The sequence below is a fragment of the Halomonas maura genome, assembly GCF_030409305.1.
GTDB classification, from domain to species: Bacteria; Pseudomonadota; Gammaproteobacteria; order Pseudomonadales; family Halomonadaceae; genus Halomonas; species Halomonas maura.
On sequence record NZ_JAUFPQ010000013.1, the window covers coordinates 355,778 to 409,944 of the forward strand.

General features: G+C 70.6%; 55 protein-coding genes (2 of these 55 running past the window's edge). 32 read left to right on the plus strand and 23 right to left on the minus strand.

Features of this window, described 5'->3' with window-relative positions:
- The 7 genes from QWY76_RS08565 to QWY76_RS08595 all read left to right on the plus strand — a co-directional run.
- Positions 1 to 124, plus strand: partial view of a cupin domain-containing protein gene (locus QWY76_RS08565; RefSeq protein WP_290310714.1) — the 3' end only. The gene continues 401 nt to the left of window position 1, outside the view; 124 of the gene's 525 nt are visible here — the last part of the coding sequence; its start codon lies off the left edge, out of view; the stop codon is at positions 122 to 124.
- 11 nt (positions 125 to 135) lie between these two features.
- Positions 136 to 999, plus strand: coding sequence for an alpha/beta fold hydrolase (locus QWY76_RS08570; RefSeq protein WP_290310715.1), 864 nt, complete (start codon positions 136 to 138; stop codon positions 997 to 999).
- Positions 996 to 1,790 carry an SDR family oxidoreductase gene (locus QWY76_RS08575; protein ID WP_290310716.1) on the plus strand — a complete coding sequence of 265 codons (795 nt, stop codon included), beginning with the start codon at positions 996 to 998 and terminating at the stop codon, positions 1,788 to 1,790. Before QWY76_RS08570 ends, QWY76_RS08575 begins: the two co-directional genes overlap by 4 nt.
- Before the next feature lie 20 nt (positions 1,791 to 1,810).
- Positions 1,811 to 2,605 carry an aspartate dehydrogenase gene (locus QWY76_RS08580; RefSeq protein ID WP_290310717.1) on the plus strand — a complete coding sequence of 265 codons (795 nt, stop codon included), beginning with the start codon at positions 1,811 to 1,813 and terminating at the stop codon, positions 2,603 to 2,605.
- Between the two features lie 15 nt (positions 2,606 to 2,620).
- Complete coding sequence (locus QWY76_RS08585) at positions 2,621 to 4,087, plus strand: aldehyde dehydrogenase (RefSeq protein ID WP_290310718.1); 1,467 nt, start codon at positions 2,621 to 2,623, stop codon at positions 4,085 to 4,087.
- 28 nt (positions 4,088 to 4,115) lie between these two features.
- Positions 4,116 to 5,750, plus strand: coding sequence for a thiamine pyrophosphate-binding protein (locus QWY76_RS08590; protein ID WP_353960397.1), 1,635 nt, complete (start codon positions 4,116 to 4,118; stop codon positions 5,748 to 5,750).
- A 138-nt stretch (positions 5,751 to 5,888) separates the two neighbouring features.
- The gene (locus tag QWY76_RS08595; protein ID WP_290310719.1) at positions 5,889 to 7,103 is read left to right on the plus strand and encodes a DcaP family trimeric outer membrane transporter; all 1,215 of its coding nucleotides are present in this window, start codon (positions 5,889 to 5,891) and stop codon (positions 7,101 to 7,103) included.
- A gap of 220 nt (positions 7,104 to 7,323) precedes the next feature.
- Here the strand turns inward: QWY76_RS08595 and glnK are convergent, their stop codons facing one another.
- The 3 genes from glnK to QWY76_RS08610 all read right to left on the minus strand — a co-directional run bounded on the left by glnK (position 7,324) and on the right by QWY76_RS08610 (position 9,500).
- Positions 7,324 to 7,662, minus strand: coding sequence for a P-II family nitrogen regulator (gene glnK / locus QWY76_RS08600; RefSeq protein WP_183383023.1), 339 nt, complete (start codon positions 7,660 to 7,662; stop codon positions 7,324 to 7,326).
- A gap of 142 nt (positions 7,663 to 7,804) precedes the next feature.
- Positions 7,805 to 9,124, minus strand: coding sequence for an ammonium transporter (locus QWY76_RS08605; protein WP_290310720.1), 1,320 nt, complete (start codon positions 9,122 to 9,124; stop codon positions 7,805 to 7,807).
- Positions 9,125 to 9,161: 37 nt separating this feature from the next.
- Positions 9,162 to 9,500 carry a P-II family nitrogen regulator gene (locus QWY76_RS08610; protein WP_290310721.1) on the minus strand — a complete coding sequence of 113 codons (339 nt, stop codon included), beginning with the start codon at positions 9,498 to 9,500 and terminating at the stop codon, positions 9,162 to 9,164.
- Between the two features lie 296 nt (positions 9,501 to 9,796).
- Here QWY76_RS08610 and QWY76_RS08615 point away from each other — a divergent pair, with 296 nt between their 5' ends.
- Together QWY76_RS08615 and QWY76_RS08620 are read left to right on the plus strand one after the other, a co-directional pair.
- Positions 9,797 to 10,162, plus strand: a complete 366-nt coding sequence (locus tag QWY76_RS08615) for an accessory factor UbiK family protein (RefSeq protein ID WP_290310722.1) — start codon at positions 9,797 to 9,799, stop codon at positions 10,160 to 10,162.
- A gap of 64 nt (positions 10,163 to 10,226) precedes the next feature.
- Complete coding sequence (locus tag QWY76_RS08620; RefSeq protein WP_290310723.1) at positions 10,227 to 11,732, plus strand: YifB family Mg chelatase-like AAA ATPase; 1,506 nt, start codon at positions 10,227 to 10,229, stop codon at positions 11,730 to 11,732.
- Positions 11,733 to 11,747: 15 nt separating this feature from the next.
- Here the strand turns inward: QWY76_RS08620 and QWY76_RS08625 are convergent, their stop codons facing one another.
- Entirely contained in the window at positions 11,748 to 12,242 is a 495-nt protein-coding gene (locus tag QWY76_RS08625; protein ID WP_290310724.1) for a hypothetical protein, read from the minus strand.
- On the minus strand, positions 12,239 to 13,231 hold the full coding sequence (locus QWY76_RS08630) for an alpha/beta hydrolase (protein ID WP_290310725.1): 993 nt from the start codon (positions 13,229 to 13,231) through the stop codon (positions 12,239 to 12,241). The genes QWY76_RS08625 and QWY76_RS08630 overlap by 4 nt, the downstream gene beginning before the upstream one ends.
- Before the next feature lie 241 nt (positions 13,232 to 13,472).
- On the opposite strand from QWY76_RS08630, the gene QWY76_RS08635 reads away from it, so the two are divergent.
- Complete coding sequence (locus QWY76_RS08635; RefSeq protein WP_290310726.1) at positions 13,473 to 15,659, plus strand: malate synthase G; 2,187 nt, start codon at positions 13,473 to 13,475, stop codon at positions 15,657 to 15,659.
- Positions 15,660 to 15,803: 144 nt separating this feature from the next.
- On the plus strand, positions 15,804 to 16,217 hold the full coding sequence (locus QWY76_RS08640) for a PaaI family thioesterase (protein WP_290310728.1): 414 nt from the start codon (positions 15,804 to 15,806) through the stop codon (positions 16,215 to 16,217).
- Here the strand turns inward: QWY76_RS08640 and QWY76_RS08645 are convergent.
- The gene (locus tag QWY76_RS08645) at positions 16,193 to 16,585 is read right to left on the minus strand and encodes a DUF423 domain-containing protein (protein ID WP_290310729.1); all 393 of its coding nucleotides are present in this window, start codon (positions 16,583 to 16,585) and stop codon (positions 16,193 to 16,195) included. The two genes, QWY76_RS08640 and QWY76_RS08645, sit on opposite strands and share 25 nt — an antisense overlap.
- A gap of 95 nt (positions 16,586 to 16,680) precedes the next feature.
- Here QWY76_RS08645 and thiS point away from each other — a divergent pair, with 95 nt between their 5' ends.
- Genes thiS through trmB form a run of 3 tightly spaced genes read left to right on the plus strand, consistent with a single transcriptional unit; the run spans position 16,681 to position 18,511 of the window.
- Positions 16,681 to 16,881 (plus strand): sulfur carrier protein ThiS, encoded by a 201-nt coding sequence (thiS, locus tag QWY76_RS08650; protein WP_183383013.1) that lies wholly within the window; start codon positions 16,681 to 16,683, stop codon positions 16,879 to 16,881.
- 48 nt (positions 16,882 to 16,929) lie between these two features.
- Complete coding sequence (locus tag QWY76_RS08655) at positions 16,930 to 17,727, plus strand: thiazole synthase (protein ID WP_290310730.1); 798 nt, start codon at positions 16,930 to 16,932, stop codon at positions 17,725 to 17,727.
- A 28-nt stretch (positions 17,728 to 17,755) separates the two neighbouring features.
- The gene (gene trmB, locus QWY76_RS08660; RefSeq protein ID WP_290310732.1) at positions 17,756 to 18,511 is read left to right on the plus strand and encodes a tRNA (guanosine(46)-N7)-methyltransferase TrmB; all 756 of its coding nucleotides are present in this window, start codon (positions 17,756 to 17,758) and stop codon (positions 18,509 to 18,511) included.
- On the opposite strand, the gene QWY76_RS08665 is transcribed toward trmB, so the two are convergent.
- Positions 18,438 to 19,499, minus strand: a complete 1,062-nt coding sequence (locus QWY76_RS08665; protein ID WP_290310733.1) for a DMT family transporter — start codon at positions 19,497 to 19,499, stop codon at positions 18,438 to 18,440. The two genes, trmB and QWY76_RS08665, sit on opposite strands and share 74 nt — an antisense overlap.
- Positions 19,500 to 19,591: 92 nt before the next feature.
- Here QWY76_RS08665 and QWY76_RS08670 point away from each other — a divergent pair, with 92 nt between their 5' ends.
- Entirely contained in the window at positions 19,592 to 20,476 is an 885-nt protein-coding gene (locus QWY76_RS08670) for a LysR substrate-binding domain-containing protein (protein ID WP_290310734.1), read from the plus strand.
- Positions 20,477 to 20,655: 179 nt separating this feature from the next.
- Here QWY76_RS08670 and QWY76_RS08675 read toward each other — a convergent pair whose 3' ends face one another.
- Positions 20,656 to 21,570, minus strand: coding sequence for an AEC family transporter (locus QWY76_RS08675; protein WP_290310735.1), 915 nt, complete (start codon positions 21,568 to 21,570; stop codon positions 20,656 to 20,658).
- A 110-nt stretch (positions 21,571 to 21,680) separates the two neighbouring features.
- Here QWY76_RS08675 and QWY76_RS08680 point away from each other — a divergent pair, with 110 nt between their 5' ends.
- On the plus strand, positions 21,681 to 22,190 hold the full coding sequence (locus tag QWY76_RS08680) for a hypothetical protein (protein ID WP_290310736.1): 510 nt from the start codon (positions 21,681 to 21,683) through the stop codon (positions 22,188 to 22,190).
- On the plus strand, positions 22,187 to 22,783 hold the full coding sequence (locus QWY76_RS08685) for an SCO family protein (protein WP_290310737.1): 597 nt from the start codon (positions 22,187 to 22,189) through the stop codon (positions 22,781 to 22,783). The genes QWY76_RS08680 and QWY76_RS08685 overlap by 4 nt, the downstream gene beginning before the upstream one ends.
- A gap of 16 nt (positions 22,784 to 22,799) precedes the next feature.
- On the opposite strand, the gene QWY76_RS08690 is transcribed toward QWY76_RS08685, so the two are convergent.
- The 7 genes from QWY76_RS08690 to QWY76_RS08720 all read right to left on the minus strand — a co-directional run bounded on the left by QWY76_RS08690 (position 22,800) and on the right by QWY76_RS08720 (position 29,165).
- Positions 22,800 to 23,843 (minus strand): alpha/beta hydrolase family protein, encoded by a 1,044-nt coding sequence (locus tag QWY76_RS08690; protein ID WP_290310738.1) that lies wholly within the window; start codon positions 23,841 to 23,843, stop codon positions 22,800 to 22,802.
- 10 nt (positions 23,844 to 23,853) lie between these two features.
- Entirely contained in the window at positions 23,854 to 24,570 is a 717-nt protein-coding gene (gene bamJ, locus QWY76_RS08695; RefSeq protein WP_290310739.1) for a BamJ family beta-barrel-assembly machinery protein, read from the minus strand.
- Positions 24,571 to 24,707: 137 nt separating this feature from the next.
- On the minus strand, positions 24,708 to 25,151 hold the full coding sequence (locus tag QWY76_RS08700; RefSeq protein WP_290310740.1) for a universal stress protein: 444 nt from the start codon (positions 25,149 to 25,151) through the stop codon (positions 24,708 to 24,710).
- 295 nt (positions 25,152 to 25,446) lie between these two features.
- The gene (locus tag QWY76_RS08705) at positions 25,447 to 26,730 is read right to left on the minus strand and encodes a TRAP transporter large permease (protein WP_290310741.1); all 1,284 of its coding nucleotides are present in this window, start codon (positions 26,728 to 26,730) and stop codon (positions 25,447 to 25,449) included.
- 28 nt (positions 26,731 to 26,758) lie between these two features.
- Positions 26,759 to 27,337, minus strand: coding sequence for a TRAP transporter small permease (locus QWY76_RS08710; RefSeq protein WP_290310742.1), 579 nt, complete (start codon positions 27,335 to 27,337; stop codon positions 26,759 to 26,761).
- 185 nt (positions 27,338 to 27,522) lie between these two features.
- Positions 27,523 to 28,548, minus strand: a complete 1,026-nt coding sequence (locus QWY76_RS08715; RefSeq protein ID WP_290310743.1) for a TRAP transporter substrate-binding protein — start codon at positions 28,546 to 28,548, stop codon at positions 27,523 to 27,525.
- 89 nt (positions 28,549 to 28,637) lie between these two features.
- On the minus strand, positions 28,638 to 29,165 hold the full coding sequence (locus QWY76_RS08720) for a TIGR02444 family protein (protein ID WP_290310744.1): 528 nt from the start codon (positions 29,163 to 29,165) through the stop codon (positions 28,638 to 28,640).
- Positions 29,166 to 29,220: 55 nt separating this feature from the next.
- Between QWY76_RS08720 and QWY76_RS08725 the strand changes: the two genes are divergently transcribed.
- A complete protein-coding gene (locus tag QWY76_RS08725) occupies positions 29,221 to 31,164 on the plus strand; it encodes an ABC-F family ATP-binding cassette domain-containing protein (protein ID WP_290310745.1) in 1,944 nt (647 codons plus the stop codon).
- 15 nt (positions 31,165 to 31,179) lie between these two features.
- Here QWY76_RS08725 and QWY76_RS08730 read toward each other — a convergent pair whose 3' ends face one another.
- The 5 genes from QWY76_RS08730 to thiD all read right to left on the minus strand — a co-directional run bounded on the left by QWY76_RS08730 (position 31,180) and on the right by thiD (position 35,571).
- Positions 31,180 to 32,586 carry a uracil-xanthine permease family protein gene (locus QWY76_RS08730; protein WP_290310746.1) on the minus strand — a complete coding sequence of 469 codons (1,407 nt, stop codon included), beginning with the start codon at positions 32,584 to 32,586 and terminating at the stop codon, positions 31,180 to 31,182.
- Between the two features lie 101 nt (positions 32,587 to 32,687).
- The gene (dtd, locus tag QWY76_RS08735; RefSeq protein WP_290310747.1) at positions 32,688 to 33,128 is read right to left on the minus strand and encodes a D-aminoacyl-tRNA deacylase; all 441 of its coding nucleotides are present in this window, start codon (positions 33,126 to 33,128) and stop codon (positions 32,688 to 32,690) included.
- Between the two features lie 49 nt (positions 33,129 to 33,177).
- The gene (locus tag QWY76_RS08740) at positions 33,178 to 33,750 is read right to left on the minus strand and encodes a chalcone isomerase family protein (protein WP_290310748.1); all 573 of its coding nucleotides are present in this window, start codon (positions 33,748 to 33,750) and stop codon (positions 33,178 to 33,180) included.
- A gap of 79 nt (positions 33,751 to 33,829) precedes the next feature.
- The gene (locus QWY76_RS08745) at positions 33,830 to 34,675 is read right to left on the minus strand and encodes a universal stress protein (RefSeq protein WP_290310749.1); all 846 of its coding nucleotides are present in this window, start codon (positions 34,673 to 34,675) and stop codon (positions 33,830 to 33,832) included.
- Between the two features lie 74 nt (positions 34,676 to 34,749).
- Positions 34,750 to 35,571 (minus strand): bifunctional hydroxymethylpyrimidine kinase/phosphomethylpyrimidine kinase, encoded by an 822-nt coding sequence (gene thiD, locus QWY76_RS08750; RefSeq protein ID WP_290310750.1) that lies wholly within the window; start codon positions 35,569 to 35,571, stop codon positions 34,750 to 34,752.
- Between the two features lie 63 nt (positions 35,572 to 35,634).
- Here thiD and QWY76_RS08755 point away from each other — a divergent pair, with 63 nt between their 5' ends.
- From QWY76_RS08755 to nuoN, 14 genes are all read left to right on the plus strand, one after another.
- The gene (locus QWY76_RS08755) at positions 35,635 to 36,069 is read left to right on the plus strand and encodes a YqaA family protein (protein WP_290310751.1); all 435 of its coding nucleotides are present in this window, start codon (positions 35,635 to 35,637) and stop codon (positions 36,067 to 36,069) included.
- A gap of 145 nt (positions 36,070 to 36,214) precedes the next feature.
- Positions 36,215 to 36,637: an NADH-quinone oxidoreductase subunit A gene (locus QWY76_RS08760; protein WP_290310752.1), complete on the plus strand. Its 423-nt coding sequence runs from the start codon at positions 36,215 to 36,217 to the stop codon at positions 36,635 to 36,637.
- A 57-nt stretch (positions 36,638 to 36,694) separates the two neighbouring features.
- Complete coding sequence (locus QWY76_RS08765) at positions 36,695 to 37,375, plus strand: NADH-quinone oxidoreductase subunit B (RefSeq protein ID WP_353960398.1); 681 nt, start codon at positions 36,695 to 36,697, stop codon at positions 37,373 to 37,375.
- A 42-nt stretch (positions 37,376 to 37,417) separates the two neighbouring features.
- A complete protein-coding gene (nuoC, locus tag QWY76_RS08770; protein WP_290310753.1) occupies positions 37,418 to 39,187 on the plus strand; it encodes an NADH-quinone oxidoreductase subunit C/D in 1,770 nt (589 codons plus the stop codon).
- A gap of 2 nt (positions 39,188 to 39,189) precedes the next feature.
- Positions 39,190 to 39,714 (plus strand): NADH-quinone oxidoreductase subunit NuoE, encoded by a 525-nt coding sequence (gene nuoE, locus QWY76_RS08775; RefSeq protein ID WP_290310755.1) that lies wholly within the window; start codon positions 39,190 to 39,192, stop codon positions 39,712 to 39,714.
- The gene (locus QWY76_RS08780) at positions 39,711 to 41,072 is read left to right on the plus strand and encodes an NADH-ubiquinone oxidoreductase-F iron-sulfur binding region domain-containing protein (RefSeq protein WP_290310756.1); all 1,362 of its coding nucleotides are present in this window, start codon (positions 39,711 to 39,713) and stop codon (positions 41,070 to 41,072) included. The genes nuoE and QWY76_RS08780 overlap by 4 nt, the downstream gene beginning before the upstream one ends.
- Positions 41,063 to 43,798 carry an NADH-quinone oxidoreductase subunit NuoG gene (gene nuoG / locus QWY76_RS08785; protein ID WP_290310757.1) on the plus strand — a complete coding sequence of 912 codons (2,736 nt, stop codon included), beginning with the start codon at positions 41,063 to 41,065 and terminating at the stop codon, positions 43,796 to 43,798. Before QWY76_RS08780 ends, nuoG begins: the two co-directional genes overlap by 10 nt.
- Positions 43,795 to 44,775, plus strand: coding sequence for an NADH-quinone oxidoreductase subunit NuoH (nuoH, locus tag QWY76_RS08790; RefSeq protein WP_290310758.1), 981 nt, complete (start codon positions 43,795 to 43,797; stop codon positions 44,773 to 44,775). The genes nuoG and nuoH overlap by 4 nt, the downstream gene beginning before the upstream one ends.
- Before the next feature lie 14 nt (positions 44,776 to 44,789).
- Positions 44,790 to 45,329 carry an NADH-quinone oxidoreductase subunit NuoI gene (gene nuoI, locus QWY76_RS08795; protein WP_290310759.1) on the plus strand — a complete coding sequence of 180 codons (540 nt, stop codon included), beginning with the start codon at positions 44,790 to 44,792 and terminating at the stop codon, positions 45,327 to 45,329.
- Positions 45,330 to 45,358: 29 nt separating this feature from the next.
- Positions 45,359 to 45,889: an NADH-quinone oxidoreductase subunit J gene (nuoJ, locus tag QWY76_RS08800; RefSeq protein WP_290310760.1), complete on the plus strand. Its 531-nt coding sequence runs from the start codon at positions 45,359 to 45,361 to the stop codon at positions 45,887 to 45,889.
- Entirely contained in the window at positions 45,889 to 46,197 is a 309-nt protein-coding gene (gene nuoK / locus QWY76_RS08805; RefSeq protein WP_126481845.1) for an NADH-quinone oxidoreductase subunit NuoK, read from the plus strand. The genes nuoJ and nuoK overlap by 1 nt, the downstream gene beginning before the upstream one ends.
- Positions 46,198 to 46,208: 11 nt before the next feature.
- A complete protein-coding gene (gene nuoL / locus QWY76_RS08810; RefSeq protein WP_290310761.1) occupies positions 46,209 to 48,059 on the plus strand; it encodes an NADH-quinone oxidoreductase subunit L in 1,851 nt (616 codons plus the stop codon).
- 42 nt (positions 48,060 to 48,101) lie between these two features.
- The gene (nuoM, locus tag QWY76_RS08815) at positions 48,102 to 49,640 is read left to right on the plus strand and encodes an NADH-quinone oxidoreductase subunit M (protein WP_290310762.1); all 1,539 of its coding nucleotides are present in this window, start codon (positions 48,102 to 48,104) and stop codon (positions 49,638 to 49,640) included.
- Complete coding sequence (gene nuoN, locus QWY76_RS08820) at positions 49,637 to 51,079, plus strand: NADH-quinone oxidoreductase subunit NuoN (protein ID WP_290310763.1); 1,443 nt, start codon at positions 49,637 to 49,639, stop codon at positions 51,077 to 51,079. Before nuoM ends, nuoN begins: the two co-directional genes overlap by 4 nt.
- A gap of 66 nt (positions 51,080 to 51,145) precedes the next feature.
- Here the strand turns inward: nuoN and QWY76_RS08825 are convergent, their stop codons facing one another.
- The 3 genes from QWY76_RS08825 to QWY76_RS08835 all read right to left on the minus strand — a co-directional run.
- On the minus strand, positions 51,146 to 52,243 hold the full coding sequence (locus QWY76_RS08825) for a TRAP transporter substrate-binding protein (RefSeq protein WP_290310764.1): 1,098 nt from the start codon (positions 52,241 to 52,243) through the stop codon (positions 51,146 to 51,148).
- Between the two features lie 148 nt (positions 52,244 to 52,391).
- Positions 52,392 to 53,795: a TRAP transporter large permease gene (locus QWY76_RS08830; RefSeq protein WP_290310765.1), complete on the minus strand. Its 1,404-nt coding sequence runs from the start codon at positions 53,793 to 53,795 to the stop codon at positions 52,392 to 52,394.
- Positions 53,795 to 54,167 carry the 3' portion of a TRAP transporter small permease subunit gene (locus tag QWY76_RS08835; protein WP_290310766.1) on the minus strand. The gene runs 185 nt beyond the window's last position, so the window shows 373 of its 558 coding nt (coding positions 186-558); its start codon lies off the right edge, out of view; it ends in the stop codon at positions 53,795 to 53,797. The genes QWY76_RS08830 and QWY76_RS08835 overlap by 1 nt, the downstream gene beginning before the upstream one ends.

A 54,167-nucleotide genomic window follows, 5' to 3' on the forward strand; every position in this document is an offset into this window, starting at 1 on the left:
CCGCGGCCTGCTCAACGAGAGCGAGGAGGAGGCCCTGATGTGCGTGATGCTGGGCACGCCCAAGCCGCAGATCCCCACCTACCCGGACGATCACCCGCTGTCCAGGGTCAAGCGCGACGGATGAGGGGGCCGGCCATGACACCCCAGGCAATGACACCCCAGGCAATGACACCCCGGCACCTGACCCTCGACGCCGGGCGCCAGGCCTACCGCGAAAGTGGCGAGGGCCCCACCATCGTGCTGCTGCACGGCATCAGCTCCGGGGCGGCCTCCTGGGCGCCGCTGGCTCCCTATCTAGCCGGCTACCACCTGCTGGCCTGGGACGCCCCGGGCTACGGCGACAGCCGGCCGCTGGCGAATGAGGTGCCCACGGCCGCCGACTATGCCGAGCGCCTCGACGCCTGGCTCGACGCCCTAGGCATCGAGCGCTGCGTGCTGGTGGGCCACTCGCTGGGGGCGATGATGGCCAGCGCCTTCGCGGCCCGCCGACCCGGGCGGCTGGCCGGGGTGATCCTGGCCGACCCGGCGCTGGGCTACCGCGACGCCGACGCGACCAAGCGCGACGAGGTCTATCGCAGTCGCTGGACGATGCTCGCCGAGCAGGGTCACGAGGCCTATGCCGCGGCGCGCGCCCCGCGCCTGCTGCGCGACGGCGCCGATCCGGCCGACGTCGCCCGGGTGCGCGAGGGCATGCGGCGCCTCCACGTCGAGGGCTTCGCCCAGGCCAGCTGGATGCTGGCCAACGACGCCCTGGAGGGCTATGTGCCCGGGGGGCTGCCGGTGCCGGCCATGGTGCTGTGCGGCGACGAGGATGCCATCACCACCCCCGAGGCCTCGCGGACCCTCGCCGAGCGCCTGGGGTTGCCCTATCGCGACATTCCGCGGGCCGGCCACGCCAGCCACATCGACGCCCCGGCGGCCTTCGCCGAGGCCGTCGCGGCCTTCGCCGGGCCGCTGCTGGCGCCTGCCACCCGGACCCGAGAGAGGACGACACCATGAGCTTTATGATCGAAGACCGGGTGGCGGTGGTCACCGGCGGATCCTCGGGGATCGGCCTCGAGACCGTGCGCCTGCTGTTGACCCATGGCGCCAGGGTGGCGCTGTGCGGCCGCAATCCCGAGCGGCTCGAGGCGGCCCGCGCCGCCCTCGCCGAGGAATTCCCCGCCGCCGAGCTGCTGGCCGAGACCTGCGACGTGCTCGACGAGGCCTCCTGTGCGGCCTTCGCCGCGGCCGTCCGCGAGCGCTTCGGCGGCACCGACATGCTGATCGCCAACGCCGGCCAGGGCTACGTGGCCCACTTCGACGACACCCCGCGGGAGGCCTGGCTGTCCGAGGCCACCCTCAAGCTGTTCGGGGTGATCAATCCCTTGAGCGCCTTCCGCGCCCAGCTGGCGGCCTCCGAGCTCGGCTCGCTGACCTGCGTCAACTCGCTGCTGGCGCTGCAGCCCGAGCCGCACATGATCGCCACCTCGGCGGCCCGGGCGGCCCTGCTCAACATGACCCACTCGCTGTCCCACGAGCTGATCGATGACGGCATCCGGGTCAACTCCATCCTGCTGGGCATGGTCGAGTCCGGCCAGTGGCGCCGCCGCTTCGAGCAGCGCGACGATCCGTCCCAGAGCTGGGAGCAGTGGATCGGCGCCATCGCCGCCAAGCGCGGCATCCCCATGGGCCGCCTGGGCCGCCCGGAGGAGCCGGCGCGTGCCCTGGTCTTCCTGGCCTCCCCGATGGCTTCCTTCACCACCGGCGCCGCCCTGGATGTCTCCGGTGGCTTCAACCGCCACCTCTAAGAAAGACGACGGAGAATCCGATGACGAAACGACTGATGATGATCGGCTACGGCGCCATGGGCAGCGAGGTGCATCGCCTGCTCCCCCAGGGCATGGAGCTCGCCTGGGTGGTGGTGCCGGAAGCCCATGCCGCGGCGACCCGCGATCGCCTGGCCGGCCGCGCCGAGGTATTGACCGCCATCGAGGCGTGCGCCGAGTGTCCCGACCTGGTGGTGGAGTGCGCCGGCCAGACGGGCCTCGCCGAGCATGGCGAGGCCGTGCTGCGCCGTGGCCTGACCCTGGCGGTGGTGGCCACCGGTGCCCTGGCCGACGCGGCCCTGTATGAGCGGCTCGCCACCGCGGCCCGCGAGGGCGGTGGACGCATGCAACTGCTGTCCGGCGCCGTGGCCGGCATGGACGGCCTGGCGGCGGCCCGCGAGGGCGGCCTCGACGAGGTCACCTACGAGGCCTGCAAGGCCCCGCGCAGCTGGAAGGGCAGCCACGCCGAACAGCTCATCGACCTCGGCGCCGTCGCCGAGAAGACGGTGTTCTTCGCGGGCGATGCCGGCGAGGCCGCGCGGCTGTTCCCGGCCAATTCCAACGTCGCCGCCACCATCGCGTTGGCGGGGGTGGGCATGCGCGACACCCGGGTGCAGCTGATCGTCGACCCGGCGGCCACGCGCAACACCCACCGCCTCCATGCCAGGGGGCGCTTCGGCGAGTTCACCATCGAGCTCAACGGCCATCCCCTGGAAAGCAATCCCAAGACCTCGACCCTCGCCGCCCTCTCGGTGGTGCGCGCCTGTCGCCAGGTGCTCGAGCCGGTCTCGTTCTAAGCGGAGGTGTCCGAGATGACCCTGAAGATCTTCATCGCCGGCGAATGGCGCGAGGGCCGCGGCGACCCCATGGTGTCGCGCTTCCCCGCCGACGGTTCGGTGAACGCCGAGCTCAATGCCGCGAGCCTCGACGACGTCGAGGAGGCGATCGCCGCCGCCGACGCGGCCTGGCGCGCCCCGGCCTGGCGCGAGCGCCTGCCCCACGAGCGGGCCGAGGTGCTCTACCGCGTCAGCGAGCTGATCCGCGAGCGGGCCGCGGAGCTCGCCGCCCTGCAGACCCGTGACAACGGCAAACCGCTGGCCGAGGCCCGCGGCCTGGTGGCCAGCGCCGCCGGCACCGCGCGTTACTTCGCGGCGGCCTGCGAGACCCTGGAGGGCGAGCTGCCCACCCGGCGCAACGCCGACTTCCTGACTCTGAGCACCTATGAGCCGCTCGGGGTGATCGCCGCCATCACGCCCTGGAACTCGCCGATCGCCAGCGAGATGCAGAAGGTCGCCCCGGCCCTGGCCGGCGGCAACGCCGTGGTGCTCAAGCCCGCCGAGGCCACCCCGCTGATGGCCCTCAAGCTCGCCGAGCTGTTCGAGGAGGCGGGGCTGCCCATGGGGCTGCTCAGCGTGCTGCCGGGCCGCGGCAGCGTGATCGGCGAGGCCATCGCGCGCCACCCCAGGGTGCGCAAGATCTCCTTCACCGGCGGCACCAACACCGGCCGCCACCTGGCCCATGTGGCCGCCGACAAGCTGATCGCGACCTCCCTGGAGCTGGGCGGCAAGTCGCCGACGATCATCCGCGAGGACGCCGACCTGGAGCAGGCGGTCAAGGGCGTGGCCTACGGCATCTTCAGCTCCGCCGGCCAGGCCTGCATCGCCGGCTCGCGGCTGTTCATCCACCGCCGCCGCTACGACGAGGCCATGGCCCGGCTCGAGACCATCGCCCGCGAGCTGCGCGTCGGCCACCCCGAGACCCCCGGCGTGCACCTGGGGCCGCTGATCAGCGAGGCGCACCGCGACGGCGTGGCGGCCTACGTCGAGCGGGCACGCGAGGAGGGCGGCCGCATCCGCTGTGGCGGTGCGATCCCCACCGAGGGCGAGCTGGCCGCGGGCAGCTTCTACCCGCCGACCCTGATCGACGGCCTGCCCCACGACAGCGCGGTCTGCCAGGAGGAGATCTTCGGCCCGGTGCTGGTGGCGCTGCCCTACGACGACGAGGACGAGCTGGTGGGCCAGGCCAACGACAACGTCTACGGCCTGGCGGCCGGCATCTGGAGCGCCGACTACCGCCGCGCCCTGCGTCTCGCCGACCGGCTCGAGGCCGGCACGGTGTGGATCAACACCTACAAGAAGTTCGCCATCTCGACGCCCTTCGGCGGCTACAAGGAGAGCGGCCTGGGCCGCGAGAAGGGCCGCCAGGGCATCCAGGCCTACATGCAGCAGAAGAGCCTGTACCTGGGCCTCGAGCACGACCCCATGAACTGGTGCGACTGAGCGCCCACGGTCACAGAGGATTAGCATCATGACGACCATCACCGTGGGCGAAGCCGTCGCCCGCACCCTGGAAGCCTACGCCGTCTCGGCCGTGTACGGCGTGATCTCCATCCACAACCTGCCGATCGCCGACGCCATCGGCCAGCGCGAGCGGGTGCGCTTCGTGCCCTCACGCGGCGAGGCCGGCGCCGTGACCATGGCCGACGGCCATACCCGGGTGGGCGGCCTCGGCGTGGCCCTGACCAGCACCGGCGCCGGGGCCGGCAATGCCGTGGGCGCCATGCTCGAGGCGCTCAACGCCGGCACGCCGCTGCTGCACATCACCGGCCAGGTCGAGAAGGCCTACCTGGATCGCGACGCCGGTTTCATCCACGAGACCCGCGACCAGATGGGCTTCCTCGAGGCCTGCTCCAAGCGTGCCTACCGCGCCTGTACCCCCGAGCAGGTGGTGCCGCTGCTGCACCGCGCCATCCAGGAGGCGATGACCCTGCCGCGGGGCCCGGTGAGCCTGGAGATCCCCATCGACATCCAGGCCAGCCGGGTCGAGTGGGTCGAGACCGCCCCGGCGGTCCCCGCGGCCCCGGCCCGCGTCAGTGAGGCCGAGGTCGACGCCCTGGCCGAGCGCGTGCTGGCCGCCGAGCGCCCGGTGCTGTGGATCGGTGGCGGCTGCCTGGAGGCGAGTGAGGCCGTGCGCCGCCTGGCCGATGTCGGCATTCCGGTGGTCTCCAGCACCCATGCCCGCGGCGTGCTGCCCGACAGCCACCCGCGCAGCCTGCGCGCCTTCCACAGTGCCCCGGCGGTGGAGGAGCTGTTCGCCAGCAGTGACCTGATGCTGGTGGCCGGCTCGCGGCTGCGCAGCAACGAGACCCGCACCTTCTCGGTGGCGCTGCCGCGTCCGCTGGTGCAGATCGACGTCGACCCGGCCGCGGCCCACCGCAACTATCAGGCCGACGCCTTCCTGTGCGGCGAGTGCGGCGACGTGCTCTCGCGCCTGGCCGATCGCCTGGAGGACAAGCGCGAGCCCGATGCCGAGGTCGACCGCGATGTTGCCCGTGCCGTGCAGGCCGCCGAGCGGGCGCTGCGCGACCAGGTAGGCGAATACGCCAAGCTCTGCGACGCGGTGCACGAGTCGCTGCCCGTTGACGGCATCTTCGTGCGCGACATCACGGTCTCCGGCAGCACCTGGGGCAGCCGACTGCTGCCCAGCGAGCGCCCGCTGACCAACATCCACTCGCTGGCCGGCGCCATCGGCCAGGGCCTGGCCACCGGCATCGGCTGCGCCGTGGGCGCACAGGGTCGGAAGGTGGTCACCCTGGTCGGCGACGGCGGCCTGATGCTGATGGTCGGCGAGCTGGCGACGCTGGCCCAGGAAGGCCTGGACATGACCCTGGTGGTGATGAACGACGGCGGCTACGGGGTGATGCGCGGCATCCAGGACAAGTACTTCGAGGGTCGCCAGTACTACAACGACCTGCTCACGCCGGACTTCCAGGCCATGGCCGATGCCCTGGGCCTGCCGCGCTGGAAGGTTGGCTCCGGCGACGACTTCGCCGGCGTGCTGGCCGAGGCCGTGGGTAGTGCCGGCCCGGCGGTGGTCGAGGTGGACATGGCCAGCGTCGGCCCGCTCGAGTTCGCCGGCCCGCCGCAGAAGTCCCTCTACTGATGCCCGCCGTCACCGGCTCGCCGGTGACGTCTCATCTCACTGCCGAAGGAGGAGACGCCAGGGATCATCGAGAGAACCCGAACGAAAAAAACAATCCTTTGCCTTCCGTTTCATAACAACGAATCAAGAGAGACCCCTATGCAAGCCAAGAAGACCCTGATGCTGGCCCTGCTGCCGGCAGGCATCCTTGCGGCCCAGAGTTCCTCGGCCTTCGACGTGGTCGAGGCGGGGCAGCCCGTCGTCACCGGCGAGCCGAGCCGCGTGGGCGCGCCCTGGAACCACCGCAGCACCTTCAATATCCCGGGTACCAACACCGATGTGGCCTTCGGTGGCTACATCAAGTTCGACGCCATCTACGATTTCGACTACGACCTGGGCGATTCCACTGACCCGCTGGCGGCCGCCAGCGAGAGCAACGCCACCGATGGTCGGACGACCTTCACCGCCAGTGAATCGCGGCTGAACTTCCGCACCCAGACCCGGTTCGGCGACGAGATGCTGCGCACCTACTTCGAAGGGCACTTCCTGCCCGACGAGAAGTTCAACCTGCGACACGCCTATGGCGAGTACAATGGCTTCCTGGCCGGCCAGACCTGGACCAACTTCATGCACTTCCTGGGCACGCCGCGCATCCTCAAGCTGGGCGGCCCCATCGGGTACGCCACTGGGCGTCCCGAGCAGGTGCGCTACTCTCACCAAGCGGGGGCGAATACCTTTGCGGTGGCTCTGGAGAACCCCGAGTCCTCGATCTCCGACCTGGGGGCGGGCGGCACCGTCGACGAGAACTTCGAGGTGCCCGATCTGACCCTGCGCTACCAATACAAGCGCCACTTCGGTATCTCCGGGGTGGTGCGCCAGTTCACCACCGAGTCCGCCGTGAGTGGGCAGGACGAGAGCGCCACCGGCTTCGGCATGGCCGCCCAGGGGGCCTTGCCGCTGGGCGGCCGCACCACCCTCAAGGGCAACCTGATGGTGGGTAGCGGCCTGGGCAGCTACCTGGATTATGTGCCCCCTGCCGGCGCTCAGTATCGGGCTCCGGATGCCTTCCTGGCGGCCGATGGCTCACTGGAGGCCGTCGACCTGCAGAGCTACGGCATCTCCCTGGATCACCGCTGGAACGCCGACTGGTCGAGCTCCATCGGCACTTCTCTGGTCAACCAAGACCTGCCGGACGATGCCCCGGCCCTGCAGGGCATGACCGACACAGTGCAGTTCTCCCATGTCAACCTGATCTGGGACGTCAACGATCGCCTGACGGTAGGGGCCGAGTACCAGTTTATCGACCTCGAGAAGGTCAGCGGCGAGGAGGTGGACGCCAGCCGCGTGATGGCCAGCGCCCAGTTCCACTTCTGAGCGGTAGCGGAGGCCGCCACGGCGGCTCCGCCTTTGACCCAGCTTGTTGCAAGCCATATGGCTTGAACTCGCCGGCCTTCGGGCCGGCATTTTTGTCCTCATGACGACCTCGGCCGGTCGCTGTCGCGACCGGCCGAGGGCAGGGTGATACTGGCTTAGAGCTTAGAGCTTAGAGCTTAGAGCTTAGAGCTTAGAGCTTAGAGCTTAGAGCTTAGAGCTGTCAGACCGCGTCCTTGTCGGTCTCGCCGGTCCGGATGCGAATGACCTGCTCCAGGGCGGTGACGAAGATCTTGCCGTCGCCGATCTTGCCGGTATTGGCCACCTGGGTGATGGCATCGATCACCTGTTCGGCCATCGACTCATCCACGGCCACCTCGAGCTTCACCTTGGGCAGGAAGTCGACCACGTACTCGGCGCCGCGGTAGAGCTCGGTGTGGCCCTTCTGGCGCCCGAAGCCCTTGACCTCGGTCACGGTGATGCCCTGGACGCCGATCTCGGAGAGCGATTCGCGTACGTCGTCGAGCTTGAACGGCTTGATGATGGCGGTCACCAGTTTCATGGTCATGTCCTCGCGTTGTCCGTATCCGATGGCGTGTGCGCCATCCCTGTCGGGGGTCATTGTGACAGAGCATACACCCCCTGCGGGAGGAAAAAAAAATGGCCCCGCGAGGGGGCCATCGTGACGCCTGCTGCCATCGGTGTCATTCGGCGCGTGGACTCATCTGCGCCTGGCCCAGGCCTTCGGCCCGGCTGCGGCCGGCGCCACCACCGTGCACCTTGGAGACGGTGAACTCGGGGTAGGCCTCGAGACCGCACTCGGCCAGGTCGACGCCCTCGTATTCCTCTTCCTCGCTGACCCGGACGCCCATCACGGCCTTGATGATCAGCCACACCACCAGGCTGGCGAGGAACACCCAGGCGAAGATGCCGAGGATGCCGATGATCTGGGCACCGAAGGAGGCCCCGTCGTTGGAGAGCGGCACCGCGAGCACCCCCCAGATGCCGGCCACGCCGTGGGCGGAGATGGCACCGACCGGATCGTCGAGCTTGAGCTTGTCGAGGCCGACGATGGAGACCACCACCAGCAGGCCGCCGATGGCGCCGATCAGGGTGGCACCCAGGGCGCTGGGCGACAGCGGGTCGGCGGTGATGGACACCAGCCCGGCGATGGCGCCGTTGAGGGCCATGGTCAGGTCGGCCTTGCGGAACCACAGCTTGGCCAGGATCAGCGCGGCGATCACCCCGCCGGCGGCGGCGGCGTTGGTGTTCACCAGCACCTGGGCCATGTTGTTGGCCGAGCTGACGTCTGACACCTTCAGCTCGGAGCCGCCGTTGAAGCCGAACCAGCCCATCCACAGGATGAAGGTGCCGAGGGTGGCCAGCGGCAGGTTGGCGCCGGGGATGGCGAAGATGCTGCCATCCTTGCCGTACTTGCCCTTGCGCGGTCCGAGCACCAGCACGCCGGCGAGCGCCGCGGCCGCCCCGGCCAGGTGCACGATACCGGAGCCGGCATAGTCGGAGAAGCCGAGCTCGGCCAGCCAGCCGCCGCCCCAGGTCCAGTAGCCGGAGACCGGATAGATGACCCCGGTCATCACCACGGCGAAGGCCAGGAAGGCCCACAGCCTCATGCGCTCGGCCACGGCCCCGGAGACGATGGACATGGCGGTGGCCACGAACACGACCTGGAAGAAGAAGTCGGCACGCATGGAGTAGTAGGGCGCGTCATCGCCGCCGGCGGTCACCGCCTCCACGGTATTCTCGCCGCCCAGCAGGAAGCCCAGGTTGGGCAGGATGCCGCCCGCGGAGCTGGAGTACATCAGGTAGTAGCCCAGCAGCAGGTACATGGTGCAGGCGATGGCGAACAGCGCGATGTTCTTGGTCAGGATCTCGGCGGTATTCTTGGAACGCACCAGGCCGGCCTCGAGCATCGAGAAGCCGGCGGCCATCCACATCACCAGGACGCCACAGATCAGGAAGTAGAAGGTATCGAGTGCGTAGCTCAGCTCGGTCAACTCAGTCATGACGGTCACTCCTCATGAAAGGGGCAGGGCGGTCGGGTCAGACGGCGTCGCCGCCGCGCTCGCCGGTGCGGATGCGGATGACGTCTTCCAGGGGAGTGACGAACACCTTGCCGTCGCCGATCTTGCCGCTGTTGGCCGCGGTGCAGATCGCATCCAGCACGATGTCGAGTCGCCCGTCGTCCACGGCGACCTCGATCTTGACCTTGGGCAGGAAGTCGACCACGTATTCGGCGCCGCGATAGAGCTCGGTGTGGCCCTTCTGGCGGCCGAAGCCCTTCACTTCGGTGACGGTGATGCCCTGCACGCCGTTATCGGCGAGCGCCTCGCGCACGTCGTCGAGCTTGAATGGCTTGATGATGGCGGTGATCAGCTTCATCCCTAATCTCCCCTGCAGGTAATGAGAGCGGCATGGTGCCGCACGGTGCATGTCCTGCAATCCTTGCTTAATCCATGCCAATGCCCGGATTAAAATCGCCAATTCATGGAGTTGGAGAAATAATGAAGGGAGCGGTCACGCCGGTCCTGGGGCGGTGGGGGCGCGGTGATGCACCGTCTTGGTGCCGACCCGCGGCGAGGCTGCGCCATTAAGAAGCGAGTGTGGGGGAATGCGCACCACGAGCGCCTTGCGTATCCTGTCAGACAGCCATCCCATCATCGTTCAGGAGAGACACCATGGTCAGCCAAGATCGCATCAGTCGACTGGCTCAGCAGATCGGCGAGCGCCTGCAGGGCGCGTCCCAGGCCCCCGAGGAGGTGCAGAAGGGCATCCAGCAGGTCGTGCGGGGCGCCTTCGACCGCCTGGAGCTGGTGTCCCGGGAGGACTTCGACATCCTGATGGACGTGTTGCAGCGCACCCGTGGCCGGGTCGAGGCCCTGGAGAAGCAGGTCGCGGCCCTGGAGGAGGCGCTGGACACGCCCCGGCCGGCGGCCGAGCGTGAGGCGCCGGCGCCGGCGCCGGCGCCGGCGTCGGCCATCGAGGCCCCGGCCACCCCCGCCGCGCCCGGGGAGGATGCCGGCACCGGCGAGACCGGCCGCTGAACCCTCGAGCGGTCCCGCTGGCGCTGGTCTAGCCTGAGGGCAGACAACGCGCGAGGGACCGCCGATGACGCTGGCAATCATTCGCACCCGGGCCGGCCTCGGTCTCGACGCCCCCGAGGTCCTGGTGGAGGTGCATCTGGCCAATGGCCTGCCCGGCATCACCCTGGTCGGGCTGCCGGAGGCCGCGGTCAAGGAGAGCCGCGAGCGGGTGCGCAGTGCCCTGGTCAACGCCGGCTTCGACTTTCCCCTGCGACGCATCACCCTCAACCTGGCGCCCGCCGACCTGCCCAAGGACGGCGGGCGCTTCGACCTGCCCATCGCCCTGGGCCTGCTGGTGGCCTCCGGCCAGGTGCCCGCCGAGGCCCTCGAGGCCACCGAGTGCGTGGGCGAGCTGGCCCTGGACGGGGCGCTGCGGCCGGTGACCGGCGTGCTGCCCCTGGCCCTGGCGTCGCGCCGCGCCGGGCGCCGGCTGATCGTGCCCGTCGCCAACGCCGACGAGGCGGCGCTGGCCGGCGACCTCGAGGTGCTGCCCGCCGCCCACCTGCTCGAGGTGGTGGCCCACCTGCTGGGCCAGACGCCCATCCCCGCCCACCGGCTGGGGCGGCCAGCGATCAGCGAGGCCCCGGGGGCCGACCTGTGCGAGGTGCGCGGCCAGCACCAGGCGCGGCGGGCGCTGGAGGTGGCGGCGGCCGGGGGCCACAACCTGCTGTTCGCCGGCCCACCCGGCACCGGCAAGACCATGCTGGCCAGCCGGCTGCCCGGCATCCTGCCGCCGCTCGGCGAGGACGAGGCCCTCGAGGTGGCGGCGGTGCGCTCGGTGAGCGGCCTGCCGCTCACCGAACAGTGGGGCCGCCGTCCCTTCCGCGCGCCGCACCACACCGCCAGCGCGGTGGCCCTGGTCGGCGGCGGCTCGCGACCGCGGCCCGGGGAGATCTCGCTGGCCCACCACGGCGTGCTGTTCCTCGACGAGCTGCCGGAGTTCTCCCGCCAGGTGCTGGAGGTGATGCGCGAGCCCATGGAGTCCGGGTGGATCCACATCGCCCGGGCCAACCATCAGCGCAGCTATCCGGCGCGCTTCCAGCTGGTGGCGGCGATGAATCCCTGCCCCTGTGGCCACCTGGGCGATCCCCGCCAGGTCTGCCAGTGCACCGCGGCCCAGATCCAGCGCTATCAGGCGCGCCTGTCGGGACCGCTGCTGGATCGCATCGACCTGCAGGTGGAGGTGCCGGCGCTGCCGCCGGAGCAGTTGACCTCCCGGGCGGCGGGAGAGGACTCGGCGACGGTGCGGGCCCGGGTGCTGGCGGCCCGCGAGCGCCAGCGGGCCCGGGGCGCGCTCAATGCCCAGCTGGCGGGGGGCGACCTGGAGCGCGCCTGCGCCCTCGACGCCGGCGACCGGGCCTGGCTGGCCGGGGTGCTGGAGCGTCTCAAGCTTTCGGCACGGGCCTACCACCGGGTGCTGCGGGTGGCCTTGACCCTGGCCGACCTGGCCGGGCTGCCAAGCCCCGGTCGTGAGCAACTGATCGAGGCCATCGGCTATCGCCAGCTCGATAGGCTGCTCAGCGGCGGCTGAGGGCGGGGCTGTCACTCAGAGCGCGGAGGCGTCCAGGGCACCGTCGATGTGGGTCTCCCAGACGGCCGTCTCGCTGCCGGGGCGGCGTAGGGTCAGCCGCAGCCGGTAGGGCAGCAGCTGCCGGTCGGACAGCGTCAGGCGCGGGCCACTGGCCATCAGCCGGCTGTCCAGGCGCCACAGGTTGCGGCCGGCGCCCTCGGACAGGGCCGGTTGCCAGTCGAGGACCTGGGGCCCCCGGTCGATGCCGAGCAGGGCCCGGGTCAGGCTCTCGAGCAGGCGGGTGTCATCCACCTGGAGGTCGGGGTCGACCTCGGGCATGGCCAGCAGCAGGACCTGGTCGGCGGCGGGGCGGGGCAGGGGCGATGTCGTCTCCACCGTCTCGGCGGCCCGCTTGCCGAGGCCCAGTAGCGCCTGGCGTATGGTCTGGGGGGCGTCCGGGGCGTCCCAGGCGCCGGCGCAGCCGACGAGCAACAGGAGCAGCGGGAGCAGGAGCAGCAGGCGTCGGGTCATGGGGCCGAGCGTCTCCGGCGCGACGCCAGCGACGGCCGGTCGTCGCGATGGGGCTCGAGGCCGGCGATGAACCGTTCCAGCTCATTGAACAGCGTGCGACGAATCGGCTCGGCCTCGTTGACCAGGTGGTGTCGGGCCTCGGGGTGGCGGTGAACCACGGCGTTGGGAAACTTGCTCTCCAGCACCTCGAGATTCCACTCCCAGTCCACGGTCAGGTCCTGTTCGCCCTGCAGGATCAGGGTCGGCACCGGACTGGCCGGCAGCGACAGCAGCTGCGGCATCCAGCGCCGCATGGCGTCGACCCACTCCATGGCCAGGCGGTCCGGCTGCAGCGGGTCGCCCTCGCGCAGGAAGGTCGCGAAGTCGCGGTCCGTGGAATTGTCGCGGAAGCGGCGCGGGACCGAGCGGATGAAGGGCCCCACCAGGCGGTGCAACCAGCTCGACTGGGACCAGCCCCAGGGGCGCACCAGCGGAGCGAGCAGGGCCAGGCCGGCCCAATGGCCGTCGTCGCCCCGGCGCAGGGCGTCGGTGGCGAGTATCGCCGCGCCGGTACTCTGGCCGATGCCGAGCCAGGGCTGGGGCGCCAGGTCCCGGGAGGCCAGGTACTGCTGCAGGCTGCGCAGGCAGTCGCCGTAGTCGTCGAAGTCGCCGATGGAAGCCCGCGCGCCGCTCGACAGTCCGTGCCCCGGCAGGTCCCAGAGCACCACCCGCCAGCCGCGATCGAGCAGGCACTCGAGCAGGTGACGGTAGAGCCCCAGGTGGTCATAGTAGCCGTGCACCACGAAGGCCGTGCCGATGGCGGCCGGCGGGCTCCACACCTGGGTCCAGAGGCGGAAGCCGTGAGCGTCCACGTAGCCCACGTAGAGCCCCACATGCTCGGCCAGCAGCGGCGCCAGGCCGTAGTGGCCGAGATAGCGCACGAGATCCTGGCCGGCCCGGTCGGCCGGAGCAATCGGGCCTAGGGCCTGTAGGGGGCTGAAATCGCTCATCGAATCCTCCGCAATGACTACTCATGCTAGCGTCTTGCCGAGAGCGGAACCACTGTTCATTAATGTCGGGAGTCAGACTACCGACTCTCGTCTTTTGGTCTACCCTGCGGGGGATGTCCGCCAGCTTCGGGTTTACATGTGGAAGCAATTTCCACAAAATTGTCATTGCGCAGTCACCTTTCCCTGTCCGGCTGTTCGGTGCCAGGGGGCGCCGGATCGCCACGCATAGGAGAACGCCCCCATGACCCAACGCATCACCCGCCACCGTCTCCAGGTGGCCGCCGAGCTGGACCGTTTCATCAACGAGCAGGCCCTGCCGGGCACCGGAGTCGACCCCGACGACTTCTGGCGCGGCGTGGACGCCCTGTTTCATGATCTGACACCGAACAACAGCGAACTGCTCGCCGAGCGCGATCGCCTGCAGGGCGAGCTCGACACCTGGCACCGCGAGAACCCGGGCCCGATCCGTGACATGTCGGCCTACCGCGGCTTCCTCGAGCGGGTCGGCTACCTCGAGCAGGCGCCCGCCAGGGTCGAGGTCACCACCACCGAGGTCGACCGCGAGATCGCCGTGCAGGCCGGCCCGCAGCTGGTGGTGCCGGTCAACAATGCCCGCTATGCCCTGAACGCCGCCAATGCCCGCTGGGGCAGTCTCTATGATGCCCTCTACGGCACCGACGCCATCGCCGAGGACGGCGGCGCCGAGAAGGGCGATAGCTTCAATCCCAAGCGTGCGGAGAAGGTCATCGCCTACGCCCGAGGCGTGCTCGACCGTGCCGCGCCGCTGGCGACCGGCTCGCACCGCGAGGCGGTGAAGTACACCCTGCGTGACGGCCATCTCATGGTGACCCTTGAGGGCGGTCGCGAGACCGGCCTCAAGGCGCCCGGCAAGCTGGTCGGCTACCAGGGCGAGGCCGCCGCGCCCTCCGCCATCCTGCTGGTCAACCATGGCCTGCACCTGGAGATCCAGGTCGATGCCGGGCATCCCATCGGCAAGACCGATCCGGCGGGGGTCAAGGACGTGGTCGTCGAGGCGGCGCTGACCGCCATCATGGACTGCGAGGACTCCGTGGCCGCGGTGGACGCCGAGGACAAGGTCGGGGTCTATGCCAACTGGCTGGGCCTGATGAAGGGCGACCTCGAGGAGCAGATCGAGAAGGGCGGCAAGTCGTTCACCCGTCGCCTGCACGGCGACCGCACCTGGACCGACCCCCAGGGCGGCGAGGTGACCCTGCCGGGCCGCGCCCTGCTGTTCGTGCGCAACGTCGGCCACCTGATGACCACCCCGGCGGTGCTCGATGCCGAGGGCAACGAGCTGCCGGAGGGCATCCTCGATGGTATCGTCACCAGCCTGATCGCCCTGCATGACCTGCAGAAGGGCGCGGGGCAGCCGCGCAACTCCCGCCAGGGCTCGGTGTACATCGTCAAGCCGAAGATGCACGGCCCGCGGGAAGTGGCCTTCGCCAACGAGCTGTTCGGCCGCGTCGAGGACCTGCTGGGCATGACTCGGGATACCCTCAAGATGGGCATCATGGACGAGGAACGCCGTACCTCGGTGAACCTCAAGGCCTGCATCAACGAGGCGACCTCCCGGGTGGTGTTCATCAACACCGGCTTCCTCGATCGCACCGGCGACGAGATGCACACCGCCATGGAAGCCGGGCCGATGATCCGCAAGGGCGACATGAAGAACAGCGCCTGGATCGGTGCCTACGAGCGCAGCAACGTCCAGGTCGGCCTGGCCTGCGGCCTGCGCGGCCACGCCCAGATCGGCAAGGGCATGTGGGCCATGCCGGACCTGATGGCCGCCATGCTGGAGCAGAAGATCGGCCACCCCAAGGCCGGTGCCAACACCGCCTGGGTGCCGTCCCCCACCGCCGCCACCCTGCACGCCCTGCACTATCACCAGGTCGACGTGGCCGAGGTGCAGCGCGAACTGGAGACCCAGGGCGAGCAGGCCCTGCGTGAAGGGCTCCTCGACGCCCTGCTCAGCGTGCCGGTGGCCGAGCATCCGGCCTGGTCCGACGAGGAGATCCAGCAGGAGCTCGACAACAACTGCCAGGGCATCCTCGGCTACGTGGTGCGCTGGGTCGAGCACGGCGTGGGCTGCTCCAAGGTGCCTGACATCCATGACGTGGGGCTGATGGAGGACCGCGCCACCCTGCGCATCTCCAGCCAGCACGTGGCCAACTGGCTGCACCATGGGGTGGTGGATGCCGAGCGGGTCCGGGCGACCCTGGAGCGCATGGCCAGGGTGGTCGACCAGCAGAACGCCGGGGATCCGGACTACACGCCGATGAGCGCCGACTTCTCGGCCTCCCACGCCTTCCAGGCCGCCTCGGACCTGATCTTCAAGGGGCTCGAGCAGCCCGCCGGCTACACCGAGCCGCTGCTGCATCACTGGCGCGCGGTGCACAAGGCGAAATAATCGCGGGCGGGCTGTGGGTGGCGGGCCGCGAGTCGAGGGATATCCCGATGCTCGTGGCTCGTGGCTCGTGGCTCGTGGCGACTGTGCGCGGCCGGCCTGCTGGGCTATCTTGGGGCCATCGTCCACTGCCGCAGGGAGCGCCCCATGACCGTGATGACCGCCGCCGCCATCGAGGACTTCCTCGACGAGGTCTTTCCCCAGCGCGCCGGCACCATCGAGGGCATCGACGAGATGCGGGCCACCATGAGCCTGGCCATCGAGGACGAGCACCTGCGTCCCGGCGCCAGCGTCTCCGGTCCCACCCTGATGGGGCTCGCCGATGTCTGCCTCTATGTGGCGATCCTGGCCCAGGTCGGTCCCGAGCCGATGGCGGTGACCAGCGACCTGCACTGTCGCTTCCTGCGCCGCCCGCGGGGCGACCGCGACATCATCGCCAACGCCCACCTGCTCAAGCTGGGGCGGCGCCTGGCGGTGGGCGAGGTCCAGCTGTTCTCCGCCGGTGACGAGGCGCCGGTGGCCCTGGTCACGGCGACCTATGTGCTGCCGGACGGCGACTGAGCCCGGCCAACCGTCGCGGCCAGCGCCAGCCAGCCGCCGATCAGCAGCACGCCGCCCAGCGGCGTGACCAGGCCGAGCCGCCCCGGCCCCGACAGGGCCAGGGCATACAGCGAGCCCGAGAACATCAGCATGCCCGTCGCCCACAGCCCCAGCACCAGATGCTGCCCGGGGCGCGGGCAGGCGCTGCGCCAGGCCAGCAGGCCGAGCATCGCCAGGGTGTGCCAGGCCTGGTAGCGCACCCCGGTCTCCACGGCCGCCACCAGCCGCGGGGCCAGGCTGCCCTCCAGGGCATGGGCGCCGAAGGCGCCGGCCATCACCATCAGGGCGCCGGACAGCGCCGTCGCCAGCCACCAGGCTCGGTCCTGCATCACGGTCTCCTGCGATCGTCTCGCGGTTACCGTACCCGGCCCGGCCCCGAGGCGCTACAATATGGGCCCGCGAATCCGCAGCCCCGGAGAGAGCCATGCAGATCCAGCTCAATGGCGAGGCCCGCACCCTGGAGGCCGATGCCTCGGTGGCCCGGCTGGTCGAGTCCCTCGGCCTGACCGGCCGCCGCATCGCCGTGGAGGTCAACGAGGAGATCGTGCCCAGGAGCGTCCACGCCGAGACGCGCCTGGCCGAGGGTGACCGGGTCGAGATCGTCCATGCCATCGGTGGCGGCTGACGCGCCGAGGCGGCCCCGCGAACCAGGATCCACAGGAGCACGACAACCATGACCGACTTCTTCCAGGACGCGCCGCTGCGCATCGCCGGCCGTGACTTCACCTCGCGCCTGCTGGTGGGCACCGGCAAGTACCGCGACTTCGACGAGACCGCCGAGGCCATCGCCGCCAGCGGTGCCGAGGTGGTGACCTTCGCGGTGCGGCGCACCAACCTGGGGCAGGACGCCGCGGCGCCGAACCTGCTCGACGTCGTCTCGCCGCAGCGCTACACCCTGCTGCCCAACACCGCGGGCTGCTACACGGCCAAGGATGCGGTGCGGACCTGCCGGCTGGCCCGCGAGCTCCTCGACGGCCACAACCTGGTCAAGCTCGAGGTGCTGGGCGACGACACCACCCTCTATCCCAACGTGGTGGAGACCCTGGCCGCCGCCGAGACGCTGGTCAACGACGGCTTCGAGGTGATGGTCTACACCAGCGACGACCCCATCGTCGCCCGCGAACTGGAGCGCCTGGGCTGTTGCGCCGTGATGCCGCTGGGCTCGCTGATCGGCTCCGGCCACGGCATCCAGAACCCCCACAACATTCGCCTGATCATCGAGCAGGCCGGCGTGCCGGTGCTGGTGGATGCGGGCATCGGCACCGCCTCCGAGGCGGCCCTGGCCATGGAGCTGGGCTGCGACGGCGTGCTGATGAACTCCGCCATCGCCCATGCCCGACAGCCGCTGCTGATGGCCAGCGCCATGCGGCAGGCCGTCCAGGCCGGCCGCGAGGCCTTCCTGGCCGGGCGCATGCCGCGCCGCCAGAGCGCCGAGCCGTCCTCGCCGCTGGCCGGCCGCATCAACGCCTGACGCCTTGTCCCCTGACCCACGAGACCCGATGCCGCGCATGAACGCACCGCACCACGACGACACCGCCTCGACCACCGGCCCGGAAGGGCCCGACGCCCCGCTGCATCGCCGGGGCATCAAGAGCTATGTGCTGCGCGCCGGGCGCATGACCGTCGCCCAGACCCGGGGCCTCGAGGAGGTCTGGCCGCGGCTGGGGCTGACGCTCGCCGACGGCCGCCAGGACCTCGATGCCCTCTTCGGTCGCCAGGCGCCCCGGGTGGTGGAGATCGGCTTCGGCATGGGCGCCTCGCTGATCGAGCAGGCCGAGACCCATCCCGATACCGACTTCATCGGCATCGAGGTGCACGCCCCCGGGGTCGGCAAGCTGCTCGACGAGGCCGACAAGCGCGGCCTGACCAACCTGCGCGTCTATCGCGAGGACGCCCTGGCGGTGCTCGAGCGCTGCCTGCCCGAGGCCAGCCTCGATACCCTGCAGCTGTTCTTCCCCGATCCCTGGCCGAAGAAGAAGCACCACAAGCGGCGCATCGTCCAGCCGGCCTTCGTCGCCCTGGTGCGTACCCGGCTCAAGCCCGGCGGCACCCTGCACATGGCCACCGACTGGGAGGCCTACGCCGAGTGGATGGCCGAGGTGATGGACGAGGCCCCGGGCTATGCCAACACCGCCTCGCCGCAGACCACCCCCTACGTGCCGCGTCCCGCCTTTCGCCCCCTCACCAAGTTCGAGGCCCGCGGCGAGCGGCTGGGACACGGGGTCTGGGATCTGATCTACCGCCGCGTCGACTGATCGGGCTGGCGGTGTCGGCGTGCCCGCCGGCGCCGCGCCCGCGGGACCGGCCGGCGACCAGGGCGGCCCCGGCGCCGAGCAGGCCCAGTGCCATGCCGACGGCGCCGAGCCCGCCCGGCCACTCCCCGAACAGCAGCGCCGTCCAGCCCAGGGTCACCGCCGGGGTCAGGGCGACCAGCGCGGCGCTGCGGCTCACCCCGAAACGGCGCAGGCTCTCGAGGAAGAAGCCGTAGCCGCCGAAGGTGGCGAGCAGGATCAGCCAGGCCAGCGCCGTCAGCGAGTCCGGGGTGAGGGGCGGCGGCGCCGGCCAGCCCGGCTGGCGCACCACGGCGGCCAGCCAGAACACGCCCGTCGCCGCCGCCAGCTGGACGGTCAGCCGCGCCTCCATGCCCAGGCCCGCCGGCCGCCGGGCACCCATCACGCTGCCCAGGGTCACGGCTGCGACCGCCAGCAGCGGCAGGCCGTAGGCCCAGGCCGGCGCGCCGCCCACGCCCTGCAGGTCATCCAGCACGCTCAGCCCGGCCCCCAGGGTCGCCACCGACATGCCCAGCCACTGGGCCGGGCGCGTGCGCTCGCCCAGCCACCAGCCGGCCAGGGTGGTGGCCGCCAGCGGCTGCAGCGCGCCGATCAGCGCCGCCACGCCGGCGCTGACGCCGGCCTCCACCGCCAGCAGCATGGCCAGCAGGTAGGCGCCCACCGTCAGGCTGCCGACCAGGGCCTCGCGGGCCAGGGCGCGGGGCGACAGCCCCGGCCCCCGGCGCCGGCTGGCGCACAGCGCCCACCAGAGGCCCGCCAGCAGGGTGGCCAGCGCGAAGCGCCAGGCATAGAGCGACAGCGGCGGCGTGTCGACGGCCACGGCGAGGCGGCTGCCCACGAAGCCGCTGCTCCAGCACAGCACGAAGCCGGCGGCCACGGCGAGACCGGCCAGGGGCGCGGCGCCCGACCGCGGCCAAGCGTAGTGTGACGACAGGTGAGTGAAGGCTCGCATGGCACCCCCCGGGGCATCCGCTGACTTGTGGGGAGAGTCTGGGGCGCCTAGAGTCTTTCGGGAATCGAAACTTTTTTCAGCGAGCGTTCAATATGGCTGAAGCCTCTTCGGACACCCTGGACCTGGAGGCCCTGCGCAGCTTCGTGGCGGTGGCACGGCTCGGCTCCCTGGCCGCGGCCGCCGAGCAGCGCCATCGCACGGTCAGTGCCCTGAGCATGCAGATCAAGCGGCTCGAGACGCGGCTGGACACGCGCCTGTTGCTGCGGGGCCCCCGGGGCATGACGCCCACGGCCGCCGGCGAGCTGCTGCTCGGCGAGGCCCGGGAGCTGCTGCGCCACCATGACGGCCTGGTGGCCCGGCTCAGCGGCCGGGGCCTGAGTGGCCGGGTGCGCTTCGGCCTGCCGGAGGACTATGCCAGCCGCTTGGTGGGGCGGCTGCTGCCGGACTTCCTGGCCCGCCACCCCGACGTGGTGCTGGAGGCGGTGACCGCCACCAGCGGCGACCTGGCGAGGCGACTGCAGCGGGGCGAGCTGTCGCTGATCGTGGCCCTGGACCGCCCGCATCGGCTGGTCGGTGGCGAGGCGTTGTGGCGCACCACGCCGGTCTGGGCGGGGGCGCGGGAACTGGCCCTGGCGCCCGACCAGCCGCTGCCGCTGGCCCTGCACCCGGTGGACTGCCCCTACCGCCAGCTGGGGGTCGAGGCCCTGGAGGCCATCGGTCGCCCCTGGCACGCGGTGTTCACCAGCACCAGCATCCATGCGCTGGAGACGGCCGTGGAGGCCGGGCTGGCCGTGAGCATCCTCGAGCGGGACCGGTTGACGCCGGCCATGCGCGAGCTGGGCGAGGCCGAGGGCCTGCCGTCCCTGCCGGCCTGCGAGGCCCAGCTGCACTACGGGCGACAGGTGACCGCCGCTTCCTGGCCGGCGGTGGAGGCGCTGGGCGAGCTGCTGAAGCAGCGCCTGGGGCGGCGCGAGTGAGGAAAAAAGAAAGCCGCCCCGGAGGGCGGCGAAAAGACCGTGACTAGCAATGAGGAGGAGAAACCGGGACAGGGACTGGCATGACCCCTGACCGGGATGGCGCCTCATCAACGCCATGTGCCAAGAGTAAATCGTTCTCATTCACTTCGTCAATGTGAACGAGAACTTTTTTTATTTGCCTAGCCGGCGAGGCGCAGCCACAGCGGCAGGGTGAGCATGGCGAGCAGGGTCTGGCCGGTGATCAGGGCGGCCATGAGCTCGGCGTCGCCGCCCAGTTGGCGAGCCAGGATATAGGCCGAGGTGGCGGTGGGCAGGGCGGCGAACAGCAGGGCCACGTCGCGGCTCACGGGGTCGAGGTCGAACAGCAGCGCCAGGCCCAGCACCGCCGCGGGCATCAGCACCAGCTTGACCAGATTGGCGGCCCAGACGCCGCGGTCGCGGCGCAGCAGGGCCCGGGGACGCAGGGCGACGCCGACCGCCACCAGGCCAAGGGGCAGCGCCGCCCGGCCGAGCAGGGCCACCGTGTCCTGGCTCCAGCCGGGCAGGCCGAGGCCGGAGAGATTCAGGCCGATGCCGGCCAGGCAGGCCAGGATCAGCGGGTTGCGAGCCAGGGCGCCGAGGCTGGCGCCGAGCCCGGCGGCTCCCAGGGTGCCGGCGGCGATGAAGGTCACGACGCACAGCACGTTGATCACCGGCACCATCAGCGCCACGGCCACCGCGGCCACCGTGGCGCCGGCCTGGCCATGCAGGGCCGCGGCCCCGGCCACGCCCACATAGGTATTGAACCGCAGCCCGCCCTGGAAGACCGAGGTGAAGGCTGGTGCGGCCAGTCCCAGGCGGTGGCGCAGGCACCACAGCGACAGGCCGAGCACGCCGATGGCCCCGAGCAGCACCAGGGCGAGGCGGCCCACCGGGACCCGCTGGATGTCGGCCTCGGCCAGGGTGGCGACCAGCATGGCCGGAAACAGCAGGAAGTAGATCAGCCGCTCCATGCGCGGCCAGAAGTCGCCGCCGGGCTGCTGGAGCCGCGCCAGGGCGGCCCCCAGCAGGATCAACAGGAACAAGGGTCCCAGGGCCTGTGCCACGCCGTCCATGACGCCTCCTCGTCGACTCGGCCCTGCGACATCCGTGCACACGGCGGTCCGGGCGAATGCTGATAAGATCCAGTCTATCCTGCCACCGATGGAGGCGTCGCTTCACCGCCATGTCCCCTGCCGCCCCCGCCGAGCGGGCCGCCCTGCGCTCACCGCTGCTGCGCCTGCTGATCGTCACGACCCTGCTGACCCTGGGCGTGGCGCTGTGGTACCTGGTGCGGCATTCCCTGGACGGTGACGATGTCCGCTGGATAGCGCCGTCGACGCCCTGCGATCTCCAGGCCGGGCCCTGCCGGGCCGGTCTCGGCGATGGCATCACGCTGACCCTCGACCTCGCCGGGAAGGGGCCCATCCGGGCCCTGACGGTGCTGCCCCTCGAGGTGCAGCTGGCGGGCGCGTCGGCCGACGCCTCGGTGGTGACCTTCGTCGGTCGCGACATGGACATGGGGCTTCACCGCTTTCCCCTTGCGCCGGCCGGCGGCGGGAGGTTCCGCGGCGAGGGCCAGGTGGCGCTGTGTACCGAGGCGGTGATGCCCTGGCGGGCCCGGGTGGTGGTGGACACACCCCGGGGGCGCCTGGGAAGCTGGTTCGACTTCGAGGTCACGAGGCAAGCACCATGACACGACGCTGGCGAAACGTGATGGGGGTGGGGGTCGCCGTGCTGCTGGCGGTCGGTGGCCTGTGGGCCTACCAGCAGCAGGTCGGCCGCGACGCGGGCCTGCCCGCCGGCGGGCCCATCGAGCTGCCCTCCACAGCGGGCCACTTCTCGCTGACCCAGCTGGAGGACGACCAGCTGGCGGTGGTGTTCTTCGGCTATACCTGGTGTCCCGACGTCTGTCCCATGAGCCTGGCCGTGGTGCGCCAGGCGCGCCAGCGGATGTCCCCCGAGCGCCGCGAGCGGGTGGTGCCGCTGATGGTCTCCGTGGACCCCGAGCGCGACACCCTGGCGCGGCTGGAGGAATACCTGGCCTACTTCGGCGAGGACTTCATCGGCGCCACCGGCAGCCAGGCCCGGCTCGAGGAGATCGCCGAGCGCTACGGGGTGGTGTGGCGCAGGGTCGAGACGCCGGAGTCGGCCATGGACTATACCGTCGACCACAGCGCCTCGCTGTACCTGGTGGACCGCGACGGCGAGATTCGCCGCCGGGTCCTGCATTCCCCGACTCCGGGGCCGCTCGAGGCGGCCCTCGAAGCGGAGCTCGGCGAGGGCTGAACCGGCCCGGCCGGCGTCAGTCGGCGTCGGCCTGCAAGCGGTCGACCATGCCCATCAGGGCCTCGACCTGACTGCCCCGGCGAGAGTCATGCAGCGGATCGAGCTGCCAGGCGCTCTCGGCGTAGCCCCACCAGTCCCAGCAGGCCTTGGGGTTGGCGAGGCTCGCCTCCACCTGGGGATAGAGGACCATCCGCCGGTCGGCGGCCGCCCAATCATTCAGACCGCTGTAACGGACGAAGCTCTCGTCGCCCTCCGCCGCGCTCATCTCGCAGCCGTGCAGGGCCACGGTCAGCGCGCAGCCGCCCGCCTCGCAGCCCGTCGGGATGAACAGGTAACCGCTATCGGCGAGTCCTCGGGCATCGAAGTCCGCCTGGTCGAAGCGCACCAGCCGGCCGCCGGCCTCGCCCGGCTCATCGGCCGAGGGCGCGCCGTGCAGCCAGCTCAGCGCCGCCTCGGCGATCGCCGGGTCGCAGGCCAGCAGGTGGCTGCCGCCGCCCTCGTCACAGTCCGCCAGGGCGTCCGTCGGGGCGTCGCTGTCGGCGCCGACCGGCCAGCCATGGGCCGCGCCCTCGGCTTGCCGGAAGCGCAGCTGGCGGTCCGGGGCCGCCAGCCAGTCCTCGAACTGCTCGACCAGGGCCCGGCCCAGGGACGGATCCACGGTCCGGTCGGCGTCGCCGTGCCAGACGAAGACGCGCAGGTCGGCCAGCGCCTCGGGGGCGCCGACCAGGTCGCGGGACAGGTAGGCGCGGTGGCGTGCCTGGATGGCAGCCAGGTCGGGGGGGCCGAGGCGGGTGAACATGCACTGGCCGAGGGCGCGGCCGAGTTCGCCCCGGGCGCAGGCCCAGGGGCCTGCCGCCACCACGGCGAGGCCGCTGAAGCGCGACGGCCAGGCCACGGCGAGCTGGCTGGCCATGTAGCCACCGGCGGAGACGCCGATCACGCTCGCCGCCGCGGTGCTGGCGGCCAGGGCAGGCAGCGCGGCCGGTGTTTCCTGGGCCTGAAGCGAGGCGGCCGGCCCCAGGCAGAGGCCGGCCGCCAGCAACGCGGTCTTGAGCTTCATGCGCGTCGCATCAGCCTGCGTCGTTGGTGTCTTGCGCCTCGTCGGCGGGGGTCACGTCGAGGAGCTCGACCTTGAACACCAGGGTCTCGTGGGGACCGATGGGTCCTTGCCCCTGAGCTCCGTAGGCCAGCTCGGCGGGGATCACGACCTCCCAGGTGTCGCCCACGCTCATCAGCTGCAGGGCTTCCTGCCAGCCCTCGATGACCTGGCCGACCCGGAAGCTGACCGGCTCGCCGCGCTCGTAGGAGCTGTCGAAGACGGTGCCGTCGATCAGCTGGCCCTCGTAGTGGACCTCGACGGTGTCGTCGGCGCCGGGCGTGGCGCCGTCGCCGGACTCGAGTTCACGATACTGCAGGCCGGAGTCGGTGACCGTCACCCCGTCCTGTTCGGCGTTCTCGTCGAGGTAGGCCTGGCCCTCGGCCTTGTTGGCCTCGGCCTTCTGCTCGGCCTCGGCGGCGCGGGCCTCCATGGCCTGCTGCTGGAACTGGCTGAGGGCGGCGGCCATCTCCTCGTCACTCATGGCCAGCTCGTTGCCCTCGAAGACATCGCGGATGGCCTGGGTGAAGGTATCGATGTCCAGGTCCTCGACATCCTGCTGGATGCTCTTGCCGAGGGTCACGCCGAGGCTGTAACCCAGTCGTTCCTCAACGGTCTCGGGGGCGGCCAGGGCCAGCGGGGCGGCGGTCAGCAGGGCCGTCAGGGAAGCGGTAGTCAGCAGTCTCTTCATGAAAAAACCTTGGGCTCCGGCGCCTTGGCGCCATGTGTGGGGAATCTCTGGGACTCTAACAGGGCCGGGCCGGTTCCGCATCCGTCGCAGGAAAGCGGCACCGGCCCGGCCTCGGGGGCAATGGCGGGGGCGAGGGCTCAGACGACCAGGGTGGGGCAGTGGGCGGATCCGGCGACCCGCTGGGCAACGCTGCCCAGTAGCAGGCCCTTGTCGCCGTTGGTGCCCTGGGCGCCGATCACGATCAGGTCGCACTCCCGCTTGCGGGCGAAGCGCACGATGGTCCGGGAGGGGCGGCCCCCCTTGACGAAGGCGCGGACCCTGTCGGCCGGCACGCCGAGTTCGGTGGCATGGTCCTTGGCCTGTATCGCGATCTCGGTGGCGTACTCCTTGAGCACGTCGTCGGGCAGCTCGAGCTTCTCGGGCCGCACCATGGAGAGCGAGGCCTCCAGCAGGCTGTGGTGCTTGAACACGCACAGCAGATAGAGCTCGGCGCCGGTGAGCCGCTGCAGGCCGACGGCCTTGTCCAGCGCCTTGATGGCACCCTTGGAGCCGTCGACCGGCACCATGATCCGATTGAACATCGTCGCCTCCTCCTCCTGCGCATGGTCTGAGAACTGCCTGCGCTCGTCCATCCGGCGTTAGAACCGGCGGGTACGCGAGGCCGGTCAACGCACTCATTCACACCGCGTATACTCGCAGCCGAGCCCGGTCCGCCGTCCGACTCGCGACGTCCGAGTCGCTCGCTCTGCGAGCAGCGGCCGTCCTTGCCGAGGTTGCCGCGTGACCCACCTGGATGTGGGACATGCGTTGGCCCGCCGCGGGCGGGCCTAGCCCTGGCCATCGTGCGCCGACGGTTCAGACGAGGCTGAGGGTCAACTACCGAAAGGCCAGGTCGCGCAGGAACAGGGCGATCGGCGGGAACATGATCAGCAGGGCCGCGGCCAGGATCAGCAGCAGGACGAACGGCGGCGTCCCCTTGATCACGTCCAGGTAGGGCCGCTTGAAGATGGCGATGGCGGTGAAGATGTCGCAGCCGAAGGGCGGTGTCGCCGAGCCGATGGCCACCTGCAGGGTGATCAGGATGCCGACCAGCACCGGATCCAGGCCGGTGGCTTCCACGGCGGGGGAGAAGATCGGGGTCAGCACCAGGATGACCACGATGGGGTCGACGAACATGCAGGCCACGAAGAAGGCGATACAGATCGCGATCAGTACCCCGGTGGGCCCCGCCTCGTTGATGCCCACGGCCTCGAGGATCGTCTGGGGGATCTGGGCGAAGGAGATGATCCACGAGAAGCCGTTGCCCACCGCCACCAGGATGAACACCACGGCGGTGATCAGGCCGGTGGACTTGGCGATGGCATAGATGTCACCCATCTTCAGGGAGCGGAAGACGACGAACTCCAGCAGGATGGCATAGAGCACGCAGGCCGCGGCCGCCTCGGTGGGGCTGAAGATGCCGCCATAGATGCCGCCGACGATGATCACCGGAAAACCCAGCGGCCAGAGTGCCATGCGCACCGCACTCAGGCGCTCGCGCCAGCTGGACTTGGGTTCGGTGGGCACGTCGCGGACCACTGCATAGATCACGCAGTAGACGGCGAACATCACCAGGATCAGCAGCCCCGGCCCGATGCCGGCGATGAACAGCTCGCCGATGGAAGTGCCGGAGATGACGCCGTAGATGATCATGCCGATGCTGGGCGGGATCAAAAAGGCGATGTCGCTGGAGTTGATGATCAGCGCCAGGGTGAAGGAATCCGAATAGCCGGCCTTGAGCATTTTCGGGCGCAGCGGAGAGCCCACCGCGACCACGGTGGCCTGGGTGGAGCCGGAGACCGCCCCGAACAGGGTGCAGGATGCCGCGGTGCTGACCGCCAGGCCGCCCTTCACGTGGCCGATGAAGGACATCACCATGTTGATCAGCCGTTCCGCGGACTGGCCCCGCGTCATGATGTCGGCGGCGAGGATGAACATCGGCACCGCGATCAGCGAGGCCGGTCGAATGCCGGCCATCATCTGCTGGATCAGGGTGTCCATCTGCCCCAGGCCGTTGAACATCATGTAGAAGCCGATGACCGCCGCGCTGATCAGCGGGATCATCATCGGAAAGCCCAGCAGCAGCAGGGCGATCATGGTCACAACCATTACTGTCGTCATCTTGCGTTCCCCCGGGTGGTGCCCTGCATCAGACTTCCGTTTCCGTATCCTTGTAGCCGTCGAGCACCGTGGTCGACAGGTAGACATCGCGAGATGTCATGTTCTTGATGGCCGTGAGCAGGTACTGGATGCCGGTGATCAGAAAGCCGAGCGGCACCCAGACGTAGATGATGAAGATGGGGAAACCCAGGGCCGGCAGGATGCGCCCCTTGTCGTAGAGGCCGAGAATATAGATGACGGAGTAATAGAGCAGGAAGAACATCACCAGGGAGGTGAACAGCGAGATCATGATCATCAGCGCTCGCCGGCCGCCCACGGGGAGGGCATCGTAGATGGCCGACATGCGGATATGCCGGCCGTGGCGTGCGGCATAGCCGATCCCGGCGAAGGTGATCATGATGATCAGGATGCGGTTGATCTCGCCGGAGAAGAAGATGCTCTCGCCCAGCACGAAGCGGCCGATGACGTTGGCGACGGTATTGGCGGCCATCAGCAGCACGCCGACGGCGAGAATGACCGCCTCGACCTTGCTGATGAAGGTATCGATGGTGCCGAGGAACCCCGGCAGTCCGGAGTGGTAGTGCTTCTCGGAATCTTCGTCGGTCATGGCCGTACTCCCTTGCAGCGGACATGGCGGAAAAACGGCATCCCTGTCGAGCAGCGTAATGGCTCGCGCCGTGTCGGGGCGCCCGCGGGGTCAACGTTGCGTGAACGTTGATGGACGGGGCCGGAAACAAAGCGGGGGCAGCATGGCTGCCCCCTCCCGTGGGTGCTGGCGGCGGCGGACCGGGATCAGCCCTGATCCTGCTCCTCCACGGCCTCGAGGTCGGCCTTGAACTGCTCGAGCAGTGCCTTGCCGTCCTCGCCGGTCATCTCCAGGAACTTGTCCTCGACCTGGGGCGCACGCTCCTTGAAGGCCTGGATCTGCTCGTCGGTGAGGCGCGTCACCGTGACCTCGTCGGAGGCCTCCTGGATCTTGGCCAGCGACTCCTCGGCCAGGCCCTGGATGTGCTCGATGGTGTGGTCATAGGCCGCGTCGGAGGCATCCTGCACCAGCTGCTGGTCTTCCTCGGGGAGATCTTCGTAGAAGTCCAGGTTGGCCATCATGGCGGTGGTGAACCAGCCATGAGCGGTGAAGGTCAGGTGCGGGGAGACCTCGTAGAGGCCGCCGGACTCGATCCAGAAGATCGGGTTCTCCTGGCCGTCGATGATGCCGGTCTGCAGGCCGCCATAGACCTCACCCCAGGGCAGCGGCGTGGCGGTGGCACCGAAGGCGTTGTAGGTCTCGGCAAGCAGCGGGTTGGTCATCACGCGAATCTTCTTGTTGTTGAAGTCCGCGGGCTCGGTGATCGGCTCGTCGGCGGTGACCACCATCTCGCCTTCCGGATACATCTGCAGCAGCTTCAGGCCATGCTCGGCGTAGAGCTCGGGGAACATCTCGTTGATGGCCTTGCTCTCGTCGAAGAACTGCAGCACCGTGTCCATGTCGGTGGGCATCAGGTAGGGAATGAAGAAGATCTGCGCTGCCGGGATGAGGGCACCGGTGAAGCCGGGTGACTGGTTGACGAACTGCAGGATGCCGTTCTGGGTCTGCTCCATGAGATCGTCGGACTCGCCGAGCTCACCGAAGCGGTAGACCTGCACGCTGTGGTCGGAGTTTTCCTCCACATAGCGCTTGAACTCCTGGGCGAAAACGTCCTGTACATCGCCCTCGTACTCCTCATGGGCATAGCGCCAGTTGTCCGCGTAGGCGGCGGTGGAGATGCCCAGTACCACCGCGCCGATGCCGGCGGTGGTCAACAGCTTGTGTGACGTCATCATATAGCTTCCTCTGCCGATATGGCCGGGGAATCAGGATGATATCGCCCGGCGCAAACGATGGTTTTGTTGTCGCAGATGAACTCAGGCTAGCCGGGGGGGCAGGAGGGGTCAAGCTGGCTTTCTAACGTTCTCAAGGCAAAAAGATGCGATTTTTTCTGTAGTTGCGGAAGAAAAGGCAGCACGGTTTCCAGTCCCGGCGGGGGGCGCGACAGCGGGCGCAGGGCGTGCCCGGCGAGGCTGTGTTGCGCGAGGCGCGACAGCGCCTCGCGCTCGGCCTCGAGTTCGCTGGCCTTGAGGCGCTCGCGCAGCGCGGCGACGTCTGCCCGGTGGCGCGCCTCCTCCTTCAGCGCCCGACGCCGCCGGCGCAGCGGTGCCGTGACCTCGGCCTGCCAGCGGCGGACCGCCTCGGGGGCCTCGCCGCTCGCCAGGCCGTGGTGATACAGCCAGCAGCGCCAGAGCAGCTCGACCACGTCGACACCGGCGTCATCCTGGAGGTGCAGGCAGGCGGCCTCGACCCCGGGGCGGCCATAGAGGGCCAGGGCGAAGTCCCACAGCGGGGCGGCGGCCAGGCGGGACCGCAGAGTCGACGGCAATTCGGTAGAATCGTCGCTCATGACACGGTTGTCGTCGCGATGGCGGCAGCCTCACGAATCAGCGAGTGGAGCCTGCATGATCGCACTGCGCCAAGTTTCCCTGCAACGCGGCACCCAAGCGCTGCTCGAGGACGCCGACCTGACCCTGCATGCCGGTCACAAGGCGGGCATCGTGGGACCCAACGGCGCCGGCAAGTCGAGCCTGTTCGGCCTGCTGCTCGGCGCGTTTGCCGCGGACCGCGGCGAGCTGGAGATGAGCGGCGGCCAGCGCATCGCCCATATGGCCCAGGAGGTGGAGGCGCTGGAGCGCAGTATCCTCGACTACGTGCTCGACGGCGACCGGGCCCTGCGCGACACCCAGGCGGCCCTGGACGCCGCGCGGGCCCGCGGCGACGATCATCGCGAGGCGGAACTGCACGGTGCCATCGAGGCGCTGGACGGCTACAGCGCCCCGGCCCGGGCGGCCCAGCTGCTGGTCGGGCTGGGCTTCGGCCAGGCCGACCTGGATCGCCCGCTGGCGGACTTCTCCGGTGGCTGGCGGATGCGCGTCAACCTGGCGCGCACCCTCTTCATGCCGTCCGACGTGCTGCTGCTGGACGAGCCCACCAACCACCTGGACCTCGACGCCCTGCTGTGGCTGGAGCAGTGGTTGACCCGCTATCCCGGGACCCTGCTGCTGATCTCCCACGACCGCGACTTCCTCGACGCCGTCTGCGACCACATCGTGCACTTCGAGCGTCGCCGCCTAGTGCTCTACCGGGGCAACTATTCGACCTTCGAGCGCACCCGCGCCGAGAAGCTGGCCCTGCAGCAGGCCGAGGCCGCCAAGCAGCAGGCCCGCAAGGAGGAGATCGAGCGCTTCGTGGCGCGCTTCCGCTACAAGGCCACCAAGGCCCGCCAGGCCCAGAGCCGGCTGAAGATGCTCGAGCGCATGGGCGACATCGCCGTGGCCCACGCCGACTCGCCCTTCCACTTCAGCATCCCCGCCGCCGACCGGACCTCCCATCCCCTGCTGGTGCTGGACGAGGCCGCGCTGGGCTATGCCGGCGAGGGCGGCGACACCGTGCAGCTCGAGCAGGTCAGGCTGGCCCTCCAGCCGGGCCAGCGCATCGGCCTGCTGGGGCCCAACGGCGCCGGCAAGTCGACCCTGATCAAGTCGCTGACCGGCGAGCTGCCGCTGCTGGCCGGGCGCCGGGTCCCCGGCGAGCACCTGGCCATCGGCTATTTCGCCCAGCACCAGCTGGAGGGCCTGGATCTCTCGGCCACCCCCTTCATGCACGTCCAGCGGCTCTCCCCGCGGGCCGCCGACCTGGACATCCGCAACTTCCTGGGCGGCTTCGGCTTCCACGGCGACGACGTCTTCGCCGACGTGGCGCGCTTCTCCGGCGGCGAGAAGGCCCGGCTGGCGCTGGCCCTGGTGGCCTGGCAGAAGCCCAACCTGCTGCTGCTGGACGAGCCCACCAACCACCTGGACCTGGAGATGCGCGAGGCGCTCACCGAGGCGCTGGCGAGCTTCGAGGGCACGGTGATCGTGGTCTCCCACGACCGGCACCTGCTGCGGGCCACGGTGGACGAGTTCTGGCGGGTGGCCGACCACCGCGTCACGCCCTTCGACGGCGACCTGGACGACTACCGGGCCTGGCTCAAGACGCGCCTCGAGGGCGAGCGCCGCGAGGCGCGGGCGGAGAAGGCCGAGCGCCAGGATGCCGGCGAGGCGCCGCGGGAGGATCGCAAGGCGGCGCGCCGGGCGGCCGCCGAGCTGCGCGAGAAGCTCCGGCCGCTCAAGCGCGACCGCGATCGCGCCGAGCGCGAGATGGAGAGGGTGCAGCAGGCCCTGGCCGGGGTCGAGGCGAGCCTTGGCGAGGCCGAACTCTACACCGACGAGGCGCGCAAGGACGAACTCACCGCGCGCCTCGCCGAGCAGGGCGAGCTGGCCGCGCGGCTCGAGGCCCTCGAGCAGGAGTGGCTGGCCGCGGAGGAGGCCCTGGAGCGGCTCGCCGCGGAGCTCCAGGCGCCCTGACCGGGGCCGGGCGAGTCAGGGGGAGGCGCGGCGCGCCTCGCCCGGCGTGCCGCCCGTCGCGTCGGGCGATGCCTGCATCTGCGCGGCGATGGCCTCGCGCTCGCGGCGCTCGTCGGCGAGGCTCTTGCGGGGCAGCATCAGGTTCAGGGTGATCGCGACCAGCGCCGCCACCACGATCGGCGAGCCGCCGATGACCAGCCGCACCATCTCCGGGAAGCCGGCGATCGCCTCCGGCGCGGCATAGATGCCCAGGCTCAGCGCCAGGGCCAGGCTGGCGATGGTGATGTTGCGCGACGACAGCTCGTCCCGGGTCAGCAGCTGGATGCCGGTCATGGTGATCATGCCGAACACCGTGATGGTGGCCCCGCCCAGCACCGGGTAGGGAATGGTGGTCATCACCGCGCCGAACTTGGGCACCAGTCCCGCCAGCAGCATGAAGCCCGCCGCCAGGGCCAGCACGGTGCGGCTGATCACCTTGGTCATCGCCACGATGCCGACGTTCTGGCTGTAGGAGGCGGTGGGCAGGGCGCCGAACAGCGAGCCCACGGTGGTGCACAGGCCATTGCCCAGCAGGCCGCCGGAGAGCTCCTGGCGGCCCAGCTCGCGGTCCATGCCGCCCACCGTGGTGGCCGAGAGGTCGCCGATGGTCTGCACCGAGTTGATCACGCAGATGATCACCAGCGAGACGATCGCCGCGGGATGGAAGGTCAGCTCGAAGGGCAGCAGCCGCGGGGCGCTGAACCAGGCGGCCTCGCGGACCGGCGAGAAGTCCACCATGCCCAGCGCCAGGGCCAGGCCGTAGCCCACCAGGATGCCGCAGATGATCGCCGAGAGCTTGAGGAAGCCACGGGCGAACTGCGAGATGACCAGCACCACGCCGAGGGTCACCCCCGCCACCAGCCAGTGCCGCGGTTCCCCGTAGCCGGCCTGGCCGATGCCGCCGGCCATGTAGTTGATGGCGATGTCGTAGAGCGACAGGCCGATCACCAGCACCACGGTCCCGGCCACCACCGGCGGGAAGAAGTGGCGGATGTGCTGGATGCCCATGCCGACCAGGATCATCGCCACTCCGCCGATCACCTGGGCGCCGAGGATCCCCTCGAGGCCGTACTGGGCGCCCACGGCGGTGAGCGTCGGCACATAGGCGAAGCCCACGCCGAAGATGGTCGGCAGGCGGGCCCCGAAGCGGCGGATGCCGTAGAGCTGGAGCAGCGTGGAGACCCCGGAGGCGAGCAGCGAGATCTGGATCAGTCCCATGGTGTCGCCGAGCGAGGCGCCCACGGCACCGGCGACGATGATGGGCACGGTCACGGTGCCCATGATCATCGCCAGGATGTGCTGCAGCGACAGGGGCAGGGCACGGGCCAGCGGGGGCCGTCCCTGGAACTCGAAGACGGATGTGCTGTTGCGGGGGCTAGACATGGAGACAATCACCACTTGTTTTTGTACACAATCTATCCTGTGTACTTTTTCCACCCCATGCAACCCATTTCCATTTTATATGCCTACGACCAAGGTCGGGGTCAGTGGCTCTCCAGCAGGAAGGTCACCGGGCCGTCGTTGACCAGCGCCACCTGCATGTCGGCACCGAACTCGCCGGTGGCCACCCTCGGCCAGGCGGCCCGTGCCCTCGCCACCAGCAACGCGAACAGTCGCTCCCCCTCGGCGGGCGGGGCGGCGCTGGAGAAGCTGGGGCGCAGCCCCTTGCGGGTATCGGCGGCCAGGGTGAACTGGGAGACCAGCAGCAGGCCGCCATCGACCTGCTGCAGGTTGCGGTTCATCTTGCCGTCCGCGTCGCCGAACACCCGGTAGTGCAGCAGCTTGTGCAGCAGGCGCTCGACCTGGGGCTCGTCGTCGCCTTTCTCGACGCCGATCAGGGCCAGCAGGCCGTGGTCGATGGCGCCGGCCTCGCGACCGTCCACGGTCACGCTGGCATGGCGCACGCGCTGGATCAGGGCTTTCATGCTGGGCTCCCTTTCTGTCTGAAGCCCGGGAGCCTAGCATGGCCCGGGTTCAGCGCCCCAGCAGGGCGTCGCGGAAGTCCTCGCCCAGGGGCGCCTCGCCGAGCCAGATGCCGAACAAGGCCTCGGCGAGCGCCGGCTCCGCCCGGGCATAGAGGGGCTCGCCGTTCAGGGCCAGGGTCAGCGTCTCGCCGGTCCAGCTCAGGGCATAGCGATCCCCGGGGGTCACGTCGCGGTAGTGGCGGTTGAAGGTCGCCAGCGCCGGGCGCAGTTCGCGGAAGGCCGCCTCGCCCAGCTGGTCGCGGAGGGTGTCGCGGGTGACCTCGGCGAAGTCGGCGGCCTCGATGGCATGGAAGTAGGCGAGCTCCAGTCGCCTCGGTACCGGCGACTGGGGGGCGGGCCGGGGATAGCCCTCGGCCTGGTAGTAGGCGCCGGCATAGGCGTCCCAGATCATGTAGCGGAACAGACCGTGGCCGATCAGCCGGTAGCTCTGGCCCTGGGCCTCCAGGGTGCGGTCGAAGCGCACGCCCTTGACCTCCACGGCATTGGCCAGGGCGTAAAGGGGGGCCGCGGCGAGGATCAGCACGGCCAGCAGGCGGGGCAGCGCGGCGCGGTCGGTGGGCATGGGACACCTCCACAGCGGGGATGGTATCCTCTAAAGACATTGCCTTTGTGTAGAAGTTCTGTATAGCTTTCGGCCGTCGCTACCAGGCGCGGCAGAGCATGATGTCGCAGTGGGGTTCGGCCAGCAGCCGCTCGGTGATCTGGCTGTGGCGGCCGAGCTGGCCGCGACTGCCCAGGGCCAGCAGGTCGGGTGGCTGGCGGCGCAGGTGGGTCATCAGCACGTCGAGGGGATCGCCCTGTTCCAGCACCAGCTCCAGGTCGGGGACATCATCGAGCTCGCTCATCAGCTGCTCGGTTTCCTGCTCGAGGTGGCGGCGCAGCTGCTCCACCTCGTGATCCCGCCAGCGGGCGTAGTCGGTATCGGAGCCCAGTTCGCGCTCGCCGGGGATGTTCCAGGCATGCAGCAGGGTCAGGCGGCCGTCGGGGAAGCGCTTGAGGGTCTCGCGCAGGGTATGTCGGGAGGTCAGCGAGAAGTCCACCGGCACCAGGATATCCTGCCATTCCTGGGTGGGCGGGTGGCTGACCGAGAGCACCGGGCAGGGGGCGCTGCGCAGCACCCGGGCCAGGGTGGTGCCGGTGACCAGGTCGGGCTGGCCGCGCTTGCGATGGGCGCCGAGGATGATCATGTCGGCCGCGCGCTCATGGGCCTCGCGGATGATCTCGGCATAGGGCTCGCCGGCCACCGTCTGGATCAGGCTGGCCGGCTCGTCCAGGGCGTAGTCCTCGCGGATGTCGGTCAGGGTGGCGGCGATGTCTGCCACCACCGCCTCCTCGAGGTCGTGCAGCACCCGCCGCGGCAGGTAGGGGTCGAGCACGTGGACGATGTCGAGGCGGGCGCCGGTCTGGTTGGCCAGGCGGATGGCCCGGGCGAAGGCGGCGCGGTTCTCGGCGGAGAGATCGCAGGCAAACAGCAGGGTGCGGGACATGGCACAACCCTCAGGACGCCGGAGAGCACCGTCTCAGCATGGGCGGCCCCGGCGCGGCGCGCAAGCCGGACGCGCTACCACCAGGCGTGGAAGTGATGCACGGGGCCCCGGCCATGGCCCACGGCCAGGCGCCGGCTGGCCTCGAGGGCGGCATGCAGCCAGCGCTTGGCCTCGCCGATGGCCTCGGCGATGGCCTCGCCCGAGGCCTCCGGTGGCAGGTGGGCGAGGCGGGCGGCGATGGCCGAGGACAGCGCGCAGCCGGTACCGTGCAGGTTGTCGGTGGCGATGCGGGGCGCCTCCAGCCAGGCGCTGCCCGCGGGCGTGGCCAGCAGGTCCGGGCAGCTCTCGCCGCTCAGGTGGCCGCCCTTGAGCAACACGTAGGGCGCCTTCAGGGCCTGCAGGGCGGGCAGCATGGCCTCCATGGCGTCCGGGCTGCGCGGGGCCTCGGTGTCGAGCAGCACCGCGGCCTCGGGCAGGTTGGGGGTGATGACGTCGGCCAGCGGCACCAGCACATCGCGCACCGCGGCGATGCCGGCGGCATCCACCAGGATGTCGCCGCTCTTGGCCACCATCACCGGGTCGAGCACGATCCAGCGTGGCCGATGGCGGCGCAGCGCCGCCGCGATCGTCTCGGCCACCTCGCGGTCGGCGACCATGCCGATCTTCACCGCATCGATGCGCACGTCCTCGAGCAGGTTGTCGAGCTGCTCGGCGATCAGCGGTGCCGGGACCGGGTGCACCGCGGCCACGCCCCGGGTGTTCTGGGCGATCACCGCGGTGATGACGTTGGTCGCATAGGTGCCCAGCGCCGAGAGGGTCTTGAGATCGCCTTGCAGGCCGGCGCCGCCGGAGGGATCGGAGCCGGCGATGGTCAGGGTATGGGGAATGGAGGACATCGTCTTGTCAGCTTGTCGTCGTGAATCGACGCTCAGCATACTGCAGCGAGCCGGGACTCGGCCATGCTGAGCCTGTTCCTGGTGGCGCTGGCCAGCGCCACCCTGCTGCCCGGCGGCTCGGAGGTCTGGTTGGCCCGGCAGTGGTGCCAGGACCCGAGCTGGCTGGCGCTGTGGGCGGTGGCCACCGCCGGCAACGGCCTGGGCAGCCTGATCAACGTCGCCCTGGGGCGCTATGCGCGCCACTTCCAGGGGCGACGCTGGTTCCCCGTCTCGCCGCGGGGGCTGGCGCGCGGCGAGCGCTGGTACCGTCGCTACGGCGAGTGGAGCCTGCTGCTGGCCTGGGCCCCGGTGCTCGGCGATCCGCTCACCGTGCTGGCCGGGATCTTCCGCCTGCCCTGGTGGCGCGCGGCGGCGCTGATCGTCGTCGCCAAGGGCGGCCGCTACGGCCTCGTGCTGTGGCTCGCCGAGGCCTGGCTGGCGCCGCTGTGCCGAGCATGAGGCGCGTTCCGGCCTCGCACAAAACCCCGAGCATCTTCTAGGCTTGTCGATACGGCGCGGCCACGCCGGGCGACGGCAGGCCGCGATGAGCGATCGGGGCCGGCGCTGAGTGGCCGGCCAGGGATCCGGCGGCGAGGGGCCTGTCATGGAGCAAGACGCCACAGCACTGGTTGCCGAGCACTGGGCCATCGGGCTCTTCGTGCTCGCCGTGGCGACCCTCTGTGCCCTGATGATGGGTCTCTCCAGCCTGCTCGGCGGCCGCAGCCGCGGCCCCAGCAAGACGCTCCCCTTCGAGTCCGGCGTGACCGGCGTCGGCAGCGCCCGTCACCGCTTCTCCGTCAAGTTCTACCTGGTCGCGATGCTGTTCGTGATCTTCGATATCGAGGCCGTCTTCCTGTTCGCCTGGGCCGTATCGGTGCGCGAGGTGGGCTGGGCCGGCTTCTGGGCCGCGGCGCTGTTCATCGTTGTGCTGCTGGCCGGACTGCTCTACGACAGCCGGGTGGGAGTGCTGGACTGGGCGCCGAAGGGACGGGGCCGCTCCGCCCCGGCGCGCCGGCCCGACGCCTGATCCGTTCCATGATGTCGCCATGACCCGGCCAGGCGGCCGGGCCGAGGGAGGTGCCCGATGCAGTACACCTTGACGCGCGCCGAGGCGGACGAGCCGCCCGATGGCGCCCGCTACCCCTTGGGCGAGCGCCGCTCGACCGCGGATCCCCTGCGCGACCAGGTGCACCGCAGCGTCTTCACCGGCCGGCTCGAGGAGATCCTCCACTCGGCGGTCAACTGGGGGCGCAAGAACTCGCTGTGGCCCTACAACTTCGGCCTGTCCTGCTGCTACGTGGAGATGACCACGGCCTTCACCGCCCCCCACGACATCGCCCGCTTCGGCGCCGAGGTCATCCGCGCCTCGCCGCGGCAGGCCGACGTCATGGTCATCGCCGGGACCTGCTTCCTCAAGATGGCGCCGGTGATCCAGCAGCTCTACGACCAGATGCTCGAACCCAAGTGGGTGATCTCGATGGGCTCCTGCGCCAATTCCGGTGGCATGTACGACATCTACTCGGTGGTCCAGGGAGTCGACAAGTTCCTGCCGGTGGACGTCTATGTGCCGGGCTGCCCGCCGCGCCCCGAGGCCTTCCTGCAGGGCCTGATGCTGCTCCAGGAGGCGATTCAGCAGGAGCGGCGCCCGCTGTCCTGGGTGGTCGGCGACCAGGGCGTCTACCGGGCCGAGATGCCCTCCCAGCGCGAGCGCTGGCGGGAGCAGCGCATCCAGGCCACCGAGCTGCGCTCGCCGGACGGCATCTGAGCCGACGGCCAGCCCATCACCGAGACGGGAGGATCCCCCGCCATGCGCGTCGCGTCGCCATCGAGTCGCAGCGAGGCCGACCCCGCCGTCGAGGCCCTCAGGCAGCGTTTCGGCGACCGCGTGTGGGTCGAGCCGGCGAGCCAGACCGGCATGCCGGTGCTGTGGCTGGAGCGGGGCTGCCTCCTCGAGGCCCTGGCGGCGCTGCGCGACCCGCCGGCGTCCTTCGCCATGCTGTTCGACCTCTCGGCGGTGGACGAGCGCCTGCGCGATCATCGCGATGGCCTGCCGGCGGCGGACTTCACGGTCTTCTACCAGCTGCTGTCGGTGGCGAGTAACCGCGATGTGATGCTCAAGGTGGCGCTGGACGCCGCCGACCTCGAACTGCCCAGCTGTGTCGAGGTGTTCCCCAACGCGGCCTGGTACGAGCGTGAGGTGTGGGACATGTTCGGCATCCGCTTCAGCGGGCACCCGCACCTGACGCGGCTGCTGATGCCGCCGACCTGGCAGGGCCACCCGCTGCGCAAGGACCACGCGGCCCGCGCCACCGAGTTCGATCCCTACACCCTGACCGTGGCGGGCCAGCAGCGCGAGCAGGAGGCCCTGCGCTTCGACCCCGAGGCCTGGGGCATGCGCCGCCAGCGCGAGGACACCGAGTTCATGTTCCTCAATCTCGGCCCCAACCACCCCTCGGCCCACGGGGCCTTTCGCATCATCCTGCAGCTCGACGGCGAGGAGATCGTCGATTGCGTGCCGGACATCGGCTACCACCATCGCGGCGCCGAGAAGATGGCCGAGCGCCAGACCTGGCACAGCTTCATCCCCTACACCGACCGCATCGACTACACCGGCGGGGTGATGAACAACCTGCCCTACGTGCTCGCGGTGGAGACGCTGGCCGGCATCGAGGTGCCGGCGCGGGTGGCGACCATCCGCGTGATGATGGCCGAGCTGTTCCGCATCTCGAGCCACCTGCTGTTCCTGGGGACCTACCTCCAGGACCTGGGGGCCATGTCGCCGGTGTTCTATACCTTCACCGATCGCCAGAAGGCCTACGAGGTCATCGAGGCGATCACCGGCTTTCGCATGCACCCGGCCTGGTATCGCATCGGCGGCGTCGCCCAGGACCTGCCGCGGGGCTGGGATAGCCTGATGCAGGGCTTCGTCGACTGGATGCCGAAGCGGCTCCGGGAATACGACCGGGCGATGATGGACAACGCCATCGTCCGCGAACGTACCCGCGACGTGGCCGCCTTCGACAGCGCGGAGGCCCTGGCCTGGGGCGTGACCGGCCCCAACCTGCGGGCCACCGGGCTGGACTTTGACCTGCGCAAGCGCCGCCCCTATTCCGGCTACGAGCAGTTCGACTTCGAGGTGCCCCTGGGCAGCCGCGGCGACGCCTTCGATCGCGGCCGGCTGCGCATCGAGGAGATGCGCCAGAGCCTGCGCATCCTCCAGCAGTGCATCGACCACATGCCCGCCGGCGACTACAAGGCCGACCATCCGTTGACCACGCCGCCGCCCCGGGAGCGCATGCTCATGCATATCGAGACCCTGATCACCCACTTCCTGCAGGTCTCCTGGGGGCCGGTGCTGCCCCCCGGCGAGTCGCTGGCGATGGTCGAGGCCACCAAGGGCATCAATGGCTACTACCTGACCAGCGACGGCGGCACCACCAGCTACCGGACCCGGATCCGCACGCCCAGCTTTCCTCACCTGCAGCAGATCCCGGCGCTGATGCGCGGCGGCTTCGTGCCGGACCTGATCGCCCACCTGGGCAGCATCGACTTCGTGATGGCCGACGTGGACCGCTGATCATGCCAGAGACCCCGACACCCCCGCCCCGTGCCCCCATCGCCTCCGACGGCGACGGCTTCGTGCTCGATGCCGCGGACCGCCGGGCCATGCGCCGCGAGCGCGACCACTACGAGCAGCCCCAGGCGGCCTGCATCGAGGCGCTCAAGATCGTCCAGCGCCGCCACGGCTGGGTGCCCGACGGCGCCATCCCGGCGATTGCCGAGGCGCTGGGCATCGGCGTCGCCGAGGTGGAAGGCGTGGCGACCTTCTACAGCCTGATCTTCCGCCGGCCGGTGGGCCGCCACGTGATCCTGGTCTGCGACAGCAGCTCCTGCTTCCTGTGCGGCTTCGCCGAGCTGCGGGCCGCCCTGGAGGAACGGCTGTCGATCGGCCTGGGCCAGACCACCGCGGACGGCCGCTTCACGCTGCTGCCGGTGTGCTGCCTGGGCGCCTGCGACGGCGCCCCGGCGCTGATGATCGACGACGACACCTTTGGCCCGCTGGTCCCCGACGACCTCGACGATCTGCTGGAGGCCTATCCATGAGCGTCGCGCCCCGCTACCACAGCCGGCTGCGCCAGGCGCCCACCGAGCGCCGCGCCGAGACCCATCCGCTGACCTGGCGGCTGCGCGAGGATGGCCGGCGGGTTGCGCTCGACGACTACCTCGCCGGGGACGGCTACGCCGCGGTGCGCGAGGTGCTCGGCGAGCAGACGCCCGACGCGGTGATCGCCACCCTGAAGGCGGCCAACCTGCGTGGCCGCGGCGGGGCCGGCTTCTCCGCCGGCACCAAGTGGAGCCTGACCCTGACCGGCGGCGACCTGCCGCGGGGCTACCTGGTGTGCAACGCCGACGAGATGGAGCCCGGGACCTTCAAGGATCGCGTGCTGATGGAGCAGCTGCCCCACCTGCTCATCGAGGGGATGATCCTCGGCGGCTTCGCCAATCACTCGCGGCAGGGCTACATCTTCCTGCGCGGCGAGTACCGCGAGGCCGCCGGCGCCCTCGCCCTGGCCCTCGAGGAGGCCCGCGACGCCGGCTGGCTGGGTCCCGACATCGCCGGCAGCGGCTTCGACTTCGACATCGCCCTGCATACCGGCGCCGGGCGCTACATCTGCGGCGAGGAGACGGCGCTGATCAGCTCCCTGGAGGGACATCGCGCCAATCCCCGGGCCAAGCCGCCCTTTCCCGGCCAGTCCGGGGCCTGGGGCAAGCCCACCGTGGTCAACAACGTCGAGACGCTGTGCAACGTGCCGGGGGTGATGCGCCACGGCGCCGACTGGTACCAGGCGCTGTCCGGGTCGCTCAGCGAGGACGGCGGCACCAAGCTGTACGGGGTCTCGGGCCGGGTCGCCCGGCCGGGACTCTGGGAGCTGCCCATGGGCACGCCCGCCGGCGAGCTGCTGGAGCGCGCCGGCGGCCTGCGCGACGGGCGCCGCCTCAAGGCCTGGTTGCCCGGCGGCGCGAGCACCGGCTTCCTGCTGCCGGAGCACCTCTCGCTGGCGCTGGACTTCGACACCATCGGCGGCGCCGGCAGCCGCCTGGGCACCGGCCTGTTGACGGTGGTGCCCGACGACCAGCCGCTGGTGCCGCTGCTGCGCAACCTCGAGGCCTTCTTCGCCCGGGAATCCTGCGGCTGGTGCACGCCCTGCCGCGATGGCCTGCCCTGGACGGTGAGGCTGCTGGCGGCCCTGGAGCGCGGCGAGGGCGCGCCGGGCGATGTCGAGCTGCTCGAGGACCTGGCCCGGGACCTCGGCCCCGGCCGGACCTTCTGCGCCCATGCCCCGGGGGCGGCGATGCCGCTGGCCAGTGCCCTGGCTCACTTCCGCGACGAGTTCGAAGCCGGCGTGGCGCCCTCCCGCACGCCGCGGGCCGTCGGCGAGGAGGGCCGAGCATGGCGATGATCCACGTGGACGGCCAGGCCTACCGGGTCGACGGCGACGACAACCTGCTCGCCGCCTGCCTGTCGCTGGGCCTCGACCTGCCGTACTTCTGCTGGCACCCGGCGCTCGGCAGCGTGGGGGCCTGCCGGCAGTGCGCGGTCAAGCAGTACCGCGATGCCGACGACGAGCAGGGCAGCCTGGTGATGGCCTGCATGACCCCCGCCGCCGACGGCACCCGGCTGTCGATCGACGACGCCGAGGCCAGGGACTTCCGGCGCGGGGTCATCGAGTGGCTGATGCTCAACCATCCCCACGACTGCCCGGTGTGCGATGAGGGCGGACATTGCCACCTGCAGGACATGACGGTGATGACCGGCCATGCCCGGCGACGCTACCGCTTCACCAAGCGCACCCACCGCAACCAGGACCTGGGGCCCTTCCTCGGTCACGAGATGAATCGCTGCATCACCTGCTACCGTTGCGTGCGCTTCTATCGCGACCATGCCGGCGGCGAGGACCTGGGGGCCTTCGGCGCCGGCGACAACATCTACTTCGGGCGCCACCGCGACGGCCCGCTGGAGAGCCCCTTCGCCGGCAACCTCAGCGAGGTGTGTCCCACCGGCGTCTTCACCGACCGCCCGCCGGGCGATCACTACACCCGCAAGTGGGACCTGCAGTTCGCCCCGAGCGTCTGTCACCAGTGCGCGGTGGGCTGCAACATCAGTCCCGGCGAGCGCTACGGCGAGCTGCGCCGGGTGGAGAACCGCTACCACGGCGAGATCAACCGCTTCTTCCTCTGCGATCGCGGGCGTTACGGCTACGGCTACGTCAATCGCGACGACCGCCCACGGCTGCCCGAGTGGCGCGAGGCCCCGGGGGCGGCCGCCGTGACCCTGGAGGTCGATGCCGCCCTGGACCGGGCGGGCGACCGGCTGCGCAGCGCCCGCCGGGTGATCGGCATCGGCTCCCCCCGGGCCAGCCTGGAGAGCAACCATCGGCTGCGCGAGCTGGTCGGGGCGGAGCACTTCTCGCTCGGCGTCACCGCCGCCGAAGCGGCCTGCCTGGCGACCATGGCCCGGCTCCAGCGGGAGTGCGGGCTGCCGACCCCGAGCCTGCGCGGGATCGAGGCCCATGACGCGGTGCTGGTGCTCGGCGAGGATCCCCTGCAGCGTGCCGCCCGGCTGGGGCTCTCGCTGCGCCAGGCGGCGCTCGGCCGTCGCGAGGCGCTGGCCGCGCAGCGCGGCATTCCGGCCTGGAACGCCGAGGCGGTCAAGACCCTGGCCCAGGACCGGCGCCATCCGCTGTTCATCGCCTACCCGGCCGCGACCGGCCTGGACGCCATCGCGGCCGGCCGCTGGGCCCTGGCCCCGGACGACATCGCCCGCCTGGGCGCCGCCGTGGCCCATGCCCTGGATCCCGCGGCGCCGGAGGTGACGAGCCTCGCCCCGGAGCTGGCGGCCGATGCCCGGCGCATCGCCGCGGCCCTGCTCGCCGCCGAGCGTCCGCTGGTGGTCAGCGGCGATGCCCTGGGCTCGACGGCGGTGCTCGAGGCGGCCGGCAACGTCGCCCGGGCCCTGGCCCGGCGGGCCCGCCCGGGCGGTCTCAGCCTGATCCGCGCCGAGGCCAACAGCACCGGGGTGGCGATGCTCGGCGGCCAGCCGCTGGAGTGGGCCCTCGACGAGATCGAGGCGGGGCGCGCCGACGCCCTGGTGGTGCTCGAGAACGACCTGCATGCCCGGCTGCCCGGCCAGCGGCTCGAGTCCGCCCTGAATGCCCTCGCCACCCTGGTGGTGCTGGATCACCAGCGCACCGCCGTCTGGTCCCGGGCCGGGCTCGGCCTGCCGGCGGCGAGCTTCGCCGAGGGCGACGGCACCCTGGTCAGCCTGGAGGGCCGCGCCCAGCGCTTCTTCCAGGTGTTCGAGCCGCGCGTGCTGCGTCCCGAGAGCCGCATCCGCGAGAGCTGGCGCTGGCTGCACGCCCTGCAGGGGACGGTGCAGCGCCGCCGGGTCGGGCAGACCCGGCTCGACGACGAGACCCGCCACTGTGCCCGCCACCATCCGGCGCTGTCGGCCATCGTCGAGGCCGCGGACCACGCCGACCACCGCGTCCAGGGGCTGCGTCAGGCCCGCGCCCCGCACCGCTACAGCGGCCGCACCGCGCTGCGGGCCCACCTGGCGGTCGGCGAGCCGCGCCCGCCGCAGGACCCGGACTCGCCCTTCGCCTTCTCCATGGAGGGCTATGCCGGCGCCGGGCGACCGCAGCAGGAGAACGCCTTCGCCTGGGCCCCGGGCTGGAACTCCCCCCAGGCCTGGAACAAGTTCACCGACGAGGTCGGCGGCCATCTGCGTGCCGGCGATCCCGGGCGGCGCCTGCTGGGTCCCGTGCCCGGTGGCTACGCCTACGCCAGGATCGTTGCGGCGGGCTTCGTCCGGCGTGACGCCGAGTGGCAGCTGGTGGTGTTGCCACGGCTGTTCGGCGGCGAGGAGACCTCGCGGCGGGCGCCGATGATCGCGGCCCGGGCGGCGGCTCCGGCGCTGCAGCTGGCGGCGGTGGATGCCGCCCGGCTGGGGATCGCCGAGGGCGACCGGCTGGCGCTGGTCACCCCGGGCGGACGGCTGAGCCTGCCGCTGTCCTGCTCGGCCGGGCTGGCGCCCGGCCTGGTGGGCGTACCGGCCGGCCTGGTGCCGGGCCTCGCCACCGGCCAGTGGGGGCGGCTCGAGCCGGCCGGCGAGGGGAGGCGGCCATGATCCCGCTCACTCCCGAGGTCGTCGCGGTGCTCGTCGCCATGCTCCAGGCCCTGGTGATCCTGCTCGGGGCGGTGCTGCTGGGGGCGGTGCTCACGGTGGCCGAGCGGCGCCTGCTGGGGTGGTGGCAGGACCGCTACGGGCCCAACCGGGTGGGGCCGGCCGGCTCGCTGCAGCTGGTCGCCGACACGCTCAAGCTCTTCTTCAAGGAGGACTGGATCCCGCCCTTCGCCGACCGCGGCCTCTTCGTGATGGCACCGGCCATCGCCATGGCGTCGCTGCTGCTGTCGTTCCTGATCATCCCCTTCACCCCCGGCTGGGGGGTGGCGGACTGGCATATCGGCCTGCTGTTCTTCCTCGCCATGGCCGGCATCAACGTCTATGCGGTGCTGCTCGGCGGCTGGTCGAGCGGCAACAAGTATGCGCTGATCGGCGCCATGCGGGCCTCGGCGCAGACGCTGTCCTACGAGGTGTTCATGGGCCTGGCGCTGATGGGCGTGGTGGCCATGGCCGGCTCCTTCAACCTGCGCGAGATCGTCGCCGCCCAGCAGGGGCTGTGGTTCATCCTGCCGCAGTGCCTCGGCTTCGCGACCTTCCTGGTCGCCGGCATCGCGGTGACCCACCGCCACCCCTTCGACCAGCCCGAGGCCGAGCAGGAACTGGCCGACGGCTACCACATCGAGTACGCCAGCATGAAGTTCGGGATGTTCTTCATCGGCGAGTACATCGGCATCCTGCTGGTCTCGGCGCTGATCGTGACGCTCTTCCTGGGCGGCTGGCTGGGCCCCTGGCTGCCGCCCTGGCTGTGGTTCGCACTCAAGACGCTGGTCCTGGTGATGCTGTTCATCCTGTTGCGCGCGGCCCTGCCGCGGCCGCGCTACGACGGCGTGATGCGCTTCGGCTGGAAGGTCTGCCTGCCGCTGACCCTGGTCAACCTGCTGGTGACCGGGGCGGCGATCCTGCTCGCCACGCCGACCTGAGAGGAGCAAAGACGATGCTGATGTGGCTGATCAAGGGCACCGGATCGCAGCTCAGGACGCTGTACATGATCTTCATGCACGGCTTCCGCCGACGCGAGACGGTCAACTACCCGGAGGAGGCGGTCTACCTGCCGCCCCGCTACCGGGGGCGCATCGTGCTGACCCGGGACCCGGACGGCGAGGAGCGCTGCGTGGCCTGCAACCTCTGCGCGGTGGCCTGCCCGGTGGACTGCATCGCCCTGCAGAAGGGCGAGAAGGACGATGGGCGCTGGTACCCCGAGACCTTCCGCATCAACTTCTCGCGCTGCATCTACTGCGGGATGTGCGAGGAGGCGTGCCCCACCTCGGCCATCCAGCTGACCCCCGATTTCGAGATGAGCGAGTACCGGCGACAGGAGCTGGTCTACGAGAAGGCCGACCTGCTGATCGACGGGCCCGGCAAGGATCACGACTACCATTTCTACAGGGTGGCGGGCCTGGCGATCGCCGGGAAGGGCAAGGGCCAGGCCAGCGACGAGCGGGACCCGGTGGACGTCAGGACCCTGCTGCCGTGAGCCACCGCCACCCACCACGGGAGATTGCCATGGAACTCGCCTTCTACCTGAGTGGTCTGGTCGCCATCCTGGCGACGCTGCGCGTCATCACCCACACCCACCCGGTGCACGCCCTGCTCTACCTGATCGTCTCGCTGATCAGCGTGGCGATGGTGTTCTTCGCCCTCGGCGCGCCCTTCGCCGGGGCCCTGGAGATCATCGTCTATGCCGGCGCGATCATGGTGCTGTTCGTCTTCGTGGTGATGATGCTCAACCTCGGCGGTGCCGCCGTCGCCCAGGAGCGCGCCTGGCTGCGGCCGTCGACCTGGCTGGGGCCGGCGCTGCTGGCCGGGCTGCTGCTGGGCGTGCTCGCCTTCGACCTCTGGCGGGGCGGCGGCGGGCGGGCCATCGCGGGGGAGCTGCTGACCGCCAAGGCGGTGGGCATGACGCTGTTCGGTCCCTGGCTGATCGCCGTGGAGCTGGCGGCGCTGCTGCTGCTGGCGGCCCTGGTCACCGCCTCCCATGTGGGCCGCCTGGCGAGCCGGGACGGCGCCGGCACGGCGCCGGGGGAGGAGCGCTGATGAGCGGCATCCCCATGGCGCACGGCCTGGCGCTGGCGGCGATCCTGTTCGCCCTGGGCCTGGCGGGGCTGATGATGCGGCGCAATATGCTGTTCGTGCTGATGAGCCTGGAGATCATGCTGAATGCCGCCGGGCTGGCCTTCATCGTCGCCGGGACCGCCTGGGGACAGCCCGAGGGCCAGGCCATGTTCCTGCTGGTGATCACCCTGGCGGCGGCGGAGGCCAGCGTGGGCCTGGCCCTGCTGATCCAGCTCCAGCACCGCTTCCGCACGCTGGATGTCGATGCGGCCAACCGGATGCGCGGCTGATGGAGGCCCCGATGGCGCTGCTGCCCCTGACCTTCCTGCTGCCGCTGGCCGGCACCCTGGTGCTGGCGCTGTGGCGCCGCGGCCCCGGCGAGCGGGCCTGTGCCTGGGTCGGGGTAACCAGCGTGGGGCTGGCGGCCCTGGTCACCGCCGGGCTGGCGCTGCGCTTCGTCGAGGACGGCGCCGCCGGCCTGACCCTGTGGACCTGGATCGCCGTCGGCGACTTCCGCCCGACCATCGGCCTGTGGCTGGATGGCCTCTCGCTGACCCTGCTCGGCGTCATCACCGGCGTGGGCTTCCTGATCCACCTGTTCGCCGCCTGGTACCTGAGCGGCGAGGGCGGCAGCCGGCGCTTCTATGCCTACATGAACCTGTTCGTGGCCAGCATGGTGCTGCTGGTGCTGGGCGACAACCTGCTGCTGCTGTTCCTCGGCTGGGAAGGCGTGGGACTGTGCAGCTACCTGCTGATCGGCCACTACTACCGGACCGCCGCCAATGGCTGGGCGGCCTTCAAGGCCTTCATCGTCACGCGCATCGGCGACGTCTTCCTGGCCCTCGGCCTGTTCCTGCTGTTTCGCGAGCTGGGCACCCTGGACATCGCCGAGCTCACGGAGCGGGCCCCCGAGGCCTGGACACGCGGCGACCCCATGGCCTCGCTGGCGGCGCTGCTGGTGCTGGGCGGGGCGCTCGGCAAGTCGGCCCAGCTGCCGCTGCATACCTGGCTGGCCGATGCCATGGCCGGCCCCACCCCGGTGTCGGCACTGATCCATGCGGCGACCATGGTCACCGCCGGCGTCTACCTGATCGCGCGCCTGCATGGCCTCTTCGTGCTGGCCCCGGCGGTGCTGCTGCTGGTCGGCGTGATCGGCGGCCTGACGCTGCTGATGGCGGGCTGCGCCGCCCTGGCGCAGACCGACATCAAGCGGGTGCTGGCCTACTCGACCATGAGCCAGATCGGCTACATGTTCCTGGCCCTCGGCGTGGGCGCCTTCGAGGCGGCGATCTTCCACCTGATGACCCACGCCTTCTTCAAGGCGCTGCTGTTCCTCTCGGCGGGGGCGGTCATCGTCAACTGCCATCACGAGCAGGACATGCGCCGGCTCGGCGGGCTGTGGCGGCGCCTGCCGCTGCCCTACGCCGGCTTCCTGGTCGGCGGGGCGGCCCTGGCCGCGCTGCCGCTGGTCAGCGCCGGCTTCTACAGCAAGGACGAGATCCTCTGGCAGGCCCTGGCCGCGGGACGCGGCGGCCTGCTGCTGGCCGGCCTGCTGGGGGCCCTGCTGACCTCCCTGTATACCCTGCGGCTGATCGTGCTGACCTTCCACGGCGAGCCGAGAAGCGAGGCCGCCCGCCAGGCCCGGCCGGGGCGGGGCCTGGTGCATGGCCTGCCGCTGGTGGTGCTGGCGGTGCTCTCGACCGCCGTCGGCGCCGGGATCACCCCGCCCCTGGCGGGGCTGTTCCCGGCGAGCCCCGGGGCGGACGCCCATGGCGGCCATGGCCTGCTGGAGGCGCTCGCCGCGGCCACGGCGCTGGTAGGGCTCGCCCTGGGGGCCTGGCTGTGGGGCTGGCGTCGGGCCTGGCTCGGGCGCGTCGTCGCCCGGGGCTGGGGGGCCCGGCTGTGGCGCTGGTGGCACCACGCCTGGGGCTTCGATGCGCTCTTCGAGGCGGCCCTGGCACGGCCCTACCGTGGGCTGGTGCGCCGGCTGCACGGCGATGCCATCGACGCCGGCTGGCAGCGCCTCGCCGGTCAGGCCGGGTGGATGCACCACGGCCTGTCACGGACCCAGAACGGTCGGCTGCGCCGCTATGCCACCGTCATGGTGATCGGCGCGACCCTGGTCCTGCTGGGACTGACCGTCGGCGACTGAGGAGCATGACGTGATGCCATCACGCGAAGGACGAGCGCGCCCATGACCCTGGTCTGGCTGATCCTGATTCCCTTCCTCGCCGGCCTGCTGTGCTGGCAGGCCGAGCGCTTCGGCGAGAGGGCGCCCCGCTGGCTGGCGCTGGCGGCCATGGCGCTCGAGCTGGCGATCACCCTGGCGCTGTGGTGGGGCGGCGACTACCGCCTGCCGCAGGTGGAGGCCGGCCCGGCCTGGGGGCTGGAGTGGCGGGCCCCCTGGATCCCGCGCTTCGGCATCGAGGTGCACCTGGCGCTGGACGGCCTGTCGCTGGTGCTGATCGCCCTGACCAGCCTGCTCGGGCTGCTGGCGGTGCTGTGCTCCTGGCGGGAGATCGTCGTCCGGGTGGGCTTCTTCCACCTCAACCTGCTGTGGATCCTCGGCGGGGTGGTCGGCGTCTTCCTGGCCATCGACCTCTTCCTGTTCTTCTTCTTCTGGGAAATGATGCTGGTGCCGATGTACTTCCTGATCGCCCTGTGGGGGCACAGCGGCGTCCCGGGCAGGACCCGCATCCGGGCGGCGGTCAAGTTCTTCATCTATACCCAGGCCAGCGGCCTGCTGATGCTGGTGGCCATCCTCGGGCTGGTCTTCGCCGAGCATGCCCACAGCGGCGAGTATTCCTTCAGCTATGCGGTGCTGCGCGAGACGCCGCTCTCCGATGGCCTGGCGATGTGGCTGATGCTGGGCTTCTTCGTCGCCTTCGCCGTCAAGCTGCCGGTGGTGCCCCTGCACGGCTGGCTGCCCGATGCCCACGCCCAGGCCCCCACCGCCGGCAGCGTCGACCTGGCGGGGATCCTGCTCAAGACCGCCGCCTACGGCCTGCTGCGTTTCGCCCTGCCGCTGTTCCCCGAGGCCTCCCAGGCCTTCGCCCCGGTGGCCATGGGGCTGGGGCTGGTCGGCGTGATCTACGGCGCGCTGCTGGCATGCGGCCAGCAGGACATCAAGCGGCTGATCGCCTATACCAGCATCGCCCACATGGGCTTCGTGCTGATCGGCATCTATGCCGGCACCCCGCTGGCCCTGCAGGGCGTGGTGGTGATGATGGTGGCCCATGCCTTCTCGGCGGCCGGGCTGTTCATCCTCAGCGGCCAGCTCTACGAGCGGCTGCACACCCGCGACATGCGCGAGATGGGGGGGCTGTGGGGACGCCTGGGCAGCCTGCCGGCCTTCACCCTGTGCTTCGCCGTGGCCTCGCTGGGCATGCCGGGCACGGCCAACTTCGTCGGCGAGTTCATGATCCTGTTCGGCAGCTTCCCGGTGGCGCCCGGCGTGGTGGTGGTCGCCAGCGCGGGCCTGGTGCTGGCCGCCATCTACTCCCTGCTGCTGATGCAGCGGGTGCACTTCGGTCCCCCCCGGGGCGAGGGCGGCTGGGCCGATCTCGACCGCCGCGAGTACGCCATGATGCTCGGCCTGGTGGCCCTGGTGCTGCTGTTCGGCCTCTACCCCCAGCCGTTGCTGGATACCACCGGGGACGCCATGGGCGCGGTCCAGCGGGTGTTCGAGGCCGGCGCGACGTTGCCGGCCCTGGTCGGGGAGGCGCGCCCATGACCCCGGCCGCGCTGCTCGCCCTGTTGCCGCTGGCCATCGTCGCCGCGACCCTCCTCGGGGTCCTGCTGGGCATCGCCTGGCGGCGCCAGCATGCCGCGACGGCCCTGGTCACCGGGGTCGGCCTCGGCCTGGCGCTGGCGGTGCTGCCGCTGGCCTGGCGGGTGGCGCCGCTGGCCACCCCGTTGCTGGTGGTCGACGGCCTGGCGCTGTTCGCGGCGGCCCTGATCCTGGTCGCGGCGCTGGCCTGCACCACCCTCGGCCACGCCTACCTGGAGCACTATCGCGGGGCCCGCGAGGAGTTCTACCTGCTGCTGCTGAGTGCCGCCGCGGGCGCCATGGCGCTCGCCATGAGCCGCCACCTGGCATCGCTGTTCCTGGGCCTCGAGCTGCTGTCGATGCCGCTCTACGGGATGCTGGCCTATGCCTACCACGAGCGCCGCTCGCTGGAGGCCGGGATCAAGTACCTGCTGCTCTCCGCGGCGGCCTCGGCCTTCCTGCTGTTCGGCATGGCGCTGTTGTATGCCCAGACGGGGCAGCTGGACCTGGCCGCCCTGACCGCGGGCCTCGCCGACCGGCCGGGGGCCTGGGGGCTGGCCGGGGCCGGCCTGATGCTGGTGGGGCTGGGCTTCAAGCTGTCGGTGGTGCCTTTCCACCTGTGGACGCCGGACGTCTACGAGGGCGGGCCGGGCCCCGCCGCGACCTTCCTGGCCACGGCGAGCAAGGTGGCGGTCTTCGTGGTGATCCTGCGCCTGGTGACGACCGCCCCGGCCTTCCAGGTCGAGGCCATGGGCGCCATCCTGGCGGGGCTGGCCCTGGCCAGCATGCTGGTGGGCAACCTGCTGGCCCTGCGCCAGGCCAACCTCAAGCGCCTGCTGGGCTACTCGTCGATCGCCCACTTCGGCTACCTGATGCTGGTGCTGGTGGTCGCCGGCGACCTGGCCGTGGAGAGCGGCGGCGTCTACCTGGTCACCTACCTGGTCACCACGCTCGCTGCCTTCGGCGTGGTGACCCTGCTGTCGAGTCCCCACGGCGGCGAGGATGCCGCCGCCCTGCACCACTATCGCGGGCTGTTCTGGCGACACCCCTACCTGGCCGGCGTGCTGACCGTGAGCCTGCTGTCGCTGGCCGGGATCCCCTTCACCGCCGGCTTCATCGGCAAGTTCTACCTGCTGGCGCTGGGCGTCGAGGCCCAGCGCTGGTGGCTGGTGGCCGGCATCGTGCTGGGCAGTGCCATCGGGCTCTACTATTACCTGCGGGTGATGGTCACCCTCTACCTGGTGGAACCGGGCATGCGTCGCCGCGACGTCGCCGCGGACTGGGGGGGGCGGGCCGGAGGCGTGATGGTGGTGGGGCTGGCGCTGGTGACCATCCTGCTGGGCATCTATCCGGCGCCGATGATCGCCTGGGTGCGAGGGCTCGGCGTGCTGGCCGGCGGCTGAGCCGCGCCGGCGCGAGGGCAAGGCCCCCGCGGGCCCGTCGCGCGGGGCCGCGGGGACACTCGGCGATCACTCGCCGCTGGCGGGGGCGCCCTCGGGGTTGCGGGCGTTGTAGTAGGCCTGCTCGGAGATGGCGTGGTAGTTCACCACCTTGTCCTGGAAGGCGCGATAGGAGTCATGGATCTTGCCGGCCATCTCGCTGGACTCGGCGAGCTCGGCGACCACGTCCGCGGAGTGCTCCTTGGCCTGGGCCAGGACGTCGTCCGGCAGGCGACGCAGTTCCACGTCGTGCTCGTTGATCAGCGTCTCGAGGGCGTCGTTGTTGCGTGCGGTGTACTCGTCGAGCACGTCGGCGTTCACGTCGCGCACCGCGGTGCGCAGGATCGCCTGCAGGTCCGCCGGCAACTCGGCAAAAGCCTCCTCGTTGACGATGGCCTCGAACATCACCGTCGGCTCGTGCCAGCCGGGATAGTAGTAGTAGTCCGCCGCCTGGTGCAGGCCGAAGGCCAGGTCGTTGTAGGGGCCGATCCACTCGGTGGCGTCGATGGCGCCGGACTGCAGGGAGGTGAAGATCTCGCCGCCCGGCATGTTGACGATGGCCACGCCCATGCGGCTCATCACCTCGCCTCCGAGCCCCGGCATGCGCATCTTCAGGCCTTCGAGGTCGTCGACGGAGTCGATCTCCTTGTTGTACCAGCCGCCCATCTGCACGCCGGAGGCCCCGGCGGCCATGACGTCCACCCCGAAGTCGTCGTACAGCTCGTTCCACAGCTCCAGGCCACCGCCGTAGTGCAGCCAGGCGTTCATCTCCTGGGCGTTCATGCCGAAGGGCACGGCGGCGAAGAACTGCGCCGCCGGCGCCTTGCCCTTCCAGTAGTAGGACGCGGAATGGCCCATCTCGGCGGTGCCCTCGGCGACGGCATCGAAGACCTCGAAGCCGGGCACCAGCTGGCCCGCCCCGAACACCTCGATGGTCAGGCGGCCATCGGACATCTCGTCGACCAGCTTGGCCAGCCGCTCGGGCCCCTGGCCCACGCCGGGGAAGTTCTTCGGCCAGGAGGTCACCAGCTTCCATTCGTAGGTGTCCTGGGCCTGGGCGGTGCCCGCGACCAGCATCAGGCCGGCGGTGGCGCCGCCGATGGCCATGGCGAGTGCTTTCGGTTGCATGCGATTCCCTCTCGTTGTGTGCCTTGTTGGGAAGTGGCCCGCGTCGGGCCGGTCGGCAGGGGAGGGCATCCGCCCTCCCGGTGAAGCCTGCGTCGAGTCACTATAGACGGCCGCTGCCGCCGGGCCGGGCGGCCGATTCCACGCTGCGTCAGAACTGGTCCGGCAGCCAGGTGGCCAGCCCCGGGAACCAGGACAGCGCCAGCAGCATGCCGAGCTGCAGCACGATGAAGGGGATGACCCCGCGGTAGATCGACGCGGTGGGCACCGAGTCCGGCGCCACGCCGCGCAGGTAGAAGAGCGCGAAGCCGAAGGGCGGCGTGAGGAAGGAGGTCTGCAGGTTGATGGCGATCATGATGCCGAGCCAGATGGGATCCAGGCCCATGGCCAGCAGGATCGGCCCGACGATCGGTACCACCACGAAGGTGATCTCGATGAAGTCGAGGATGAAGCCGAGCAGGAAGATCACCAGCATCACCACCAGGGTCGCGCCGACCACCCCGCCGGGCATGCTCTCGAAGACCTCGGTCACCAGGTGCTCGCCGCCATAGGCGCGGAACACCAGCGAGAACAGCGCGGCGCCGATCAGGATCAGGAACACCATGGTGGTGACGTTGACGGTGGAGTGCAGCGCCTCCTTGAGGGTGGTGACGTCCAGGCGGCGATAGGCCAGCGCCAGCATCAGCGCGCCGAAGGCCCCCACGGCCGAGGCCTCGGTGGGCGTGGCGAAGCCGCCGAGGATCGAACCCAGCACCACCACGATCAGCACGATGGGCGGGACCAGCCCCTTGAGCAGCAGCAGGCCGAGGCCGCCCTCGTGACCGAGCTCCTCCATCAGGTCGCGGCGGTCGACGGCCGGTGCGGCGCCGGGCTTGAGCCAGGCGATGATCGCCACGTAGACGATGTAGAACACCACCAGCAGCAGGCCCGGCACCAGGGCGCCCATGAAGAGGTCGCCCACCGACACCGTCTTGGGGCTGAAGATGCCCATGGACAGCTGGGCCTGCTGGTAGGCCGAGGAGAGCACGTCGCCCAGCAGCACCAGCGCGATGGAGGGCGGGATGATCTGGCCCAGGGTGCCGGTGGCGCAGATGGTGCCGGTGGCCAGCGGCATGCTGTAGCCGCGCTTGAGCATGGTCGGCAGCGACATCAGGCCCATGGTCACCACGGTGGCGCCGACGATGCCGGTGGAGGCGGCCAGCAGCATGCCGACCAGGGTCACCGAGATGCCGAGCCCCCCGCGCAGCGAGCCGAACAGCAGGGCCATGGCCTCGAGCAGGGTCTCGGCCACCCGCGACTTCTCCAGCAGCACGCCCATCAGCACGAACAGCGGCACCGCCAGCAGTGTCTGGTTGGTCATGATGCCGTAGAGGCGGTTGGGGAAGGCCGACAGGTAGCCGGCATCGAAGTGGGCGTCGAGGCCCATGGCTTCCAGGCCCGTGCCCAGGCCGGCGAAGGCCAGGGCGGTGCCGGCGAGGGACAGCGCGACGGGGTAGCCGGCCATCAGCACGATGCAGATCACGGCGAACAGCACCAGCGGCATGAACTCCAGCATCACAGGTGCTCCTCGTGGTGTTCTTCTTCTTCCTTGGGGGCGAGGCGCCCGGTCATGACCAGCACGTTGCGCCAGGCCTCGACCAGGCCCTGCAGGAGCATCAGGCCGGCGAACAGCGGGATCAGCGTCTTGAGCAGGAAGACCCCCGGGATCCCGCCGGAGTCCGGCGAGCCCTCGAGGATGCGCCAGGACTTGCCGACGTAACCCAGGCTGACGAGGATCACGAAGATCATCACCGGCATCAGCAGGAAGAGGTGACCCAGCAGGTCGACCAGCGCCTTGCGCTTCGCCGGCATGGCCCGATAGAAGATGTCCACCCGCACGTGGCCATCGTGGCGCAGGGTATAGGCCGCGGCCAGCATGAACACCGTG

Excerpts from the sequence above, each read along its gene's own strand:
- QWY76_RS08630 (WP_290310725.1), bottom strand. The coding sequence starts at position 13,231 with ATGAGCGATTTCAGCCCCCTACAGGCCCTAGGCCCGATTGCTCCGGCC.
- nuoI (WP_290310759.1), top strand. The coding sequence starts at position 44,790 with ATGCTGATGTGGCTGATCAAGGGCACCGGATCGCAGCTCAGGACGCTG.
- nuoK (WP_126481845.1), top strand. The coding sequence starts at position 45,889 with ATGAGCGGCATCCCCATGGCGCACGGCCTGGCGCTGGCGGCGATCCTG.
- QWY76_RS08780 (WP_290310756.1), top strand. The coding sequence starts at position 39,711 with ATGAGCGTCGCGCCCCGCTACCACAGCCGGCTGCGCCAGGCGCCCACC.
- QWY76_RS08730 (WP_290310746.1), bottom strand. The coding sequence starts at position 32,586 with ATGTCTAGCCCCCGCAACAGCACATCCGTCTTCGAGTTCCAGGGACGG.
- nuoC (WP_290310753.1), top strand. The coding sequence starts at position 37,418 with ATGCGCGTCGCGTCGCCATCGAGTCGCAGCGAGGCCGACCCCGCCGTC.
- nuoH (WP_290310758.1), top strand. The coding sequence starts at position 43,795 with ATGATCCCGCTCACTCCCGAGGTCGTCGCGGTGCTCGTCGCCATGCTC.
- nuoM (WP_290310762.1), top strand. The coding sequence starts at position 48,102 with ATGACCCTGGTCTGGCTGATCCTGATTCCCTTCCTCGCCGGCCTGCTG.
- QWY76_RS08765 (WP_353960398.1), top strand. The coding sequence starts at position 36,695 with ATGCAGTACACCTTGACGCGCGCCGAGGCGGACGAGCCGCCCGATGGC.
- QWY76_RS08745 (WP_290310749.1), bottom strand. The coding sequence starts at position 34,675 with ATGTCCCGCACCCTGCTGTTTGCCTGCGATCTCTCCGCCGAGAACCGC.
- QWY76_RS08670 (WP_290310734.1), top strand. The coding sequence starts at position 19,592 with ATGGCTGAAGCCTCTTCGGACACCCTGGACCTGGAGGCCCTGCGCAGC.
- QWY76_RS08635 (WP_290310726.1), top strand. The coding sequence starts at position 13,473 with ATGACCCAACGCATCACCCGCCACCGTCTCCAGGTGGCCGCCGAGCTG.
- QWY76_RS08640 (WP_290310728.1), top strand. The coding sequence starts at position 15,804 with ATGACCGTGATGACCGCCGCCGCCATCGAGGACTTCCTCGACGAGGTC.
- QWY76_RS08575 (WP_290310716.1), top strand. The coding sequence starts at position 996 with ATGAGCTTTATGATCGAAGACCGGGTGGCGGTGGTCACCGGCGGATCC.
- thiD (WP_290310750.1), bottom strand. The coding sequence starts at position 35,571 with ATGTCCTCCATTCCCCATACCCTGACCATCGCCGGCTCCGATCCCTCC.
- QWY76_RS08585 (WP_290310718.1), top strand. The coding sequence starts at position 2,621 with ATGACCCTGAAGATCTTCATCGCCGGCGAATGGCGCGAGGGCCGCGGC.
- QWY76_RS08740 (WP_290310748.1), bottom strand. The coding sequence starts at position 33,750 with ATGCCCACCGACCGCGCCGCGCTGCCCCGCCTGCTGGCCGTGCTGATC.
- nuoN (WP_290310763.1), top strand. The coding sequence starts at position 49,637 with ATGACCCCGGCCGCGCTGCTCGCCCTGTTGCCGCTGGCCATCGTCGCC.
- QWY76_RS08675 (WP_290310735.1), bottom strand. The coding sequence starts at position 21,570 with ATGGACGGCGTGGCACAGGCCCTGGGACCCTTGTTCCTGTTGATCCTG.
- QWY76_RS08720 (WP_290310744.1), bottom strand. The coding sequence starts at position 29,165 with ATGAGCGACGATTCTACCGAATTGCCGTCGACTCTGCGGTCCCGCCTG.
- QWY76_RS08705 (WP_290310741.1), bottom strand. The coding sequence starts at position 26,730 with ATGACGACAGTAATGGTTGTGACCATGATCGCCCTGCTGCTGCTGGGC.
- QWY76_RS08570 (WP_290310715.1), top strand. The coding sequence starts at position 136 with ATGACACCCCAGGCAATGACACCCCAGGCAATGACACCCCGGCACCTG.
- QWY76_RS08615 (WP_290310722.1), top strand. The coding sequence starts at position 9,797 with ATGGTCAGCCAAGATCGCATCAGTCGACTGGCTCAGCAGATCGGCGAG.
- QWY76_RS08610 (WP_290310721.1), bottom strand. The coding sequence starts at position 9,500 with ATGAAGCTGATCACCGCCATCATCAAGCCATTCAAGCTCGACGACGTG.
- QWY76_RS08830 (WP_290310765.1), bottom strand. The coding sequence starts at position 53,795 with ATGCTGGAGTTCATGCCGCTGGTGCTGTTCGCCGTGATCTGCATCGTG.
- QWY76_RS08595 (WP_290310719.1), top strand. The coding sequence starts at position 5,889 with ATGCAAGCCAAGAAGACCCTGATGCTGGCCCTGCTGCCGGCAGGCATC.
- trmB (WP_290310732.1), top strand. The coding sequence starts at position 17,756 with ATGCCGCGCATGAACGCACCGCACCACGACGACACCGCCTCGACCACC.
- QWY76_RS08605 (WP_290310720.1), bottom strand. The coding sequence starts at position 9,124 with ATGACTGAGTTGACCGAGCTGAGCTACGCACTCGATACCTTCTACTTC.
- nuoG (WP_290310757.1), top strand. The coding sequence starts at position 41,063 with ATGGCGATGATCCACGTGGACGGCCAGGCCTACCGGGTCGACGGCGAC.
- QWY76_RS08690 (WP_290310738.1), bottom strand. The coding sequence starts at position 23,843 with ATGAAGCTCAAGACCGCGTTGCTGGCGGCCGGCCTCTGCCTGGGGCCG.
- nuoL (WP_290310761.1), top strand. The coding sequence starts at position 46,209 with ATGGCGCTGCTGCCCCTGACCTTCCTGCTGCCGCTGGCCGGCACCCTG.
- nuoE (WP_290310755.1), top strand. The coding sequence starts at position 39,190 with ATGCCAGAGACCCCGACACCCCCGCCCCGTGCCCCCATCGCCTCCGAC.
- QWY76_RS08710 (WP_290310742.1), bottom strand. The coding sequence starts at position 27,337 with ATGACCGACGAAGATTCCGAGAAGCACTACCACTCCGGACTGCCGGGG.
- QWY76_RS08655 (WP_290310730.1), top strand. The coding sequence starts at position 16,930 with ATGACCGACTTCTTCCAGGACGCGCCGCTGCGCATCGCCGGCCGTGAC.
- QWY76_RS08685 (WP_290310737.1), top strand. The coding sequence starts at position 22,187 with ATGACACGACGCTGGCGAAACGTGATGGGGGTGGGGGTCGCCGTGCTG.
- QWY76_RS08620 (WP_290310723.1), top strand. The coding sequence starts at position 10,227 with ATGACGCTGGCAATCATTCGCACCCGGGCCGGCCTCGGTCTCGACGCC.
- QWY76_RS08715 (WP_290310743.1), bottom strand. The coding sequence starts at position 28,548 with ATGACGTCACACAAGCTGTTGACCACCGCCGGCATCGGCGCGGTGGTA.
- bamJ (WP_290310739.1), bottom strand. The coding sequence starts at position 24,570 with ATGAAGAGACTGCTGACTACCGCTTCCCTGACGGCCCTGCTGACCGCC.
- dtd (WP_290310747.1), bottom strand. The coding sequence starts at position 33,128 with ATGAAAGCCCTGATCCAGCGCGTGCGCCATGCCAGCGTGACCGTGGAC.
- QWY76_RS08755 (WP_290310751.1), top strand. The coding sequence starts at position 35,635 with ATGCTGAGCCTGTTCCTGGTGGCGCTGGCCAGCGCCACCCTGCTGCCC.
- QWY76_RS08700 (WP_290310740.1), bottom strand. The coding sequence starts at position 25,151 with ATGTTCAATCGGATCATGGTGCCGGTCGACGGCTCCAAGGGTGCCATC.
- QWY76_RS08725 (WP_290310745.1), top strand. The coding sequence starts at position 29,221 with ATGATCGCACTGCGCCAAGTTTCCCTGCAACGCGGCACCCAAGCGCTG.
- QWY76_RS08625 (WP_290310724.1), bottom strand. The coding sequence starts at position 12,242 with ATGACCCGACGCCTGCTGCTCCTGCTCCCGCTGCTCCTGTTGCTCGTC.
- glnK (WP_183383023.1), bottom strand. The coding sequence starts at position 7,662 with ATGAAACTGGTGACCGCCATCATCAAGCCGTTCAAGCTCGACGACGTA.
- QWY76_RS08645 (WP_290310729.1), bottom strand. The coding sequence starts at position 16,585 with ATGCAGGACCGAGCCTGGTGGCTGGCGACGGCGCTGTCCGGCGCCCTG.
- thiS (WP_183383013.1), top strand. The coding sequence starts at position 16,681 with ATGCAGATCCAGCTCAATGGCGAGGCCCGCACCCTGGAGGCCGATGCC.
- QWY76_RS08825 (WP_290310764.1), bottom strand. The coding sequence starts at position 52,243 with ATGCAACCGAAAGCACTCGCCATGGCCATCGGCGGCGCCACCGCCGGC.
- QWY76_RS08760 (WP_290310752.1), top strand. The coding sequence starts at position 36,215 with ATGGAGCAAGACGCCACAGCACTGGTTGCCGAGCACTGGGCCATCGGG.
- QWY76_RS08665 (WP_290310733.1), bottom strand. The coding sequence starts at position 19,499 with ATGCGAGCCTTCACTCACCTGTCGTCACACTACGCTTGGCCGCGGTCG.
- QWY76_RS08580 (WP_290310717.1), top strand. The coding sequence starts at position 1,811 with ATGACGAAACGACTGATGATGATCGGCTACGGCGCCATGGGCAGCGAG.
- nuoJ (WP_290310760.1), top strand. The coding sequence starts at position 45,359 with ATGGAACTCGCCTTCTACCTGAGTGGTCTGGTCGCCATCCTGGCGACG.
- QWY76_RS08680 (WP_290310736.1), top strand. The coding sequence starts at position 21,681 with ATGTCCCCTGCCGCCCCCGCCGAGCGGGCCGCCCTGCGCTCACCGCTG.
- QWY76_RS08590 (WP_353960397.1), top strand. The coding sequence starts at position 4,116 with ATGACGACCATCACCGTGGGCGAAGCCGTCGCCCGCACCCTGGAAGCC.